At 70.3% G+C, this 57,671-nt stretch carries 45 protein-coding genes and 1 pseudogene (2 of these 46 running past the window's edge); 25 read left to right on the plus strand and 21 right to left on the minus strand.

Annotated features, from left to right (window positions below; genetic code table 11):
* Nucleotides 1-1,094: the 5' portion of an SDR family oxidoreductase gene (locus ASG71_RS13855; protein ID WP_157366458.1), read on the minus strand. The gene continues 433 nt to the left of window position 1, outside the view; the window shows 1,094 of its 1,527 coding nt (coding positions 1-1,094); it begins with the start codon at nucleotides 1,092-1,094; its stop codon lies beyond the left edge, outside the window.
* A 218-nt stretch (nucleotides 1,095-1,312) separates the two neighbouring features.
* Here ASG71_RS13855 and mfd point away from each other — a divergent pair, with 218 nt between their 5' ends.
* Both mfd and ASG71_RS13865 read left to right on the plus strand, forming a co-directional pair.
* Nucleotides 1,313-4,948 carry a transcription-repair coupling factor gene (gene mfd, locus ASG71_RS13860; protein ID WP_157366460.1) on the plus strand — a complete coding sequence of 1,212 codons (3,636 nt, stop codon included), beginning with the start codon at nucleotides 1,313-1,315 and terminating at the stop codon, nucleotides 4,946-4,948.
* A 6-nt stretch (nucleotides 4,949-4,954) separates the two neighbouring features.
* The gene (locus tag ASG71_RS13865; protein ID WP_056740288.1) at nucleotides 4,955-5,782 is read left to right on the plus strand and encodes a metal-dependent hydrolase; all 828 of its coding nucleotides are present in this window, start codon (nucleotides 4,955-4,957) and stop codon (nucleotides 5,780-5,782) included.
* A gap of 183 nt (nucleotides 5,783-5,965) precedes the next feature.
* On the opposite strand, the gene ASG71_RS13870 is transcribed toward ASG71_RS13865, so the two are convergent.
* The 4 genes from ASG71_RS13870 to ASG71_RS13885 all read right to left on the minus strand — a co-directional run bounded on the left by ASG71_RS13870 (nucleotide 5,966) and on the right by ASG71_RS13885 (nucleotide 9,930).
* A complete protein-coding gene (locus ASG71_RS13870; protein ID WP_056740289.1) occupies nucleotides 5,966-6,190 on the minus strand; it encodes a hypothetical protein in 225 nt (74 codons plus the stop codon).
* A gap of 63 nt (nucleotides 6,191-6,253) precedes the next feature.
* Nucleotides 6,254-6,994, minus strand: coding sequence for a deoxyribose-phosphate aldolase (deoC, locus tag ASG71_RS13875; RefSeq protein ID WP_200948003.1), 741 nt, complete (start codon nucleotides 6,992-6,994; stop codon nucleotides 6,254-6,256).
* Between the two features lie 114 nt (nucleotides 6,995-7,108).
* On the minus strand, nucleotides 7,109-7,984 hold the full coding sequence (locus ASG71_RS13880) for an FAD-dependent oxidoreductase (protein ID WP_056740291.1): 876 nt from the start codon (nucleotides 7,982-7,984) through the stop codon (nucleotides 7,109-7,111).
* Between the two features lie 176 nt (nucleotides 7,985-8,160).
* On the minus strand, nucleotides 8,161-9,930 hold the full coding sequence (locus ASG71_RS13885; RefSeq protein WP_056740293.1) for a phospho-sugar mutase: 1,770 nt from the start codon (nucleotides 9,928-9,930) through the stop codon (nucleotides 8,161-8,163).
* Between the two features lie 220 nt (nucleotides 9,931-10,150).
* Between ASG71_RS13885 and ASG71_RS13890 the strand changes: the two genes are divergently transcribed.
* Nucleotides 10,151-10,633, plus strand: a complete 483-nt coding sequence (locus ASG71_RS13890) for an RrF2 family transcriptional regulator (protein WP_056740296.1) — start codon at nucleotides 10,151-10,153, stop codon at nucleotides 10,631-10,633.
* A gap of 70 nt (nucleotides 10,634-10,703) precedes the next feature.
* Here ASG71_RS13890 and ASG71_RS13895 read toward each other — a convergent pair whose 3' ends face one another.
* On the minus strand, nucleotides 10,704-11,522 hold the full coding sequence (locus ASG71_RS13895) for a purine-nucleoside phosphorylase (protein WP_056740298.1): 819 nt from the start codon (nucleotides 11,520-11,522) through the stop codon (nucleotides 10,704-10,706).
* An 83-nt stretch (nucleotides 11,523-11,605) separates the two neighbouring features.
* Here ASG71_RS13895 and ASG71_RS13900 point away from each other — a divergent pair, with 83 nt between their 5' ends.
* Both ASG71_RS13900 and ASG71_RS13905 read left to right on the plus strand, forming a co-directional pair.
* Nucleotides 11,606-13,021 (plus strand): NAD(P)H-quinone dehydrogenase, encoded by a 1,416-nt coding sequence (locus ASG71_RS13900; RefSeq protein ID WP_056740777.1) that lies wholly within the window; start codon nucleotides 11,606-11,608, stop codon nucleotides 13,019-13,021.
* Nucleotides 13,022-13,042: 21 nt separating this feature from the next.
* A complete protein-coding gene (locus ASG71_RS13905) occupies nucleotides 13,043-13,768 on the plus strand; it encodes a hypothetical protein (protein ID WP_056740301.1) in 726 nt (241 codons plus the stop codon).
* A 117-nt stretch (nucleotides 13,769-13,885) separates the two neighbouring features.
* Here ASG71_RS13905 and ASG71_RS13910 read toward each other — a convergent pair whose 3' ends face one another.
* On the minus strand, nucleotides 13,886-15,343 hold the full coding sequence (locus tag ASG71_RS13910; protein ID WP_056740303.1) for a benzaldehyde dehydrogenase: 1,458 nt from the start codon (nucleotides 15,341-15,343) through the stop codon (nucleotides 13,886-13,888).
* 159 nt (nucleotides 15,344-15,502) lie between these two features.
* On the opposite strand from ASG71_RS13910, the gene ASG71_RS13915 reads away from it, so the two are divergent.
* Nucleotides 15,503-16,042: a flavodoxin domain-containing protein gene (locus ASG71_RS13915; protein ID WP_056740305.1), complete on the plus strand. Its 540-nt coding sequence runs from the start codon at nucleotides 15,503-15,505 to the stop codon at nucleotides 16,040-16,042.
* On the opposite strand, the gene ASG71_RS13920 is transcribed toward ASG71_RS13915, so the two are convergent.
* Complete coding sequence (locus ASG71_RS13920) at nucleotides 16,039-16,677, minus strand: hypothetical protein (RefSeq protein WP_056740307.1); 639 nt, start codon at nucleotides 16,675-16,677, stop codon at nucleotides 16,039-16,041. The genes ASG71_RS13915 and ASG71_RS13920 overlap by 4 nt on opposite strands.
* A gap of 153 nt (nucleotides 16,678-16,830) precedes the next feature.
* Here ASG71_RS13920 and ASG71_RS13925 point away from each other — a divergent pair, with 153 nt between their 5' ends.
* The gene (locus ASG71_RS13925) at nucleotides 16,831-17,217 is read left to right on the plus strand and encodes a hypothetical protein (RefSeq protein ID WP_056740308.1); all 387 of its coding nucleotides are present in this window, start codon (nucleotides 16,831-16,833) and stop codon (nucleotides 17,215-17,217) included.
* A 96-nt stretch (nucleotides 17,218-17,313) separates the two neighbouring features.
* On the opposite strand, the gene ASG71_RS13930 is transcribed toward ASG71_RS13925, so the two are convergent.
* The 3 genes from ASG71_RS13930 to ASG71_RS13940 are packed head-to-tail and all read right to left on the minus strand — an operon-like array spanning nucleotide 17,314 to nucleotide 19,155.
* On the minus strand, nucleotides 17,314-18,009 hold the full coding sequence (locus ASG71_RS13930) for a DsbA family protein (RefSeq protein WP_056740310.1): 696 nt from the start codon (nucleotides 18,007-18,009) through the stop codon (nucleotides 17,314-17,316).
* A gap of 43 nt (nucleotides 18,010-18,052) precedes the next feature.
* A complete protein-coding gene (locus ASG71_RS13935; RefSeq protein WP_056740312.1) occupies nucleotides 18,053-18,832 on the minus strand; it encodes a cation diffusion facilitator family transporter in 780 nt (259 codons plus the stop codon).
* Nucleotides 18,829-19,155 (minus strand): ArsR/SmtB family transcription factor, encoded by a 327-nt coding sequence (locus tag ASG71_RS13940; RefSeq protein WP_056740314.1) that lies wholly within the window; start codon nucleotides 19,153-19,155, stop codon nucleotides 18,829-18,831. The genes ASG71_RS13935 and ASG71_RS13940 overlap by 4 nt, the downstream gene beginning before the upstream one ends.
* 272 nt (nucleotides 19,156-19,427) lie before the next feature.
* Between ASG71_RS13940 and ASG71_RS13945 the strand changes: the two genes are divergently transcribed.
* The gene (locus tag ASG71_RS13945; protein WP_056740316.1) at nucleotides 19,428-20,840 is read left to right on the plus strand and encodes an MFS transporter; all 1,413 of its coding nucleotides are present in this window, start codon (nucleotides 19,428-19,430) and stop codon (nucleotides 20,838-20,840) included.
* A gap of 150 nt (nucleotides 20,841-20,990) precedes the next feature.
* On the opposite strand, the gene ASG71_RS13950 is transcribed toward ASG71_RS13945, so the two are convergent.
* The 6 genes from ASG71_RS13950 to ASG71_RS13975 form a co-directional block, all read right to left on the minus strand.
* Nucleotides 20,991-21,722 (minus strand): glutamine amidotransferase, encoded by a 732-nt coding sequence (locus ASG71_RS13950; protein ID WP_056740317.1) that lies wholly within the window; start codon nucleotides 21,720-21,722, stop codon nucleotides 20,991-20,993.
* A 33-nt stretch (nucleotides 21,723-21,755) separates the two neighbouring features.
* Nucleotides 21,756-23,570 carry an acetyl/propionyl/methylcrotonyl-CoA carboxylase subunit alpha gene (locus ASG71_RS13955; RefSeq protein WP_157366476.1) on the minus strand — a complete coding sequence of 605 codons (1,815 nt, stop codon included), beginning with the start codon at nucleotides 23,568-23,570 and terminating at the stop codon, nucleotides 21,756-21,758.
* Between the two features lie 189 nt (nucleotides 23,571-23,759).
* Nucleotides 23,760-24,437, minus strand: a complete 678-nt coding sequence (locus ASG71_RS13960) for a Maf family protein (protein WP_056740321.1) — start codon at nucleotides 24,435-24,437, stop codon at nucleotides 23,760-23,762.
* Between the two features lie 116 nt (nucleotides 24,438-24,553).
* Complete coding sequence (locus tag ASG71_RS13965; RefSeq protein WP_056740323.1) at nucleotides 24,554-27,100, minus strand: MMPL family transporter; 2,547 nt, start codon at nucleotides 27,098-27,100, stop codon at nucleotides 24,554-24,556.
* A gap of 1 nt (nucleotide 27,101) precedes the next feature.
* A complete protein-coding gene (locus ASG71_RS13970; RefSeq protein WP_056740325.1) occupies nucleotides 27,102-27,812 on the minus strand; it encodes a TetR/AcrR family transcriptional regulator in 711 nt (236 codons plus the stop codon).
* A 27-nt stretch (nucleotides 27,813-27,839) separates the two neighbouring features.
* Complete coding sequence (locus tag ASG71_RS13975; RefSeq protein ID WP_056740328.1) at nucleotides 27,840-28,238, minus strand: YbjQ family protein; 399 nt, start codon at nucleotides 28,236-28,238, stop codon at nucleotides 27,840-27,842.
* A 184-nt stretch (nucleotides 28,239-28,422) separates the two neighbouring features.
* Here ASG71_RS13975 and ASG71_RS13980 point away from each other — a divergent pair, with 184 nt between their 5' ends.
* On the plus strand, nucleotides 28,423-28,989 hold the full coding sequence (locus ASG71_RS13980) for a hypothetical protein (protein WP_056740330.1): 567 nt from the start codon (nucleotides 28,423-28,425) through the stop codon (nucleotides 28,987-28,989).
* A 103-nt stretch (nucleotides 28,990-29,092) separates the two neighbouring features.
* On the opposite strand, the gene ASG71_RS13985 is transcribed toward ASG71_RS13980, so the two are convergent.
* Nucleotides 29,093-30,547: a dicarboxylate/amino acid:cation symporter gene (locus tag ASG71_RS13985; RefSeq protein ID WP_056740332.1), complete on the minus strand. Its 1,455-nt coding sequence runs from the start codon at nucleotides 30,545-30,547 to the stop codon at nucleotides 29,093-29,095.
* A gap of 261 nt (nucleotides 30,548-30,808) precedes the next feature.
* On the opposite strand from ASG71_RS13985, the gene ASG71_RS13990 reads away from it, so the two are divergent.
* A complete protein-coding gene (locus tag ASG71_RS13990) occupies nucleotides 30,809-31,168 on the plus strand; it encodes a VOC family protein (RefSeq protein ID WP_056740334.1) in 360 nt (119 codons plus the stop codon).
* On the opposite strand, the gene ASG71_RS13995 is transcribed toward ASG71_RS13990, so the two are convergent.
* Genes ASG71_RS13995 through ASG71_RS14005 form a run of 3 tightly spaced genes read right to left on the minus strand, consistent with a single transcriptional unit; the run spans nucleotide 31,165 to nucleotide 34,732 of the window.
* A complete protein-coding gene (locus ASG71_RS13995) occupies nucleotides 31,165-32,874 on the minus strand; it encodes a DUF885 domain-containing protein (protein ID WP_056740343.1) in 1,710 nt (569 codons plus the stop codon). The two genes, ASG71_RS13990 and ASG71_RS13995, sit on opposite strands and share 4 nt — an antisense overlap.
* A gap of 53 nt (nucleotides 32,875-32,927) precedes the next feature.
* The gene (locus ASG71_RS14000; RefSeq protein ID WP_056740345.1) at nucleotides 32,928-33,152 is read right to left on the minus strand and encodes an acyl-CoA carboxylase subunit epsilon; all 225 of its coding nucleotides are present in this window, start codon (nucleotides 33,150-33,152) and stop codon (nucleotides 32,928-32,930) included.
* The gene (locus ASG71_RS14005) at nucleotides 33,149-34,732 is read right to left on the minus strand and encodes an acyl-CoA carboxylase subunit beta (RefSeq protein ID WP_056740347.1); all 1,584 of its coding nucleotides are present in this window, start codon (nucleotides 34,730-34,732) and stop codon (nucleotides 33,149-33,151) included. The genes ASG71_RS14000 and ASG71_RS14005 overlap by 4 nt, the downstream gene beginning before the upstream one ends.
* A gap of 333 nt (nucleotides 34,733-35,065) precedes the next feature.
* Between ASG71_RS14005 and ASG71_RS14010 the strand changes: the two genes are divergently transcribed.
* From ASG71_RS14010 to ASG71_RS14075, 15 genes and pseudogenes are all read left to right on the plus strand, one after another.
* On the plus strand, nucleotides 35,066-35,971 hold the full coding sequence (locus tag ASG71_RS14010; RefSeq protein ID WP_056740349.1) for an SDR family oxidoreductase: 906 nt from the start codon (nucleotides 35,066-35,068) through the stop codon (nucleotides 35,969-35,971).
* Nucleotides 35,972-36,155: 184 nt separating this feature from the next.
* On the plus strand, nucleotides 36,156-37,073 hold the full coding sequence (locus tag ASG71_RS14015) for a biotin--[acetyl-CoA-carboxylase] ligase (protein ID WP_056740351.1): 918 nt from the start codon (nucleotides 36,156-36,158) through the stop codon (nucleotides 37,071-37,073).
* Nucleotides 37,066-37,659, plus strand: a complete 594-nt coding sequence (locus tag ASG71_RS14020) for a PH domain-containing protein (protein ID WP_056740353.1) — start codon at nucleotides 37,066-37,068, stop codon at nucleotides 37,657-37,659. The genes ASG71_RS14015 and ASG71_RS14020 overlap by 8 nt, the downstream gene beginning before the upstream one ends.
* A 100-nt stretch (nucleotides 37,660-37,759) precedes the next feature.
* Complete coding sequence (locus ASG71_RS14025; protein ID WP_056740779.1) at nucleotides 37,760-38,968, plus strand: adenylate/guanylate cyclase domain-containing protein; 1,209 nt, start codon at nucleotides 37,760-37,762, stop codon at nucleotides 38,966-38,968.
* A 152-nt stretch (nucleotides 38,969-39,120) separates the two neighbouring features.
* On the plus strand, nucleotides 39,121-39,390 hold a 270-nt coding region (locus ASG71_RS16725; RefSeq protein ID WP_235564107.1), incomplete at its 3' end, for a hypothetical protein.
* A 1-nt stretch (nucleotide 39,391) separates the two neighbouring features.
* Nucleotides 39,392-45,340, plus strand: a pseudogene (locus ASG71_RS14030) (Ig-like domain-containing protein); the annotation flags it as partial.
* A 97-nt stretch (nucleotides 45,341-45,437) separates the two neighbouring features.
* Nucleotides 45,438-46,409 (plus strand): AAA family ATPase, encoded by a 972-nt coding sequence (locus ASG71_RS14035; protein ID WP_056740356.1) that lies wholly within the window; start codon nucleotides 45,438-45,440, stop codon nucleotides 46,407-46,409.
* Nucleotides 46,410-46,508: 99 nt separating this feature from the next.
* Nucleotides 46,509-47,840 (plus strand): DUF58 domain-containing protein, encoded by a 1,332-nt coding sequence (locus tag ASG71_RS14040; protein WP_056740358.1) that lies wholly within the window; start codon nucleotides 46,509-46,511, stop codon nucleotides 47,838-47,840.
* Nucleotides 47,837-50,371 (plus strand): transglutaminase-like domain-containing protein, encoded by a 2,535-nt coding sequence (locus ASG71_RS14045; RefSeq protein WP_082575188.1) that lies wholly within the window; start codon nucleotides 47,837-47,839, stop codon nucleotides 50,369-50,371. The genes ASG71_RS14040 and ASG71_RS14045 overlap by 4 nt, the downstream gene beginning before the upstream one ends.
* A 26-nt stretch (nucleotides 50,372-50,397) precedes the next feature.
* Nucleotides 50,398-51,831 (plus strand): RDD family protein, encoded by a 1,434-nt coding sequence (locus tag ASG71_RS14050; RefSeq protein ID WP_056740781.1) that lies wholly within the window; start codon nucleotides 50,398-50,400, stop codon nucleotides 51,829-51,831.
* A complete protein-coding gene (locus tag ASG71_RS14055) occupies nucleotides 51,828-52,844 on the plus strand; it encodes a PP2C family protein-serine/threonine phosphatase (protein WP_056740360.1) in 1,017 nt (338 codons plus the stop codon). The genes ASG71_RS14050 and ASG71_RS14055 overlap by 4 nt, the downstream gene beginning before the upstream one ends.
* Nucleotides 52,831-54,675: an FHA domain-containing protein gene (locus tag ASG71_RS14060; RefSeq protein WP_082575229.1), complete on the plus strand. Its 1,845-nt coding sequence runs from the start codon at nucleotides 52,831-52,833 to the stop codon at nucleotides 54,673-54,675. Before ASG71_RS14055 ends, ASG71_RS14060 begins: the two co-directional genes overlap by 14 nt.
* Nucleotides 54,672-56,312 (plus strand): serine/threonine-protein kinase, encoded by a 1,641-nt coding sequence (locus ASG71_RS14065; protein WP_056740364.1) that lies wholly within the window; start codon nucleotides 54,672-54,674, stop codon nucleotides 56,310-56,312. The genes ASG71_RS14060 and ASG71_RS14065 overlap by 4 nt, the downstream gene beginning before the upstream one ends.
* 92 nt (nucleotides 56,313-56,404) lie before the next feature.
* Complete coding sequence (locus ASG71_RS14070) at nucleotides 56,405-57,109, plus strand: hypothetical protein (protein ID WP_056740366.1); 705 nt, start codon at nucleotides 56,405-56,407, stop codon at nucleotides 57,107-57,109.
* Nucleotides 57,106-57,671: the 5' end (the start) of an FtsK/SpoIIIE domain-containing protein gene (locus tag ASG71_RS14075; protein ID WP_056740368.1), read on the plus strand. The gene runs 3,880 nt beyond the window's last position; only the first 566 of its 4,446 coding nucleotides appear in the window; the start codon lies at nucleotides 57,106-57,108; its stop codon lies off the right edge, out of view. Before ASG71_RS14070 ends, ASG71_RS14075 begins: the two co-directional genes overlap by 4 nt.

Below are 57,671 nucleotides of genomic sequence, written 5' to 3' on the forward strand. Positions count from 1 at the left end.
TTGCGCCCGCCGATCCCTTCGATGATGGTCCAGACGTGCCGGGGGTCCACCGGACTGGAATAGGAGCGCTCATCGACGTAGACGCGGTGTCCGGCCCACTCGGGGTCGCTGGGCAGCGGGTCGGCGTCGGCCCCGGCGTTGGCCCAGGTGGTCTCCACCTGCCCGTCACGTTCCTTGCCGAGGGCCAGGGCCACGGCCCGCCGGTACGGGGTGAGGCCGCCCTCGGGCAGCGGGATGTAGGCGTCGATGTCGTGTTCCCGGGAGACGGCGTCGTGCTGCAGCGACTCCACCAGGGGCAGTGACATGGACAGCGGGATCGGTGTGGTCAGCGCGACCCACATGCCGGCGAGCTTGGGCGCGGGGACGGGAAGGGCCAGCACCACCCGGTGCGGCAGTCCGGCCTCGGCGGCGTACTCCTGCATCATCCCGGCGTAGCTGAGCACCTGCCGGGAGCCGATGTCGAAGGTGCGGTTGATCCGGCCCTCCAACGACGCCGCGCCGACCAGGTAGTGCAGCACGTCCCGCACCGCGATGGCCTCGATCTTGTTCCTCACCCAGCTGGGGGCCGGCATCACCGGCAGGGTCTCGGACAGGTGCCGGATCATCTCGAAGGACGCGGAGCCGGAGCCGATCACCACGCCGGCCTGGAACACGATCGCGTCCACCGGCCCGTCGAGGAAAACCTTGCCCACGGCCTCGCGGGAGCGCATGTGCGTGGACAGCTCGGCCCCCGAGGGGTGCAGCCCGCCCAGGTAGACGATCCGGCCGACTCCGGCGGCCGCCGCGGCGCGGGCCGCCGTCTCGGCCATGGCCTTTTCCTTGGCCTCGAAGCCTGCCCCGCCGGCCATGGAATGCACCAGGTAGTAGAAGACGTCTACCCCTTCCAGGGCCGCCTGCAGCGCCGCGCCGTCGTCAAGGCTGCTCTGGACGACCTCGACCTGCTCCAGCCACGGGACGCCCGCGATCTTCGCCGGGGTCCGGACCAGGACCTTGACCCGGTGGCCGGCCTCGAGCAGCCGGGGGACGAGGCGGCCGCCGATGTAGCCGGTGGCGCCGGTGACGAGGACGGTCTTCGGGACGGGGGTGCCGTTCATGGTGGCTCCTTGCTGTGGGCGGACATAAGCCATTCGGAGCGCCGGGCCTGCCGGACTGGGCGGCGGGACTGCGGGACGGGCCGGCGCCCGTTCCTGCCAGCTTAGCCCCGGGTCCCGGCCCGGCGCCGGGGCGCGGTAGGCTGGAAGTACCCCGGGATTCTTGTGAATTTCGGGTATTCGTGTTGCCTGCCTCCCCGCGATTACCAGGAGTTTCAGCCATGAGCCTCAACGGCCCCTCTCTTACCGGCCTGCGGCGCGTCCTCGCCGCGGATGCCACCTTCGCCCGGGTGGAGGCCGAAGCGTCCCGGCCGTTTGCCGCCCGCAGCGAGGGCTACCAGATCAGCGCCCCGGCCGGGTTGCGCGCGGCGCTGCTCGCGGAGGTCGCAGACGGCCTCGCCGCCGGCGCGTCCGACGGCGGTGCCCCGGTCGTGCTGGCCGTCACCGCCACCGGCCGGGAGGCCGAGGACCTCGCCGAGGCGCTGGCGGCGTTCCTGCCCGCGGACACGGTCGCCGAATTCCCCAGCTGGGAGACCCTGCCGCACGAGCGGCTCTCGCCGCGCTCGGACACCGTGGGCCGCCGGCTCTCGGTCCTTCGCCGCCTCGCACACCCCGGCAGCGACGGGGGCGCCGCCCTGCGCGTCGTCGTCGCCCCGGTCCGCGCCGTGGTCCAGCCGATCGTGGCCGGGCTTGGCGAGCTGGTTCCGGTGACCCTCACCGTGGGCCAGGAAGCCCCGTTCGGCGACGTCGTCAAAAGCCTCGCCGACGCCGCCTACGCCCGCGTGGACATGGTCACCCGGCGCGGTGAGTTTGCGGTCCGCGGCGGCATGCTGGACGTCTTCCCGCCCACCGAGGACCACCCCATCCGGGTGGAGTTCTTCGGCGACGAGGTGGAGCAGATGCGCTGGTTCGCCGTCGCCGACCAGCGCTCCCTGTCCGCCCCCGGCGTGCACCACCCCACAGTGCTGCACGCCCCGCCGTGCCGCGAAATCCTGATCACCCCCTCGGTCATGTCCAGGGCCGCCAAGCTCAAGGCCGAGCTGCCCGCCGCGGCGGACATGCTGGAGAAGATCGCCGGGGGCATCGCCGTCGAAGGCATGGAGTCGCTCGCGCCCGTGCTGGTGGACGCCATGGTTCCGCTGCTGGACCAGTTCCCGGCGGGGTCGATCTCGGTGGTCATCGAACCCGAAAAGGTCCGCACCCGCGCGCACGACCTGGCCGCGACCAACGAAGAGTTCCTCGAGGCCGCCTGGTCCACCGCGTCCGACGGCGGCGCCGCGCCGCTGGACCTGAGTGCCGCAGCCTCGCAGGCGCTGCACTCGGCCAGCTTCCGCTCCCTGGCCGAGACCCGGTCCACGGCGCTGGAGCACCAGGTTTCCTGGTGGGCGATCAGCTCGCTCGCCAGCGACGAGGAGCTGCTGCCTGAGGTCGACGTGCTGAACCTGCGTGCCCGCGAACCGCGCGGATACCAGGGCGACGTGGCCGAGATGATGGACTTCATCGGCTCCCATGTGCGGGACCAGTGGCGGGTCGTCGTCGCCACCGAAGGGCCCGGACCCGCCCAGCGCCTGGCCGAACTCTTCCACGACAATGACATCCCCTGCGCCCGGGTGGAGTCCCTGGAAGCCGAGCCGCAGCCGGGCCTGATCGAGGTCACCACCGCCTGCGTCGGCCGCGGCTTCGTCCTCGACGGGCTCAAGACCGCACTGCTGACCGAGGCGGACCTGCTGGGCCGGACTTCCGCCGGGTCCACCAAGGACATGCGGAAGATGCCCTCCAAGCGGCGCAACGCCGTCGACCCGCTGCAGCTGCTGGCCGGGGACTTCGTGGTGCACGAACAGCACGGCATCGGCCGGTTCGTGGAACTGATCCAGCGGAAGGTCGCCGGGGGAGGCGACGGGGTGCGCGAATACCTCGTGCTCGAATACGCCCCGTCCAAGCGCGGCGCCCCGGGGGACCGGCTCTTCGTGCCCACCGACCAGCTGGACCAGGTCACCCGCTACGTCGGCGGGGACACCCCGGTGCTGAGCAAGATGGGCGGCTCGGACTGGGCCAGCACCAAGTCCAAGGCCCGCAAGGCGGTCAAGGAGATCGCCGGCGAGCTGATCCGGCTCTATTCGGCCCGGATGGCCTCCCGCGGCCACGCCTTCGGCCCGGACACGCCCTGGCAGCGCGAGCTGGAGGAAGCCTTCCCCTATGTGGAAACCCCGGACCAGCTGACCACCATCAACGAGGTCAAGGCCGACATGGAACGGGAAATCCCGATGGACCGCCTGGTCTCCGGCGACGTCGGCTACGGCAAGACCGAGATCGCCGTCCGGGCCGCCTTCAAGGCCGTCCAGGACGGCAAGCAGGTCGCCGTGCTGGTGCCCACCACCCTGCTCGCGCAGCAGCACTACGAAACCTTCACCGAACGGTTCTCCGGCTTCCCGCTGCGGGTCAAGCCGCTGTCCCGCTTCCAGAGCCCGAAGGAGGCCAAGGAAACGGCCGAGGGGGTCAAGAACGGTGCGGTGGACGTGGTGATCGGCACCCACCGGCTGCTGTCCAAGGACTTTGCCTTCAAGGACCTGGGCCTGGTGATCGTGGACGAGGAGCAGCGCTTCGGCGTCGAACACAAGGAAGCGCTGAAGAAGATGCGCACCAACGTGGACGTCCTGGCCATGAGCGCCACCCCGATCCCGCGCACCCTGGAAATGTCGCTGACCGGCATCCGGGAAACCTCCACCCTGGCCACCCCGCCGGAGGAGCGGCACCCGGTGCTGACCTACGTCGGCCCGTACACGGACAAGCAGACCTCCGCAGCGATCCGGCGTGAGCTGATGCGCGAGGGGCAGGTGTTCTTCGTGCACAACCGCGTCTCCACGATCGAACGCACGGCGGCGAAGATCCGCGAGCTTGTCCCGGAGGCCCGCGTGGAGGTCGCGCACGGCAAGATGTCCGAGAGCCGGCTGGAGCAGATCATCGTCGACTTCTGGGAGAAGCGCTTCGACGTGCTGGTGTGCACCACCATCATCGAGACCGGCCTGGACATCTCCAACGCCAACACCCTGATCGTCGACGGCGCGGACAAGTACGGCCTGTCGCAGCTGCACCAGCTGCGCGGGCGGGTCGGCCGCGGCCGGGAACGCGCCTACGCCTACTTCCTCTACCCCTCGGAGAAGCCCCTGGGCGAGGTGGCGCTGGAACGGCTCAAGGCCGTCGCGACGCACAACGAACTCGGTGCCGGCATGCAGCTGGCCATGAAGGACCTTGAAATCCGCGGCGCCGGCAACCTGCTCGGCGGTGAACAGTCCGGCCACATCCAGGGCGTCGGCTTCGACCTCTATATCCGGCTGGTCGGTGAAGCCGTGGCGGACTACCGCGGCGAGGCGGAGGAGAAGGCCGCCGAGATGAAGATCGAGCTGCCGGTCAACGCGCACCTGCCGCACGACTACGTGCCCGGCGAGAGGCTGCGGCTGGAGGCCTACCGCAAGCTGGCCGCCGCGCTGACCCACGAGGCGATCGACGAGGTCCAGGCCGAACTCGTGGACCGGTACGGCGAGCTGCCGCTGCCGGCCCAGAACCTCGTCGCCGTGGCCCGTTTCCGGGTCGGGGCGCGCGAGGCCGGCCTGACCGACGTCGCCCTGCAGGGGAACTTCATCAAGTTCTCCCCGGCGCAGCTGCCCGAGTCCAAGCTGATGCGGCTGGCCCGGATGTACCCCGGCTCGCAGGCCAAGCCGGCCCTGGACGCGGTCCTGATCCCCAAGCCCAAGACGGCCCGGATCGGCGGCCGCGACCTGCAGGACGCCGAGATCCTGGCCTGGGCGAACAGCGTGATCGAGGCGATCTTCTCCGACGCCCCGCTCTCCGTGGGCTAGCCCGTGATGGGAGGACACCACGCCGCGTCCGGGGCCGCGGCGTGGGTGGCGATTGCCTCGACCGGGCCGTACGCGCTGGGCTGGTATCCGCTGGACCCCACCGGGATTGTGATCGGCGGGATGGCGACGGCGGGCACGGCCCTGGTCTGCGACTGGGACCACCGCTCGAGCACGGTCGCGCACGCGCTGCCGCCGCTGTCGAACCTGATCGCGGTGGGGATCGAGAACGCCTCCGGCGGCCACCGCCAAGGCACCCACTCGGTGCTCGGCGCGGCGTTCTTCGTGCTCCTCGCCGCGCTGGCCGGGAAGATCCAGCTGCAGACCGACTGGGGCCTGCTGTCCGTGGGCGCCGGGCTGCTGTGCATGTTCATGATCAACATCGCCGCGAAGGCATTGAAGCTGTTCCCCAAGTACGGCGTGGTGAGCAACTGGATCTTCGCGCTCGCCATGGCCGGCCTGGTGACCTGGTTCGCCCCGCACCAGTGGTCCTGGCTGCCGGTATCCATGCTCACCGGCGTGCTGGTGCACATCGTGGGTGACATGATCACCACCGGCGGAGTGCCGCTGCTCTGGCCGGTGGTGGTCAAGCCGCCCAAGGTCCTGCGCAGGCTGCCGGTGGTCAAGGACATCTGGAAGGCGAACGGGGCGTTCTCCATCCCGCTGCTGGGCCGGGCCGGATCACGGCGCGAATGGTTCGTGCTCATCCCGGTCAGCGCCTACGCGATGATCGGCCTCTTCTCCGCCGGGCTGGCAGTGGCCAAGGGGCACTTCCCGGCCGCGCTCGCGTTCGGCACCGCCCTCATCGACCGCCTGCTGGGGTCCGTCGGCGGGTAGGGCCCGACGTCGGCCCTTGCCGTTTTCGCTACGGTTTCGGACCGGCGCACCCCGGGCCCCGGGTGCGTAGGTCCGAAACCGCCGCGTGTTTCCGGATCCGGCGCGAAAAGAGGCGCCGCGCGGGCACGGAGCGGCTTAAACGACTGAAGCCCCGGCGAACCGGGGCTTCAGGGTAAGACGTATTTAGCTTTCGCCCGCGGAATCCGAGCGGCCCGTGATCGTCTGCGGGATCCAGAACGCCAGCGCGAACAGGCCCAGGCAGACAGCCATCGGCCACGGGTTGCCGAGCGTGAGGAAGGACAGCGAGTACAGGGCGCCGAAGAACAGAGCCATCATCAGGACAAACAGCAGGACGCTGGATGCCAGGCTGCTCTCGCCGCGGCGGGTCTTGGTGTTGTTGCTGGACATTCGTTCCTCCTCGGCCCCGGGGGGCTCAAAACTGTGGCGTCAGCCTCTTGTGCCGGCGCGCGGTCAGTACGCGGACGAACCCTGTTCACCCTTGACGATCGCGATGCCGGAGCTGGCGCCAATACGTGTTGCACCTGCAGCAATCATAGCCTGAGCGTCGGCGAGCGAGCGCACGCCGCCGGAGGCCTTGACGCCGAGGTCCGGGCCCACGGTGCGGCGCATGAGAGCGATGTCCTCGACCGTGGCGCCGCCGCCGTTGAAGCCCGTGGACGTCTTCACGAAGTCCGCGCCGGCCTCGACGGCGGCCTCGCAGGCCAGGACTTTCTGGTCGTCATTGAGCAGTGAGGTCTCGATGATGACCTTCAGGATGGCGTCGCCGCCGTGGACTGCCTCGGCCACGGCGCGGATGTCGTCCACCAGGGCGCCCTTGTCATTGGCGCGCGCGGCCGCGATGTTGATGACCATGTCCACTTCGTCGGCGCCGTCGAGCACCGCGCCGCGGGCTTCGAAGGCCTTCACGTCGCTGGGTGTTGCGCCCAGCGGGAACCCGACCACGGAGCAGGTCAGCACGCCGGAACCGCGGAGCGCCGTCTTCACGGTCTTGACCCAGACGGGGTTCACGCAGACCGACTTGAACTGGTACTCGGCCGCCTCGGCGCAGACCTTCAGGACCTCGGCCTCACTGGCCTCCGGCTTGAGCAGGGTGTGGTCGATGAACGCGGCAATGTTTCCGGCAGTGCCCGCGGCGGTGCCCGGGGTCTCGCTGCCGGCGGCGCCGGCGGCCGTGGTGGCTTCGTTGCTCATGGTCGTCCCTTTCGTGGCGGAACCGGACCGTCCCCGGCCCATCCTGCTGACACGGCGTGTGTCCTTGCTTGTCAGTGCACCATCTTGCCATAACGCGCCCGGCCGACGCCGGTCCTACGCCGCGTCCGCGAGGGGCGCCGAGAGGGCCGCCTCAAGCAACCCGGCGGCGCACGCACCGGCGGCGGTTGCCGCGGCCGCGAGCAGGCCCAGACGGACGCCGTCGAAGGCCGCGGCGTCGCCGAGGGCCCAGATGCCCGGCACTGAGGTGCGGTAGTCGGGTCCCACGGCTATCCCGCCCTGCGCCGCAGTGGCCAGGCCGGCGGTGGCCGCCAGGCTGTCCCGGGCCACCCGCTCCTCGGCGAGGACCACCAGGTCTCCGCTCATGCTGGAGCCGTCGTCGAACACGATCCCGGCAGCGGGGAGCGCCGAGCCGGCGAGGGTGGGTAGGACCGCAGCCGGGCGCACGGTGGTGCGGACCGGGCGGACGCCGCGGGCCCGCAGCACCGCTTCGGCCTGGCCCGCGGCGGTGCCGGTGCCCACGAGGATGCCCAGCGGCCGGCGGCCGAGGACCCGGGTCACGTCCCTGACCGCGTCCCCGAGGCGGGTGGCATCATCAATGGTGGAGTAGCTCAGGCACCGGGCCGCGCCCTCGATCGGGGCGTGCGCGGGGGCCGATCCGGTAGCGATCACCAACTGGTCGTAGCCGAGCTCAAGGCCGTCGGCCGTCGTCACCCTGCGCGCTTCGGCGTCGATGAAACTGGCCGGCTGGCCGAACCGGACGGAGACCTGTGGCAGGAGCGCCAGGTCGAGCAGTTCCTCCGGGGCGTCGTCGCGGTTGCTCAGCACCGTGATGGCGCCGGCGAACGGGGTGCGGATGAGCCGGCGGACCAGGGCCTGCGACGCCGGGCCGGCCCCGGCGATCACGATGCGCGGCCGCGCCGGGGATCCGGCGGGGGCGGTGGAGGTGGCGGACGCTTCCGTGACGGACATGTGCTGGCCCTTTCGCTGGTGGGCCGGATGTGGCCCGTGTTCTTGATGTTCCCCAGCGTAGGGGTCCGCCTTTTCCGGCAGATTTCCGCGGTGTTGCAGTATTTTCGCGGTTCGTTCGCCAGTTGTTACCAAGTGGTAATGCCGTGCGTCACACGCGGATCCGTAAGCCGCCGAGGTCAGAGCCCCAGCGCCTCGCGGACGTCGGCCAGCACGCCGTCCAGGGCGGCGCGGGCCTCGAGCCGGGCCTGCGGCAGCTCCGCGGCGGACCCGACGCTGCGGATCACTTCCAGGTAGCACTTGAGCTTCGGTTCCGTGCCGCTGGGGCGGATGATCACGCGGCTGCGGTCCTTGGTCAGGTAGAGCAGCCCGTCGGTGGGCGGGAGCTGCTCGCTGCCCTCCGCCAGGTCCGCGGCGGTTTCGACGGCGGAGCCGCCGAACGATTCGGGCGGGCTGACCCGCAGCCGGTTCATCATGGCGTCCAGCAGGCCCAGGTCTGCGACCCGGATGCTGAGCTGGTCGCTGGCGTGCAGGCCGTGCACCAGGTACAGCTCGTCCAGGGTGTCGAAGATGGTCTTGCCGTCGGCTTTCGCGGCGGCCGCGAGTTCGGCGATCAGCACCGCGGCGGAGATCCCGTCCTTGTCCCGCACCAGCGAAGGGGCGACGCAGTAGCCCAGCGCCTCCTCGTAGCCGTAGAGCAGTCCGGGGACCCGGGCGATCCACTTGAAGCCGGTCAGCGTTTCCTCGTGCGCGTAGCCCGCCGCTGCGGCAATCCGGGCCAGCAGCCGGGAGGAGACGATCGAGTTCGCGAAGACCCCGGCGGCGGCTCCGGTACCGGTGGCGGCACCGGGGGCTCCGGCGTCACCGGCCGCGAGCCGGGCCACCACATGGGCCCCCAGCAGGGCGCCGACCTCGTCGCCGCGCAGCATCCGCCAGGCGCCGGTATCGGGGTCCTTGGCGGCCACGGCGGCACGGTCCGCGTCGGGGTCGTTGGCGATCACGATGTCCGCATCGACGCGGGCTGCGGTCTCCAGGGCGAGGTCCAGGGCGCCGGGCTCCTCGGGGTTCGGGAAATTCACGGTGGGGAAGTCGGGGTCCGGGGCGGCCTGCTCGGCGACCAGGGTGACGTCGGCGAAGCCCGCGGCCTCAAGGACCGCCACGGCCGTTTCCCCGCCGACACCGTGCATCGGCGTCAGGACGATTTTCAGGTCGCGGGCCGGGAACTGCGCGGGATCGGCGAGGGCGGCGACGGCGGCACGGTAGTCGGCGGCGATGGATGCATCCAGCACCGTCCACCCGTCCGTGGCGAGCGCGATGGTTTCCAGGGGGCCGACGGCGTCGATCTGCGCGGCGATGAGCGCGTCGTACGGCGCCACGATCTGGGCGCCGCGGCCGCTGTCCTCGACGGCGTGGCGGCCCAGATACACCTTGTAGCCGTTGTCCTGCGGCGGGTTGTGGCTGGCGGTGACCATGACCCCGCCGTCGCACTCCAGCGCCCGTACCGCGTAGGCCAGCAGCGGCGTCGGCAGCGCGGCGGGCATCAGGAACGTCTCGATGCCGGCAGCGGTGAAGATCGCGGCGGTTTCTTCGGCGAAGATGTCCGAGTTGTAGCGGGCGTCGTAGCCGACGACGGCGCGCGGCCGGGCGCCGGGGGCGGCCTCGGCAACGGCGCGGGTGAGGAAGGCCGCGAATCCTGCGGCGGCCCGGCGCACCACGACGCGGTTCATCCGGTTGGGCCCCGCGCCGAGGGCGGCACGAAGGCCTGCGGTGCCGAACTGGAGGGTGCCGTTGAAGCTGTCGGCCAGTTCCTGCCGGGCGGCGGCGACGCCGTCGCCGGCGAGGCCCGCCAGTTCGGTCAGGGCGGCGGCGGTGGCGGGATCCGGGTCTTGGGCGGCCCACGCGCGGGCGTCGCTCAACAGTTGGGTCAGTGCGGCATCGGAAGACGTCATGGGTACCAAACTAGCGCCAAATCCGGGCCCGGTGCGCCCCGACAGGCGCGGGCGGGTCAGCGGGCAGGAACCCCGCGGCAGGGATCGCGGCCGGGCCCGGGGACAAATCTCTTCCCGGTTGCCTTCCCGCCGCAGGGCTTCCGAAGGATCTGCGCAGGATGGTCCCCGGGGAGCCGCCGCTCATTGACACCGAATTTTCCGGACACGTAGCGTCTGGAATATGAAAATGGGTCGAGGGGTCGAGTGGGCACTGCACGCCTGCGTCAACATGTCCTGGACGCCGGCCGGGGAGGCCGTCAACAGCGCCCGGCTGGCGGCGTTCTACCAGCTCCCCGCCGCCTACCTGAACAAGCAGCTCCAGGCCCTGGTCCGTGCCGGGATCCTCACCTCTGTCTCGGGACCCCGCGGCGGATTCCACCTGGCCCGGCGACCGGAGAGCATCAGCGTGCTGGATGTGGTGCTGGCACTGGAGGGGCAGGAACCGAACTTCCGCTGCGAAGCCATCCTGGGCGATGTCCCGGACGCGGACCGGCAGGAGAACTTTGTCCGGACCTGCCTGATCTCCCAGACCATGCGCCAGGCGGAGCTGGCCTGGCGGCAGGCGCTGGCGCGCCAGACGATCGCCGGGGTCGCCGAATCCATGGAGCGGCGGTTCCCGGGGGACCGGGAGCGGGCCGTGACGCACCTGGCCGCCGGAGCCTAAGCCGACGCGGGCCAACCCCGCCCAGCAGCCGGCCGCCCAGCAGCCGGCCGCCCAGCAGCCGACGGCCGCCTCAGAGCTTGGCGATAATCTCCGCGAGCAGCTTCGAAATCCGCGGTCCCGCGGCCTGTCCGGCCTCGAGGACCTCTTCATGGCTCAGCGGCACCGGGCTGATGCCGGCGGCAAGGTTGGTCACGAGCGAAATGCCGAAGACCTCCATGCCCGCATGCCGGCCGGCGATGGCCTCCAGTGCGGTGGACATGCCCACCAGGGACGCGCCGATCCGCTTGGCGTACTGGACCTCGGCCGGGGTCTCGTAGTGCGGGCCGGTGAACTGGGCGTACACGCCCTCGTCCAGGCTCGGGTCCACCTCGCGGGCCAGGCCGCGGATCCGGGAGGAGTACAGGTCGGTGAGGTCCACGAAGGTGGCGCCTTCGAGCGGGGAGGCGGCGGTGAGGTTGATGTGGTCGCTGATCAGCACCGGGGTGCCGGGCGCCCAGGCCTCGTTCAGCCCGCCGCAGCCGTTGGTCAGGACCAGGGTTTTGCAGCTGGCGGCGGCCGCGGTGCGGACCCCGTGCACGACCGCGCGGACGCCCTTGCCCTCGTAGTAGTGCGTGCGCGCGCCCAGGACCAGGGCGCGCTTGCCCTCGCGGGTGAGGACCGAGCGGATGGTGCCGACGTGGCCCACCACGGAGGGGGAGGAGAAGCCCGGGACCTCGTCCGCGGAGAGGGTGGCGGTGGTTTCGCCGATCAGTTCAGCGGCGTCACCCCAGCCGGACCCGAGCACCAGCGCGACGTCGTGGCTGTCGACGCCGGTCTCTTCGGCAATGTAGTCGGCGGCGGCGCGGGCGGCGTCGAAGGGGTCCGTGTTCAGGAATTCTGTATTACTCACTGGTACAAGCTACCCTGCCGGTCCCGCCCAGCCCAGCATGCTTTATTGGTGGCGCCGGTCCGGATGATGGACAATGGATGATTGTGACTACGCATCCCGATTTCAGTGCACCCCGGATCGCAATTCTCGGAGGAGGGCCCGGTGGCTACGAAGCCGCCATGGTTGCCGCCTCGCTGGGGGCGCAGGTCACCATTATTGAGCGCGCGGGTCTCGGCGGCTCCGCGGTGCTGACCGACGTCGTGCCGTCCAAGACCCTGATCGCGACGGCGGACCTGATGACCCGCGTGGGCGAAGCCGGCGAGCTGGGCGTCAAGTTCGACCTCGACGGCGGCGACTGCACCCCGACGATGCGCGCGGACCTCAAGCACATCAACGACCGCCTGCTTGGCCTGGCCCGGCAGCAGTCCTCCGACATCCAGAAGGGCCTCGAAGGCCAGGGCGTCCGCATCCTGCTCGGCTCCGGCAGGATGCTGGACAACCACACCATCGAGGTCCTCACCGCCGAGGGCACCGAGACCATCGAGGCCGACGCCATCCTGCTGGCGGTCGGCGCCCACCCGCGCGAGCTGCCCACGGCCCGCCCGGACGGCGAACGCATCCTGAACTGGGCGCAGATCTACAACCTGGACGAGCTCCCCGAGGAATTGATCGTGGTGGGTTCCGGTGTCACCGGCGCCGAATTCGCCTCCGCGTACAACGGACTGGGCTCCAAGGTCACCCTGATTTCCTCCCGCGACCGGGTGCTGCCCGGCTCGGACACGGACGCCGCCGAGGTGCTGGAGGGCGTCTTCGAACGCCGCGGCGTCACGGTGCTCTCCCGCGCCCGCGCCGAGACCGTCGAACGCACGGACGACGGCGTCGTGGTCACCCTCGGCGACGGCTCCAAGGTCACCGGCAGCCACTGCCTCGTGGCCGTGGGCTCCATCCCCAACACCGCCGGCATCGGGCTCGAGGAGGCCGGCGTTGCACTGACCGAGAGCGGCCACATCAAGGTCGACGGCGTCTCGCGCACCACCGCGCCGAACATCTACGCCGCGGGCGACTGCACCGGCGTGCTGGCCCTCGCCTCGGTCGCGGCCATGCAGGGACGCATTGCCATTGCGCACTTCCTGGGCGACAGCGTCACCCCGCTCAAGCTGCACCAGGTGGCCTCGAATATCTTCACCTCCCCGGAAATCGCCAACGTCGGTGTCTCGGAGGCCGAGATCGACTCCGGCAAGTACCAGGGCGACGTCGTGAAGCTCTCGCTGCGCAGCAACGCCCGCGCCAAGATGCGCAACCACAAGGACGGCTTCATCAAGATTTTCGCGCGCAAGGGCTCCGGCACCGTGATCGGCGGGGTCGTCGTCGGCCCCAACGCCTCCGAGCTGATTTTCGCCATCTCCCTCGCCGTGACGCAGAAACTGCACGTCGACGACGTCGCCAGCACCTTCACCGTGTACCCGTCGCTTAGCGGCTCCATCTCCGAAGCGGCACGGCGGCTGCACGTCCACATGTAGCCAATAACGGAGGCAGTAGCCATGCAGAGTCCCCGATTCCTGGTCGAGGCCGTTGAAAACGATCCCGTGCTGCCCTCGGGGTCGGAGGAACGCTTTGCCGGCTTCGGCGTGATGGGCGTTCCGTTCAGCTCCGGTTATGTTCTGGCCCTGCGGCACTTCGCTGCCTCCTCCGTCGGCCCCGGCTACACCTCGGTCTGGATCCGGGACCCCGGCGGCGTCTGGACGATGCACAGCACCGTTGCCCCCGCATCGTCCTGCCCGCGCTACTTCGGCAGCGCCCTCGGGTCCGCCTCCACCGTCGGAATATCCATCCGCTGGCAGGACGGTTACTCCTTCAGCGTGGAAGTCGGGGACGGGTTGGACCTGGCCTGGGACGTGACGCTGGCCGCCACGCCGGTCACCCGGCTCATGTCGGCGGTGGCCGGATCGGTCCCGGAGCGGCTGTGGCGCAAGCGGATATTCCTGCGCGTTATGGGGGCGGTCGCCGGGCCTGTACTGGGTGCCGGGCACATCGGTCTGACAGGCAGGGTGCCCAACGGCCAGAGCTTCGGTGCCCGCCCGCGGCAGATGTGGTTTGTCCGCGGGAGCAAAGCACACTTGCGGGGGCACAGCCTGGGACAGGCCGCGGCGCTGCCGGCCCAGGACAGGCTGGGCGACTTCTGGATTCCGCAGCGCGGGATCTTCATGATCGGCTCGTCGGTGTTCGAGCCCTTTGACCCGGCCACGCACCTCGGCGCGGAACACTGAACAACCCAAGGTGCTGAACGCCGCAGGAAATTAGACTCCGCGGGGCGCGCGCGGATGCAGGGAAGCGGGAGCAGCTGCCGCCGGTTCCCTGCATCCTCCCGTGAAAACGGCCGACGTTTAGAACGGGTACGGCGCGATGTCCGGGCGCATGGTGAGCCACTGGATTTCGGTGAACGACTCCATGTTGGCGTGGTGGCCGCCGATCCGGGAGCCGTTGCCCGAGTTCTTCACCCCGCCGAAGGGCGAGTTCGCCTCGTCCGAGACGGTCTGTTCGTTGATGTGGACCTTCCCGGAGTCCAGCCGGTCCGCGATGGACATGGCCATGCCGACGTCGCCCAGGATGCCGATCGAGAGGCCGTACTCGTTGTCGTTCGCCAGCGCCACTGCTTCATCGAGGGTGGAGAACTTCATCACCGGCGCCACGGGGCCGAAGATTTCATCCTTCCAGGCCGGGCTGTCCTCGGCCAGGTCCACCAGCACCGTGGGCTGGTAGAAGCGGCCGTCGTGGGTGCCGCCGGCGGCCAGCCGGGCACCGGCCTGCACCGCGTCCTGGACGATCCCGTCCACCCGGTGCAGCTGACGCTCATCGATGACCGGGCCGAGCGCCACGGTCCCGCTCTTCGGATCGCCCACCGGCAGGTGGCCGGCCTTCTCGGCCAGGGCGGCGACGTAGTCATCGTAAATGTCCTCGTGCACGATGTGCCGGCCAGCCGCCATGCAGATCTGACCCTGGTGCATGAATGAGCCGAACGCTGCCGCGGAGGCCGCCTTGGCCAGATCGGCGCCGGGGAGGACGATCAGGGCGTTGTTGCCGCCGAGCTCCAGGTGGGCGCGTTTGAGCAGCCGGCCGGCGGTTTCGCCGATCTTCCGGCCGGCCGCCGTCGAACCCGTGAACGCGATCACCCGGACCTCGGGGGCCTCGACGACGGCGGCGCCGATGTCCGCGCCGCCCGGCAGCAGGGACAGCAGGCCCGCCGGGAGGCCGGCCTCCTCGAAGATCCGCATCACCGTGACCCCGCCGCAGACGGCGGTGCGCGGGTCCGGCTTGAGCAGCACGGCGTTGCCCAGGGCCAGGGCAGGGGCGACGGCACGGATCGAGAGGATCAGCGGGAAGTTGAACGGCGCGATCACGGAGACGACGCCCACCGGCCGGCGGCGGGCGAAGGACCAGCGGTTCTCATTCGAGGTGAGCACGTCGCCGGCCGGGAGCGAGGGGAGCGCGGAGGCGTCGTAGCACTCGTTGGCGGCGATGTGCGTTTCCAGCCCGGCCTTGGGCGGGATGCCGCCGGATTCGCGGACGATCCAGTCCTGGATTTCGGCGGCGTGCTCCTCCCACAACTGCCCGGCGCGGCGCAGCACCGCGGCGCGGTCCTCAGGATTGCGGGCGGCCCACTCCTTTTGCGCCGCGGCGGCCGTGGTGGCGGCCTCGCGGACGTCGTCGACGGAGGCGACGCCGTAGCTGCCGAGCCGCTCGCCGGTGGCCGGTTCGATGCTGTCGCCGCTCCCGCCGCCGCCGGGGCGCCAGCCGTTGAGGTAGATCTTGCCCTCCCAGAGGGCGGAGTCGAGCAGGGACATGTCCTGTCCTTTCATCGTGGATCTCGCTTGAGCGAAGCCTACCCAAGCGGGGCCGGCGTGGCACTAGGGCGATACCGGGCCTGCATGGGGGGGGGGGGCAGTGATCGATCCGGGCCTATGGCCCTAGCCCGCCGCCGTCGGACGGGTACACAGTGGACCATGGCCAGCATCTACCTTCCCTTTGGCACGGTCGAGGGTCAGACCGCCCGGATCGCCGAGTACATCGCCTACGTCATCCGCGAGCACGGCCACGAGGCCCGCACCGCCGACCTGCAGACCGCCGGGGACGTACTGCCCGGCGACTGCGACGGCGTCATCGTCGGCGCCTCCGTGCACATGGGCCGGCATGAGGGGTCTGTGACGGACTTCGTCCGCGCGAACAGGGCGGCGCTGGAACGGCTGCCCTCGGCGCTCTTCTCGGTGAGCCTTGCTGCCCACGGGGATGAGGGGAGCGCGGAAGACTATGTGGAGAAGTTCGAAGCGGAAACCGGCTGGCGTCCGGCCCACGTGGGCCTTTTCGCCGGCGCGCTGCTGTACACCCGGTACGGGTTCCTCAAACGCCACATGATGAAGCGGATCACCAGCAGCAAAGGCTCCCCGGACACCGACCTGTCCCGCGACTACGTCTACACCGAGTGGGACGGCGTCCGGCGCTTCACCGAGGATTTCCTGGCCGGGCTGCCCGCGGCGGACGCTTAGGCCGTGGAGGCCCGCACGTTGTCCGGGGTCGACCTTCCGCGCGCCATCCGGGCGGCCAACAGGTAGACGACGCCGGTGACCAGCGGGACAGCACTCGCCGCGGCCAGCGAAGACGCCGGGCCGGACCTCCCGACGACCGTGAGCAGGAGTGGCAGGACGCCAATGGCCAGCAGCAGCCGGCCGGCCGGGCCGGTCCGTTTCAGGCCGAGGACCGCCGCCGGGAAGGCCAGGGCGACGACACCGACGGCGAGGACCGGCCCGTTGGCGTCCTGCAGGCCACGCGCCGTCGCCGGATCCAGGGCAAACCACACGCCCACCGCGATCAGGGCAGCCGTCAGCGCCATCAGCAGGGGAGCGGTGGCGGCGGGCCAGAGCCAGGCGAGCACCGCCAGGACCAGCATGGGGACCGCCCAGGCGAGGACCATCAGCAGCCCGGCAGACCCTCCGGGTGCTTCCATGGCGTAGCCGCCGATGAAGGCGCCGGCGAAGACCGTGAAGACCGTCATGAGCACCGCACCCGTCCGCGTCAGCACCGTCGCACGTCGCTGCGGATCCTTCTGCCGGGCCAGGACCGTCCCCAGCGCGACGGCGGCCACGACGACGGCGGCGATGGCCAGGATGATCGGGACGGACATGGGTGCCTCCTGGGGCGAGTGGTAGCCTGCGCTCATTTAATCCCGTCCGGCCGCCGGGGCCAAGGGGACAAAGCCCCGCCGGCCTGGAGGAGGGGGCGACCAGGGATAAAGTCCTCTACCTGCGGCGGTCAGGCATTTGGCATAGTGTCCGGCATGGGGAAGAAGTCCCGTAAGAATCACGGATCGTCTGCCGGCCTTGTCCTCGCGCTGGTCGCCATTTCGCTGGTGATCGCGTTGTGGCAATGGATTGTGCTCGGGATCGTCCTTTGGGCGCTCTTCCGGGTCCTGTGGAAGATTCACCTACGCAAGGACGCCGGCGGACTGCCGCAGCAGACTATATTGCGGCCCGCGCAGTCGGCGCCGTGCCGGACCGCGCCGGTGCCCGGCCGTGCCCTGGCCCCCGCGGCCGGCAATCCTCATCCCAAGCCCGCGCGTGAACTGCCCGCGCCGGACTACCTGCCGCGCTGGACCACGAACCGCCGGTTCTACGCTGACCGGGAGCACCACGACTGGCAGAAGCAGTTCGACAGCATGGTGTAGCGGAGGCCTGGCCGCGGCACCCCGGAAGTGCAGCTCGGCGAGGCACTTGATAATTTCGTCGCGGCAGCGTTCGGCTCTCGTACTCTTACGTCCGGCCTACTTCGCGGCCTCGGTGAGCAGCTGGCGGAATTGTTCTTCGGTGTCCAGAGTGAGTTTCTTGCCGTCGAGGAAGAAGGTGGGTGTCCCGGTCACGCCCAGGGCCGTGCCGTCGGCAACGTCCTGGCGGATCCGCTCTTTCGTCTTTTCGTCCTTCACCGCGGCGTCGTAGACCTTAAGGTCCAGACCGAGCTCCTGCGCGAAGGTCCTGAACAGGGCGCCTTGGGATTCCTGCTTGTTGCCCCACTGGTGCTGGGTTTCGAATAGCTTCGCGGCCATCTCTTTGTACTTGCCCTGCGCCGCGGCGGCCTCGACAGCAAGGGCCGCGGTTCCGGAGTTCCGGTGGCCGGGGAGCGGGAAGTAGCGGTGGATGAACGTGATCCGGTCCCCGTACTCCCGTTTGAGGTCCTGCAGGAGCGGCTCCGCGGCCAGACAGGATTCGCACTCGAAATCCAGGAACTCAACCAGCTGCGCCTTCTCAAGGGCAGGGGTGGTCACCCGATGGCTGTCCTCGCGGACGAGCTGTGCCTCTGCGGCAGCACGCGGTGGAGCGTCTTCGGGGTTGCCTGTGGTGGTGAACACCGCGTACCAAAGGAGGCCGCCCGCGACGACGGCTCCCAGCAGGATCCAGATCAGCAGGCGAACCGTCCTCGCCGGGTCCCTGGGAGAGGGTGGTCTGTGCAGTGTCTGGGTCATGGGTGGCGGCGCTGTTCTCCTCGTGGCGGGCGGGGTCTGCGGTTCAGCCGCGCCGGGGCGGCATGGACAAGGTGACAGCTTTTGGCTCGGGACCGGACTGGCAGCCCTCGCAGCAGGCGGCAGCCTCGCCGACGACGGCAGCATCGCCGTCGCCGTCGCCGTCGACGGCGTTGGCGTTGGCGTCGCCATGCTGGGGGACGGTGCAGCACACATCGCCTCGCCAGGCGTTGACGCCCTCCCGGACCGCAATCCCGGCGATGACCAGCGCCGCGCCGGCGTCGGCCCACCACCAGCCCAGCGTGCTGTTCAGCAGCAGGCCGACCAGCAGCACGGCTGAGAGATAGGTGCACAGCAGCGTCTGCTTGGAGTCTGCCACCGCGGTCCTGGAGCCAAGTTCCCGGCCGGCCCGGCGCTGGAGCCAGGACAGGACGGGCATGACGGCCAGGCTCAGGGCCGCAATGACGATGCCCGGGGGCGAATGCTGCGCCTCGCCGCCTCCGGCCAGCGACCTGACCGAGTCCACCGAGACGAACAGTGCCAGAGCGAAGAAGGATAACGCGATGATGCGCAAGGTCAGATGCTCGCGACGCTCCGGATCTTTCGCGGAAAACTGCCAGGACAGGGCAACCGCGGAGGCGACCTCGATCACCGAATCGAGCCCGAAGCCGATCAGCGCGGCGGAGTCCGCGAGCTTGCCGGCCCAGAGCGCTACGGCGGCCTCAATGACGTTGTAGGTGATCGTTGCGGCCGCGAACATCCGGATCCGCCGGCGAAGAATTGCCTGGCGCGCGGCGGTGGGCGTGGGCGTCAGCGCAGTGGTCATGCCAGGCACGTCCCGTCCGGGGCGCAACAGGCCGGGTCAACGGCCAGCACGACGCCGAGCAGGTCGCTGATTGCGTGGCCCAGCCTGGCGTCGGCGAGCTCATACCGGGTCCGTCGTCCGTCCGGGACGCCCACCACGAGGCCGCAGCCCCGCAGGCAGGTCAGATGGTTGGACATGCTCTGCCGCGAGACCCCCAAAGTATCAGCCAGCTCCGCGGGATACGCCGCGGCCTCCGCCAAAGCGAGCAGAATCCTGGCCCTCGTCGAATCCGAGACCGCATAGCCGAACCGCGCCAGCACCGGGGCATGTGTCAGGGTTTCCACCGGTTCAAAGTACAGCCGGGACTGTATCCACGCAACTCTGTATTGAACTGTGGCGCGGCGCCGTGGCGCGGGGCCGCCGGGCGGCGTGGGCCGGCGTCGGGAAGTCGGGCCGGCGCCCTCAGGGGGTGACCATCAGGTGGGACGACACGAAACGTCCAAATAGCGGAACATTTGTCCATTGGGTGGACGTGTGGAACTAGTATGAGGGTTATATCCATTCCTTAGCCGGCCGCCTTCCGCAGGGCGGCCGGTCTTCATGAAAGCGTTCCTACATGTCATCCACTGCCACTTCAACGGAGCATGGGTCTGCCAAGCAGGTGAACTCGCGCGGCCGCGTGATCGTCGCCAGCCTGATCGGCACCACCGTTGAGTTCTACGACTTCTACGTCTATGCCACGGCCGCCGTCCTGGTTTTCCCGAAGCTCTTCTTCCCGGGCCAGAACGAAACCACCCAGCTGCTGAGCTCCTTCGCCGTCTTCGGCGTCGCCTTCATCGCCCGCCCGCTCGGCTCCATCGTCTTCGGCCACTTCGGCGACAAGTTCGGCCGCAAGGGCACCCTGGTTGCCTCGCTGCTCACCATGGGCATCGCGACCTTCCTGATCGGCTGCCTGCCGACGGCGTCCGTTCCCGGCTGGTCCTTCTGGGCCCCGGCGCTGCTGGTCGTCATGCGCTTTGCCCAGGGCCTTGCCCTCGGCGGTGAATGGAGCGGCGCCGCGCTGCTCGCCACCGAGAACGCCCCCGCGAACAAGCGCGCCATCTACGGCACGTTCCCGCAGCTGGGCGCCCCCATCGGCTTCATCATTGCCAACGTCATCTTCCTGGTCTTCAGCTACACCCTCACGCCGGCCGCCTTCGAAGCCTGGGGCTGGCGCGTGCCGTTCCTGCTCAGCGCCGTCATGGTCATCATCGGCCTCTACGTGCGGCTCAAGCTGATCGAGACCCCCGCCTTCACCAAGGTCATCGAATCCAACGAGGTCGCCAAGCTGCCCCTGGGCCGCGTCTTCAAGACCAGCTGGCGCCAGCTGATCCTGGGCACCTTCATCATGCTCGCCACCTACGTGCTGTTCTATCTGATGACGACCTTCACCCTGACCTACGGCACCCGGGCCTCCAGCCTGGACGCCGCCAAGGCCGCGGCGGAAAAGGCCGGCAAGCCGATGACCGAGGCCGCCGCCGCCGCGTTCGTCCCCGGCCTGGGCTACAGCCGCAACGACTTCCTCTGGATGCTGATTGCCGGCGTCGTGTTCTTCGGCATCTTCACCCTGGTCTCCGGCCCGCTGGCTGAAAAGTACGGCCGCCGCAAGATGCTGATCGCGGTCACCGGGGGCATCTTCGTCTTCGGCCTGCTGTTCGTTCCGCTGTTCAGCGGCGGATTCGTCGGCACCATGGCGCTGCTGATCATCGGCTTCTCGCTGATGGGCCTGACCTTCGGTCCGATGGGTGCGCTGCTGCCAGAACTGTTCCCGACCAACGTCCGGTACACCGGTTCGGCCGTCAGCTACAACGTCTCGTCGATCCTCGGCGCGGCCGTGGCTCCGTTCATCGCCGTCTGGCTCTGGGAAATGGCGAAGGGCAGCCCGGTGCTGGTGGGCGTCTACCTCACCGTCATGGCCGTGCTGACGCTGATTGCGCTGTTCGTCAGCCGGGAAACCCGCGATCTGGACTACGAGAACAACGTGGCCTGACGCTCCTCCCCAGTTACTGCGGCGAAAGCCCGGTGTGTCCTCCCGACACGCCGGGCTTTTCCGTGTCCGGGGAGGGTGAGGCCGGGAGTAACTGGGGAGGAGCGTACACCGACGGCGGCGGGTGGAGTATCGGGCGAGCGGAGGGGCCGGTTAGCGGGCGTAGCGCTCCGCGAAGTTGCGCAGGATCGTCATCGGCTCGGTAACGGCGTGCTCCCGGGCCTGGGCCATCAGCTCCTCCGCGGAGTCGGGCGGGAAGTAGCCGGCGTGGCGGTAGATGTCGATCCGGGTGGTGAGGCCGTCGGCGTCGAGCTCGGGGTGGAACTGGGTGGCATAGAGGTTGGTCCGGATCCGGAACATCTGCACCGGGCAGGTCGCGGAGCTCGCCAGCAGTACCGCCCCGCCCGGCAGCACGGTGCACGCCTCCTTGTGGCCGACGAACGCCGTGAACTGGTCCGGCAGGCCCCGCAGGAGGGGGTCCTGCTGACCGGCGGAGGTCATCCTGACGGAAACGCCGCCGAGCCCCTCGCCGTAGGTCCGGTCGATCACGGCGCCTTGGTGCAGGCCCAGGGTGCCGACGCCGTAGCAGGCACCCAAGAACGGGAAGTCCTCGGCGACGATCCGGTCCAGCAGGGCGAACAGCTCGCGCTCCACCCGGTGCTGGGTCTCGCTCTTGTGTTCCGCGGGGTCGCTGGAGGTAAACGGGCTGCCGCCGACAATGACGCCGGAGTAGTCATCGAGGTCCAGACGGGGCAGCGGCGCCGCCTCCATCCGGACCCGGTGCAGCTGCGCCTCGGCCAGGCCCGTGTAGCGCAGGTAGGCGAGGTATTCGTCGTCGGCGGCGGCGTCCTCGGCACGGGAGGCGAGGAGCAGAAAGGGCTTCACGTAACTAAGTCTGCCCCCGCCGGCCCGCAGCCGCTATTCGGCGCTCTCGCCGTCCTCGATCATGGCAATGACGGCGCCCGCGGAAACGGTCTCGCCGGCGGACGCGGAAAGTCCGATCACAATGCCGGCGCGGTGCGCGGTGAGCGGCTGCTCCATCTTCATGGCCTCGAGGACGACGACGAGGTCGCCCTCGGCAACCCGCTCGCCTTCCGCGACGGCAACCTTGACGATGGTGCCCTGCATCGGGGAGGTCAGGGCGTTGCCGCCTCCGGCCGCCGCTGCCGCCCCGCCGCTGCGGGCCCGCTTCTTGGCCTTCGCCGGCTTGCCGCTGCCACCGCCGGAGAGGGCGCCCAGTGATGCCGGAAGCACTACCTCCAGGCGCTTGCCGCCGACCTCGACGACGACGCGCTGGCGTTCGCCGGCGTCGGCCGTTTCAGCCGCAACGCCGGTGGGCGTCCAGGCGGGGATGTCGTTGACGAACGAGGTCTCGATCCAGCGGGTGTGGACCTTGAATGGGCCCTCGGCCGGTGCGAAATCGGGGTTGCTGACGACGGCGAGGTCGAACGGGATGACGGTGGGGATGCCCTCGACCACCATTTCCTCCAGCGCGCGGCGGGAGCGCTGCAGCGCCTGGGCGCGGGTGGCGCCGGTGACGATCAGCTTGGAGAGCATCGAGTCGAAGTTGCCGCTGATGACGTCGCCCTGCTCGACGCCGGAGTCAACGCGCACGCCGGGGCCGGTCGGGTTCTTCAGCCCGGTGATGGTGCCGGGGGCGGGCATGAAGTTCCGGCCCGGGTCCTCGCCGGTGATGCGGAACTCGATCGAGTGGCCGCGGACCTCGGGGTCGCCGTAGCCGAGCTCCTCGCCGCGGGCCAGCCGGAACTGCTCGCGGACCAGGTCGATGCCGGTGACTTCCTCGGAGACGCAGTGCTCCACCTGGAGGCGGGTGTTGACCTCGAGGAAGGAGATGGTGCCGTCCTGGCCGACGAGGAATTCGCAGGTGCCAGCGCCGAGGTAGCCGGCCTCCTTGAGGATGGCTTTGGAGGATTCGTAGAGCCGCTGGTTCTGCTCCGCGGTGAGGAAGGGGGCGGGGGCCTCCTCGACAAGCTTCTGGTTGCGGCGCTGCAGCGAGCAGTCGCGGGTGGAGACGACGACGACGTTGCCGTGCGCGTCGGCGAGACACTGGGTCTCGACGTGGCGCGGGGCGTCCAGGAAGCGCTCGATGAAGCACTCGCCGCGGCCGAAGGCGGCCGTGGCTTCACGGACAGCGGATTCGAAGAGTTCCGGGATTTCTTCGCGGGTGCGGGCCACCTTGATGCCGCGGCCGCCGCCGCCGAAGGCGGCCTTGATGGCGACCGGCAGGCCGAACTTGTCGACGAATTCGAGGATTTCCTCGGCGGATTCCACCGGGTCGGCGGTGCCGGGAACCTGCGGGGCGCCGACCTTCTCGGCGATGTGGCGGGCCTGGACCTTGTCGCCCAGGGCGGAGATGGCCTCGGGGGAGGGCCCGATCCAGGTGATGCCGGCGGCGATGACCTTGGCGGCGAACTCGGCGTTTTCGGCCAGGAAACCGTAGCCGGGGTGGATGGCGTCGGCGCCGGAACGGTGGGCCACCTCGATCAGCTTGTCCATCACCAAGTAGGACTCCGCCGCGGTGTTCCCGCCCAGGGCGTAAGCCTCGTCGGCGAGCTTGACGTGCAGGGCGTCGCGGTCGGGGTCCGCATAGACCGCCACCGAGGCGAGGCCCTCGTCACGGGCAGCGCGGATGATGCGGACCGCGATTTCACCGCGGTTGGCGATCAGCACCTTGCTCAGGCGGTGGGTGCCCGGGGTGGTGGCTGCGGGCACTGAAGTGGCGGACTGCTCCGAATTTGCTGACAAGGCGTCTCCTTCTTTCCTCCGAGGAGCCTAGCGCGGTTTTGTGGGTTCCGGCGAGATTACTTGCGGATCCCGCGCGTAAACCGCCGATCCTTTGTGGGGTTCCTACAAGCCGGTGCGAATTAGCTCACGGTGGGGAGCTGCGTGGCGCTCCGGTCGTTACTCGGCGCGGATCTCCGCCGCGTCCGCCGCCCCGCCGGTCCACAGCTCGGTGACACCCACCCCCGCCTGGCGGAGCAGGCTGCGCAGGGTGGAGACGGAGAGCCCGACGACGGCGTGCGGGTCGCCGTCGACCTTGCGGATGAAGGCGCCGCCGTAGCCGTCGATCGTGAACGAGCCTGCGCAGAGCAGCGGCTCTTCGGTGGCGATGTAGGCGTCGATTTCCTCCTCGGTCATCTCCATGAAATGCACTTCGGCGGAGGAGACAGCACCAAGGGTCGCGCCGGAGCCGGGGCCGCCCTCGGTGCTCCCGGCGTCGGTGTCGCGGCAGTCCACGAGCCAGTGTCCGGTGTGCAGCACACCCATGCTTCCGCTCATCCGCAGCATGCGTTCCTTGGCGACGTCGGCGGTGTACGGCTTGCCGTGGGCCTCGCCGTCGAACTCGAAGACCGAGTCGCAGCCGAGGACCAGGGCGCCCTCGCTTTCCGGCAGCGAGGCGACGGCTTCGGCCTTGGCCCGGGCCAGCAGCAGGGCGGTGTCATGCGGGTCGGTCACGCCGTAGCGGGCCTGTACCGCGTCCTCGTCGACGTCGGAGACGAGCACCTCATGCGCGATGCCGGCGTTGCCGAGCAGCTTGGTACGGGCGGGGGACTGGGAGGCAAGGATGAGGCGGGTCACGGATCCAGCGTAGTTGCTCGGGCGGCGTCATGGATCAATGCCCCCACGGGACCCGCCCACAACAAAGCCGCCCGCCGATCGCAAGGATCGACGGGCGGCTCCGGGGCTGGCGACGGTTAGCGGACCGCGGCCGCGGCAGGCTCGGCGTCGCCGGCGTCGCTGTCATCGGCGGACGCCGGCTTGCGCAGCTTGGCGCCTTCGACGTCGACGTCCGGCAGGATGCGGTCCAGCCAGCGCGGCAGCCACCACGCCTTGCTGCCCAGCAGGTACATCACGGCCGGAACAATCGTCATGCGCACCACGAACGCGTCCACCAGCACGCCGAACGCCATGGCGAAGCCCATCGGCCGGACCATGTTCAGGTGCGAGAAGACGAAGCCGGAGAACACGCTGACCATGATGATCGCGGCCGCGGTGACCACGGCCGCCGCGTGGCTGAATCCGGAGCGGACCGCGTGCTTGGCCGTTTCGCCGTGCATGTACGCCTCGCGCATGCCGGAGGCGATGAAGACCTGGTAGTCCATGGCCAGGCCGAACAGCACACCGATCAGGATGATCGGCAGGAAGCTCAGCACCGCGCCGGGGTTCTCCACGCCGAAGACCGTTCCCAGCCAGCCCCACTGGTACACCGCGACGACCCCGCCGAACGCGGCGGCCAGCGAGAGCAGGAAGCCGCCGGTCGCCAGCAACGGAACCACGATCGAGCGGAAGACGAGCAGCAGCAGGATCAGGGAGAGTCCGACGACGATCGCCAGGTACGGCGGCAGGGCGTCGCCGAGCTTGGTGGAGACGTCGACGTTGCCGGCGGTCTGGCCGGTGAGGCCAATCCCGACGCCGGTGGAGTCCTTGATCCGGTCCTTCTCGGCGCGCAGCTCGGAGACGACCTCGACCGTGCTGGCGCTCGCCGGTCCCTCCTTGGGGATGACCTGGAAGACGGCGGTGCGGCGGTCGTCGCTGAGCGCCAGCGGCACGGCCGCGGCCACGTTCTCGGTGTCGCGCAGGATGTCCGCGACGTCCAGCTGCTTGGCCTGGGCGTCGGCGGCGCTGAGCCCCTCGGGGAAGTCGCCGACCACGATGATCGGGCCGGTCATGCCCTCGCCGAAGCTGCGCTTGGTGACGTCGTAGGCCTTGAAGGCCGTGGAGGCGACCGGTTCGGAGCTGGCGTCCGGAAGGGCCAGCCGGAGCTGGCTGGCCGGCAGCGCGACGACGCCCAGCAGCAGCACGCCGGCGAGCAGTGCCAGCCACGGGTGCCGGGTGACGATGCCGCCCCAGCCGTGGCTGCTGCGGTATTCGTCGCGGGCCTGGTCCTCGGCGTCGTGGCCGGGGGCGGCGTTGTGCTGTTCGGCCTTGGCCCACGCGCGCTTGGACACCAGCTTGCGGCCCACCAGGGACAGCACGGCGGGGGTCAGGGTCAGCGCGACGACGACGGCGACGGCCACCGTCGCGGCGGCGGAGAGGCCCATGACGGCGAGGAACGGCAGTCCGGGCACCACCAGGGCCGCGAGGGCGATGATGACGGTCAGGCCCGCGAAGAGCACCGCGTTGCCGGAGGTGCCGGTGGCGAGGGCCACGGACTCCTCGGGGTCCATGCCGGCGAGCAGCTGGCCGCGGTGGCGGTTGACGATGAACAGGGAGTAGTCGATGCCGACGGCCAGGCCGAGCATGAGGGCCAGCATCGGGGAGATCGAGCTCATGTCGACGGCGCCGCTGAGCGCGAAGGTGCCGCCGACGCCGACGGCCACGCCGACGATGGCCATCAGCAGGGGAAGCCCGGCCGCGACCAGGGTGCCGAGCATGATGATCAGCACCAAGGCTGCGACGGCGATGCCGATGATCTCGGCGGTGCCGAAGATCTCGGAGATGTCCTCGCTGATTTCCTTGCTGGGCAGGGCTGTGACGTTGGCCGAGGAAACTTCCTTGACGATGTCCTGGACCTGCTGCCGCACCTCGGGCTTCAGGCCGTTGATCGAGGTCTTGAACTGCACCTGGGCGATCGCGGCCTTGCCGTCCTCGGACACGAAGCGCAGGCCCTTGGAGGCGTCCAGCTGCCGCTTGCCGAGGGCCAGCTTGGCGTCGCCGGCCTCGAGTTCCTTGGTGCCGGCGTCGAGCTTGGCCTGGCCGGCAGCCAGGGCTGCCTTCTGCTGGCCGAGCTGGGCTTCGATGGCTGCCGGCGGGAGCCCGGCGGCAGCCATCTGCTGCTCTGCCTCGGCCAGCTGTGCCTTGCCGGCGGCCAGTTCCGCGGCAGCGGACTTCAGCTGGGCCTTGCCCGCGGCGGCTTTCTGTTCCCCGGCGGCCAGGTCCGCAGCGGCCTTGTCCAGCTGGGCCTGGGTGGCGAACGGATCGACCGTGTCCTGGACGTCGGGGATGGTCTTCAGCTTGGCCAGCGCCGCGGTGACCGCGTCCTTGCCCGCCTCGCTGAAGCGGGCGTCATTGGCCTCGAAGACGATGCTGGCCGAACCGCCGGAGGAGGACGGCAGGTCCTTCTTCAGCTTGTCAGCCATCTGCTGGGTCTCGGTGCCGGGAATCTGGAAGTTGTTGGACAGGGTGCCGTGGAATGCTGCCGCAGCCCCGCCGACGGCCACCATGATGGCCAGCCAGAGGGAGATGACGAGCCAGCGGTGGCGGTAGGAGAACTTGCCGAGGCGATAAAGCACTAGTGCCATGTCAGAACCGATCTTGGGTAGGTGCGGCGGAAGGGACGGCGGTGGGGGCCGCTGCGGTGGCCGGGGAGGAGAACCCGGAACCGAGCAGACTCATGGAATCGATCAGCAGCTGGCGCAGGATCGAAAGGGAATCGGGGGAGAGGGAACCGCCGCAGCGTGCGAACCAGACATCCATGGCAGCCTTGCCGCAGGAGATGACGGATCCGGCGAGGGCCCGCAGGTACAGCTCGTCGATCCCGGCGCCGGAGGCCGTGCCGAAGCGCTCGCGGGCGGCTTCGATGATCTCCGCCGTGCAGTGGTCCCAGGCTTCGAGCTCGGAGCGGTTGAGCTGCGGGTTGGACTGGCCGAGGCTGTAGAGCTCGGCCAGCGGAGCGATGCTCATCGGATCGGCGAGTTCCATCAGCGCCGCCCGGGCGGATTCGAGGACGGGCTCGCCGGCGGGCCGGAGCCGGAACTGCTGGAGCGCCGCGTCCAGGAACCCGTGCGTGACCGAGGCGATCACGACGTCGGTGCTGCTGAAGTAGTTGAAGAAGGTCCGGCGGGAGATTCCGGCGGCCTCGGCAATGTCCTCCACGGTGAAATTACCTGGCCCCCGGGAGCGGAGCAGGCCGAGAGCGGCGTCGGTGATCGCCTGCCTGGTGGCGGCCTTGTTGAGCTCCCGGCGCGAGGGTGGGGCGGACTCGTCGTCGGGTCCGGACAGGGGAGTGGGCATGTTCTTACACTAGGTGCATCTTTGCACTCAGGGCAAATTTCCCGGACGGGTGCCCGCCGCCTGCGCGAGCTGGACCGACTGGGCCGTGGCGCCGGCCTCCCCGGCGGCCAGCGGGACGGCAAATACGGCCGTTCCATAGGCGCAGATTTCAGACCAGTTGTTGGCCATGTGGGCGGTGTCGAAGCGCATGGCCACGATCGCGTTGCCGCCGCGCTGCGCGGCTTCGGCCGTCATCCGGGCCATGACTTCCTGCCGGCTCTCGTACAGCACCTGGGTCAGTTCGTGCAGTTCCCCGCCGGCCAGGGACCGCAGCCCGGCCACCACCTGGCCTCCGACATCCCGGGACCGGACAGTCAGTCCCATGACTTCGCCGAACACGGCGTCAATCCGGTGGCCGGGGATCTCGTTGGAGGTGACGATCAGCATGAGCCGAGCCTAGCCATTCCGCGCCGGCTGGCAAGGGCGGGGATGCGCGGACATTCACAGCAAGATAAAAGCTTCGCGACAGCTGGCACCGAAACCGCCGTCGGAAACTGGAATCACGCCTCACACGGGGCAGTAGCCCAGCACCGTCGCCGTCGTCGGACGGCAGATCCAGGAGAGACAGCAGATGTCACGCACAAAGAAAATCTCGCTCGGCATTTCCGCCGCCGCTCTGGCGCTTGGCGCCGGCATTGGTGTCGCCGGGGTGGCGTCCGCCACCACGACGCCGACGCCCAGCCCCAGTTCGAGCGCGTCGCCGGATGCCTCCGGCCAGGACCAAGGCATGGGCATGCGCGGCGGCCACGGCCACGGCGGCGAACGCGGCGGTTTCGGCGGCGTCCACGCCTCCGAACTCGCTGCCAAACTCGGCGTCGACGAGGCCAAGCTGACCGAGGCGTTGCAGGCGTTCCGCGAAGCCCACAAGCCATCCGCTCCGCCGGCCGAGGGGAGCAGGCCGGACCGCACGGCGATGGAGGCGGAGCTCGCCAAGTCACTCGCCTCGTCGCTGGGCATCGACGAGGCCAAGGTCACCGCGGCGCTGGCTGAACTCCGCAGCGCCGAACAGGCCGAGCACGCGGCCGCGCTGAAGACCAGGCTGGACAAGGCCGTCAGCGACGGGACCCTGACGCAGGCCGAGGCGGACGCGGTCACCAAGGCCGTCGAAAAGGGCGTCATCGGCGGCGGCCGGATGTAAACCCCGCCACCCCGGGCGGGAAACCAGTCGGCGCAGCAGAATACAAAAAAGCAGTCCCCGGGAGCCTGCTCCCGGGGACTGCTTTCGTTCTGCGGTGCTGCGGCTACGCCTTCGCGTCCGCCAGTTCCCGCTTGGCCCCGGCGGGCGCGGCGGCGCCGGCGCTGTCGGCGTCGGCGTTGACCGCGCCGTCGACCGCGTCGGTGTCATCGGCGAACGGGTCGCCGTTGCGCGGGGCGTTGTACAGCGACTCGTCCAGGATCCCCTGGCGCTTGGCCACAATCGTGGGCACGAGAGCCTGGCCGGCCACGTTGACCGCGGTGCGGCCCATGTCCAGGATCGGGTCGATCGCCAGCAGCAGGCCGACGCCGGCCAGCGGCAGGCCCAGCGTGGAGAGCGTCAGAGTCAGCATGACGACGGCGCCGGTGGTGCCGGCGGTCGCGGCGGAGCCGAGGACCGAGACCAGGGCAATCAGCAGGTACTGGCTGAAGTCCAGCTGGATGCCGAAGAACTGGGCCACGAAGATCGCGGACACGGCCGGGTAGATCGCGGCGCAGCCGTCCATCTTGGTGGTCGCGCCCAGCGGCACGGCGAAGGAGGCGTAGCCGCGGGGCACGCCCAGGGACCGTTCGGTCACGCGCTGGGTCAGCGGCAGGGTCCCCACCGAGGACCGCGAGACGAAGGCCAGCTGGACGGCGGGCCAGACACCGGAGAAGTACTGCTTGACGGACAGGCCGTGGCTGCGGACCAGGACCGGGTAGACGACGAACAGCACGAGGGCCAGGCCGGCGTAGATCGCGACCGTGAACTTGCCGAGCGAGCCGATGGTGTCCCAGCCGTAGACGGCGACGGCGTTGCCAATCAGGCCGACGGTGCCCAGCGGGGCGATCCGGATGATCCACCAAAGGACCTTCTGGATCACGGCCAGGGCGGAGGCGTTGAGGTTCAGGAACGGCTCGGCCGCCTTGCCCACCTTGAGCGCGGCGATGCCGACGGCGATCGCGATGACGAGGATCTGCAGCACGTTGAAGCTCACCGCGGTGGTGGCGACGCCGTCGGTGACGGTGGTGCTGGCGCCCAGGCCCAGGAAGTTCTTGGGGAACAGGCCGACCAGGAAGGCCCACCAGCTGCCGACCTTCGACGGCGCCTCGCCCTGGCCGTCGATACCGGTGTTGGCGCCGGGCTGCAGGAGGACGCCGAGGCCGATGCCGATCAGCACCGCGATCAGCGAGGTGATCGCGAACCAGAGCAGCGTGTTCCAGGCCAGCCGGGCAGCGTTGGACACGGCGCGCAGGTTGGAGATGGAGCTGACGACGGCGGTGAAGATGAGCGGCACGACGGCGGTCTGCAGAAGCGAGACGTAGCTCGAGCCGATGGTCTGCAGCGTGGCGCCCAGGGCGTTCGGGTCGGCCTTGGTACTGCCCGTGTACTTCGCGAGCAGGCCGAGGCCCAGGCCGACGATCAGGGCGGCAATGATCTGGAAGCCGAACGAGCCGGCCCATTTGGGCAGCTGGAAACCGGGCTTGCCTGCGGTTGCGGGGGTGCTTGTCTGAGTGGTCACCCGAACACGCTAGGACCGGGTCGCATAACACGGCGAACGGATGTTGAGAAATGTTACGCTCGCGGATTTGGGCGGCGCCGGCAGATTTCCCGCCAGCTCGCCGGAAGACTGCCCGGGTGTGAAGTTATTCCAGCCTCCGGTGTGGCGATTGTCTCTCCCGCAGCACCCGGGCGCCGAGATGACAGTTCGCGGCAATGTTTCCGCAAAACATTGCCGCGAACTGCTATCTCGTTTTGCTGCCGGGGGCCTAGAGTGTGCGCCATGGCTATCGCACGCTTCCCGGCCGTCGTCCTCGACTGCCCGGACCCCAGGACCCTGGCGCAGTTTTACGCCGCCCTGCTCGACTGGAAAATCGACCAGGACGACGACGGCTGGAGCTCCATCCGGGCGGAATACGGGGATTCGATCAATTTCCAGAAGGTCGAGTCCTTCGTTCCGCCGCAGTGGCCCGGCCAGGAGGTGCCGCAGCAGATGCACCTCGACCTCGTCGTCGATGACCTCGACGCGGCCGAGGCGGCGGTGCTCGAGCTCGGGGCGACCAAGCACGAGCACCAGCCGGGAACGACCTTCCGGGTCTTTCTGGACCCGGCCGGCCACCCCTTCTGCCTCTGCCTTAGCTAGCCCAGGAGCGCCCGCTTCAGGGTGTCCAGCCCGACGGAGCCCATGTTGAGCGCCTTGGTGTGGAAGGCCTTGAGGTCGAAGCCCGGCCGGGCCTCGAGCTCGGCGCGGATCTGCTCCCAGAGCCGCTGGCCCACCTTGTACGAGGGAGCCTGTCCCGGCCAGCCCAGGTAGCGGGTGAATTCGAACTTCAGCTGGCCCTCGCTGATCGCGAGGTTCTGCTTCAGGAACTCGTACCCCGCCTCCGGAGTCCAGGTGCCCGACCCCCAACGCTCGGGCACCTCCAACTCCAGGTGCACGCCGATATCGAACACGACGCGCGCGGCCCGCATGCGCTGCATGTCCAGCATGCCCATGTGGTCGCCCGGATCCTTCAGGTAGCCAAGCTCCTGCATGAGCTTCTCGGCGTAGAGGGCCCAACCCTCGCCGTGGCCCGAGGTCCAGCACACGTTCCGGCGCCACTTGTTCAGCAGCTCGCGGCGGTAGGTGGCGGTTGCGACCTGCAGGTGGTGGCCCGGCACACCCTCGTGGTAGACCGTCGTGGTCTCGGCCCAGGTGGTGAAGGTGTCCTCGCCCGGCGGGACGGACCACCACATGCGGCCAGGGCGGCTGAAGTCATCCGACGGGCCGGTGTAGTAGATGCCGCCCTCCTGGGTCGGGGCGATCTTGCACTCCAGGGTCTTCATAGCCTCGGGGATGTCGAAGTGCACCCCCGCGAGGTCGGCCACGGCCTTATCGGAGAGCTCCTGCATCCAGGACCGGAGGGCGTCGGTGCCCTTGAGCTGGCGGGACGGATCGTTGTTCAGGATCTCCTTGGCCTCTTCGACTGTGGCGCCGGGGCGGACCTCGTTGGCGACGCGCTCCTGTTCGGCGATCAGCCGGTCCAGCTCCTGCACGCCCCAGGCGTAGGTTTCCTCCAGGTCCACCGTGGCGCCGAGGAAGGACCGGGAAGCCAGGGCATAGCGTTCGCGGCCCACGGCGTCCTTGTCGGGTGCGGCCGGCAGCAGCTCGGCTTCCAGGAAGCCGGCCAGCCGGGCGTAGGCGGTGCGGGCGGCGGCGGCGCCGGCGTCGAGCTTGGACTGAACCTCCTCGGGCAGGGCGCCCTCGGCGGTCTTGGCCCCGGAGGCCAGCGTGGCGAAGAAGCCGTCCTCGGCGGCGTGCTTGGTGGTCTGCTCGATCACGATCCGCACCTGGCGGGCGGCGGAGACCCGGCCCGCGTCCTTGGCCGTGCGCAGGGACTCGATGTAGCCGTCCAGGGCCGCCGGCACATTGTGCGCGCGGCCGGCGATGTGGTCCCACTGGGCGGCGGTGTCGGTCGGCATCAGGTCGAAGATCGCCCGGATCTCCTGCGCGGGGGAGGCGATGTTGTTCAGCTCGGCCAGGTCCCAGCCGGACTCGTGGATCTCCAGCTGCAGCCCGAGGCGTTCGCGCATCGCGTCCAGGGTGACGGCGTCGACGTCGTCGGCTGGCTCCAGCCCTTCCAGCGCGGCGAGGGCCTCGCGGGCCGCGGCGGCGAACGCCTCGTGGCCGGCGGGGGAGAAGTCCTGGTACTCGGTCTCATGCCCCGGGAGGCCGAGTTCGGTGGCAAAGCTCGGGTTGAGCCGGATGAGCGTGTCCGTGAAGGCATCGGCGACGGCGTCGATGGCGGTGTGCGGGCGCGCCGCGGGCGGGCTGTCGGGCGTGGGGTTCTGGGAGGTTTCGGTAGTCACCCGAACGAGACTAGCCGGGCCGGCCCAGTTATGAAAGGGTTACTGAACTTTTTCTAGCCGCGGCTGCGCTTCCACGAACCCGGACCGGGCCGGGGCGCGAGCTGCAGCTGCTGCCGCCGGATCCAGTGCCGCACGCCGGGCTTGGCCGGGGCGGCGTCCGGGCTGCTGCCCAGGGACAGGACGACGGCGGTCACCGCGGCCAGTTCCTCCGCCGTCGGAGCTCCCTTGACCACCGAGAGCAGGGGCTGCTCCGCCGGTGCCGGTTCCGAGCCGGTCACAGCGGGATGTTCCCGTGCTTCTTGGCGGGCAGGCTGGCCCGCTTGTCCCGCAGCGCCCGCAGGCCCTTGATGATCTGCAGACGGGTCTCGGACGGGGCGATCACCGCGTCGACGTAGCCCAGCTCCGCGGCCTGGTACGGGTTGAGGAGCTCTTCCTCGTACTGCCGGATGACCTCGGCGCGCTTGGCCTCGACGTCGCCGCCGGCCTCGGCCACTGCTGCCAGCTCGCGCCGGTACAGGATGTTCACGGCCCCCTGGGCGCCCATGACGCCGATCTGCGCGGTGGGCCAGGCCAGGTTGAGGTCCGCGCCGAGCTTCTTGGAACCCATCACGATGTAGGCTCCGCCGTAGGCTTTGCGGGTGATCACGGTCAGCTTCGGCACCGTCGCCTCGGCGTAGGCGTAGAGCAGCTTGGCGCCGCGGCGGATGATGCCCTGGAACTCCTGGTCCTTGCCCGGCAGGAAGCCCGGCACGTCCACCAGCGTGATGATCGGGATGTTGAAGGCGTCGCAGTGCCGGACGAAGCGGGCTGCCTTTTCCGAGGCGGCGATGTCCAGGGTGCCGGCGAACTGCATCGGCTGGTTGGCCACGATGCCCACGGTGTGGCCCTCGACGCGGCCGTAGCCGATGATGACGTTCGGCGCGTAGAGCGACTGCATTTCCAGGAAGTGCGCGTCGTCGACGATCTGCTCGATCACCTTGCGCATGTTGTACGGCTGGTTGGCCGAGTCCGGAATCAGCGTGTCCAGGGCGAGGTCGTCGTCGTCGAGCTCCGGCTGCTGGCTGTGCTCCAGCACCGGGGCTTCGGCGAGGTTGTTCGAGGGCAGGAAGTCCAGCAATTCGCGGACGAATTCGACGGCGTCGGCCTCGTCGGAGGCCAGGTAGGTGGAGGTGCCGGTGTTGGCGTTGTGCTGGCGCGCCCCGCCAAGGGTCTCCATGTCCACGTCTTCGCCGGTGACGGTCTTGATCACGTCGGGGCCGGTGATGAACATGTGCGACGTTTTGTCCACCATGACCACGTAGTCGGTCAGGGCGGGGGAGTACGCGGCGCCGCCGGCGGAGGGGCCCATGATGAGCGAGATCTGCGGGACGACGCCGGAGGCATGGACGTTGTTGCGGAAGATGTCCGCGAACATGGCCAGCGAGGCGACGCCTTCCTGGATGCGGGCGCCGCCGCCGTCGAGGATACCGACCACCGGGCAGCCGTTGCGCAGCGCGAACTCCTGGACCTTGACGATCTTCTCGCCGTTGACCTGGCTCAGCGAACCGCCGTAAACCGAGAAATCCTGGCTGTAGACGGCGACGGGCCGGCCGTCGACGGTGCCGTAGCCGGAAACCAGGCCGTCGCCCAGCGGCTTCTTCTTCTCCATGCCGAAGGCGGTGGAGCGGTGCACGGCCAGGGCATCGAACTCCACGAAGGAGCCGGCGTCGAGCAGCAGGTCGATGCGCTCGCGGGCGGTGTTCTTGCCGCGGGCGTGCTGCTTCTCGATCGCTTCGGGGCCGGAGGGCTGCTCGGCACGGGCCTGGCGCTCGCGGAAATCGGCAATTTTTCCCGCGGTCGTGGTCAGATCGTGGCTCATCAAGTGTCTCCGGCTCTGTCGTTCGCTGTTCGTGTCGCGGGCCCGTGCGGTGGCGCTTAAGTGGATTCCACACAAAAACAAGGCCGTGATGGCAAGTCTAATGAGGGTATTCGTCCGTGCCGCTGTAGAAACCCTACAATTTTCGGCCCGATCCCCGGCGGGTGCCCGTACCTTCCGGCCCGGTTACCCGCGCTGCGACCCAACCCTGCCCCCGGAAATCCGCGACGCCGGGCGGCCGGGAGGCGGCCCGGGCCGGAGTAACCGGGCGGGAGCGCACGGAGGGGGCGGAACGAGGGGATGTTACTGGCCGGTAACATCGGCTAAAGTGGGCCTATGACTTCAAGCAACGACGCTCCGGACACCGCCGGCCCCGCGCAGCACCAGAGCCCCTACCGGGCCACGGGCTCCCTGGCCGGCCGCACCATCCTGATGTCCGGCGGCAGCCGCGGCATCGGCCTCGCGATCGCCCTCCGCGCTGCCCGGGACGGGGCCAACATCGCCCTGCTGGCCAAGACCGGCCAGCCCCACGCCAAGCTCGAAGGCACCGTCTACACCGCCGCTGAGCAGATTGAAGCGGCCGGCGGCCAGGCCCTGCCGCTGGTCGGCGACGTGCGCAACGACGACGACGTCGCCGGCGCGGTGGCCGCTGCCACCGAACGCTTCGGCGGCATCGACATCGTCCTCAACAACGCCTCCGCGATCGACCTGTCCAAGACCGATGCCGTGGACATGAAGCGCTACGACCTCATGCAGGACATCAACGTCCGCGGCACCTTCCTGCTGAGCAAACTCGCCCTGCCGGCGCTGCGCGAGTCCGGCGCCGGGCAGATCCTCACGCTCTCGCCGCCGCTGAATCTGGACCCCAAGTGGGCGGGCATGCACCTGGCCTACACGATGGCCAAGTACGGCATGAGCCTGACCACCCTGGGCCTGGCCGAGGAACTGAAGGTGGACGGGATCAGCGTGAACTCGCTCTGGCCCTGCACCCTGATCGACACCGCCGCGATCCGCAACATGCCCGGCGGCGAACAGATCGTGCGCGGCGCCCGCGGACCGCAGATCATGGCCGACGCGGCCCACGCGGTGCTGACCGCTGGCAACGCGATTCCCGCATCGGGCAGCTGGAGCGGAAACTTCTACACCGACGAGCAGGTGCTGGCCGCGGCCGGGGTCACGGACTTCTCCCCGTACAGCCTCGGCGCGCCGGAGGACCGGCTGGTTCCTGACATTTTCCTCTGAGTTCCCTGCGGCTTCCCGCCGTCCGCGGCCGGCCGTACCGCCGAGATTCCCCACTTTTGCCGGTTCGACGCCGGAACCACTCGGCGTTTCGGCCCGGCGCGCCGGCGTCGGGGTTCAAACGTGGGGGAGTTCCGCGGCGCAGGGTCCGGCGCCGCGGTGGCAGTTCCTCGGTAGGATTCAAGGCATGGAAGCCGCGCAGGAGACCCCGGACCGCCCGCCCCTGAACCAGGACGCGCTCGGCGACGCCGCGTTCCTCGCCGGGACCGGAATCCCGCAGCTGACCGTCGTGGAAACCACCGGCTCGACCAACGCTGACCTGCTGCGCGGCGTCACCGTCGACCCGCGCGCTTGGCCGGACCTGTCCGTGCTCACCGCGGAGTATCAGAGCGCGGCGCGCGGCCGCCTGGAACGGCACTGGGACGCCCCCGCCCGCAGCTCGGTGTCGGTCTCGATCGTGCTCCGTCCGGTCAACGCCGACGGGCGTCCCCTGCCGACCCAGAGCTACTCCTGGCTCTCCCTGCTGGCCGCGCTGGCGCTCCGGGAGACGCTGCAGGACACCGCCGGGCTCCCCGCCGAACTGAAATGGCCCAACGACGTCCTGGTCCGCGGCCGGAAAATCGCCGGCATCCTGGCCCAGCTCGGCCCGATCGGCGACGGCGCCGCGCCTCCCGTGGTGCTGGGCACCGGCCTGAACGTCACCTTCACCGAGGCGGAGCTCCCGGTTCCCACCGCGACCTCCGTGCTGCTCGAACACCCGGCGACGTCGGACCGGACCGAGCTGCTCAAGGGCTACCTGACCCGCTTCGCGGCCCTCTACCGCAGCTTCTGCGACGCCGACGGCGACCCGGCCGCCGGCCTGGCGGGCGGCCCGTCGCTGCACAAGCGGGTCGAACACGTCCTGACCACCCTCGGCAAACAGGTCCGCGCGCAGCTGCCCGGCGACCACGAGATCATCGGCCACGCTACCCGGCTGGACGAGTACGGCTCCCTGCTGGTGGTGGACGCGGCCGGGCACGAACACGTGGTGACCGCCGGCGACGTCGTGCACCTGCGCCCGTGGACCCCGCCCGGCGCGACCAGCGGCGAAAGCGGCTATGCGTAAAGAGCTCTTCCCGGGCGAGCAAGTGATCGTCGTGACCCGCCCGCAGCCCCGGACACTGATTGCTCCGGCCCTGGTTTTCATCCTGATTTCCGCCGCGACCGCCTTCGCCTGCGCCTGGATCCTGCGGGGCGGACCGGCCCGGCTGGTTCCTGCCGCCACACCGGAGTGGACGCCGTGGCTGCTGGGCGCGTGCCTGGCGCTGGCCGGCTGGGTGCTGCTGGCCTACTGCCTGCCGCGCGTGCTGGCCTGGCATGCCAGCCGGTACACCCTGACCAGCCAGCGCCTGATCGCCCGCCACGGCCTGTGGCGGCGGCGGGACCAGCAGGTTCCCCTGGGAGCGGTCCGTAATGTGGTCGTCGAACAGACCCTGCTCCAACGGTCCTTGCGCTCGGGGACTATATCCTTGGAAACCGGGCACCCGGGCGGTGCGGTGATTCCGGACGTTCCGGAGGTCATGACGTTCCGGGATTTCATCCTCGACGCGATCGAGGAACTTCCGCAGGACGACGTGCCGGGCGGCGACGCGCTGCACGGCCCGGCCGGCTGGCCCGATGACAGGAGAGAAGGTGGAAGAGATGAGCGCTGAGAACATGCACCCCGACGCCGGACTCCTCGCCGCCGAACCTTCTGACGTCCCCGACGCGGTGGTCGATCCTGCCGCCTTGGAAGCCGCCGTCCTGGAGTCGATGCCAGATGACGACGGCGGCAGCGCGGATTCGTTCGACGCCCCCGATCCCGCTGACGCCCCCGGTACCCCCGACGACCCTGCCGGCTCCGGCGCGGAGGCCGCCGACGAGGAACCGGACACAGCTTCCGACACCGCCGCCCCCGCCGCCGCCCCCACCGGCACGCTCTCCGCCGACCGGCTGGCCGCCAAAGCCCTCGAACAGCGCCTGCTCGGCGGCGAACGCAAGCTGCGCCGCCGCGAAGTCGCCGCCGGGGCGGGGCTGTCGCTGCTCTCCGCCCGCAAGCTCTGGCGCGCCCTGGGCTTTCCCAACCTCGGCGACGAGGACGTGGCCTTTACCGAACGCGACCAGACCGCGCTGAACACCATCGTGGACCTCGTCCGCGCCGGCAAGCTCACCGAGGAAGCCGCCATCTCCGTTACCCGCGCCATCGGCCAGATGACGGACCGCATGGTGGTCTGGCAGATCGAGGCCCTGGTCGAGGACATGGTCCACAAGCAGGGGGTCACCGACGCCGTGGCCCGCAAGCGGCTGGTCAGTGAACTTCCCTCCCTTGTGGACGCCCTGGAGGAAATGCTGGTCTACTCCTGGCGCCGCCAGCTCAACGCCGGGGTGCAGCGTCTCGCCGTCCGCGCCGAGGCCGGACTGGCCTCCAGCGAGGAAGGCCGCGAAGGCGACGAGGACGACGCCCCGCTCCCGCTGGCCCGCGCCGTCGGCTTCGCGGACCTGGTCTCCTACACCAGCCTGTCGCGCCGGATGAACGAAAAGACCCTCGCCCAGCTGGTGCAGCGCTTCGAGAACAAGTGCGCGGAGATCATCTCCGTCGGCGGCGGACGGCTCGTCAAAACCGTCGGCGACGAAGTGCTCTACATCGCCGAAACCCCCGCGGCCGGCGCCGAAATCTCACTGGCCCTCTCGCAGGCCTTCAACGAAGACGAAATCCTGCCGCAGGCCCGCGTCGCCATGGTCTGGGGCCGGATCCTGTCCCGGCTCGGAGACATCTACGGGCCGACCGTGAACCTGGCCGCCCGGCTCACCGCCCTGGCCGACCCGGGCACGGTGCTGGTGGACTCCATGACCGCCGCGGCCCTCGAGCACGACGAACGCTTCGTGCTGCTGCCCCGGGACGCGGAGAACGTCCGCGGCTTCGGCGAAATCCACCCGGTGGAGCTGCAGCGCGGCAGCGGCAAAGGCCTGGTCCTGGACTGACGGCACCCGCTACACCAGCTGCCCGGCGGGGTCCGCAGACCGGACCCCGGGGGTTTCTCAATTCGATAGCCAATATGCCATAGTCGTGGGTAGCAGCCCACGCAGCGGCACTCCACCGCGCCCAGGGCGTGACACCGGGGGACAGCAGAACCATGAACAGCATCCTCAATACCGTGCGGGCAAAAATACGCCCCGGGTTCCGTGCTGCCCGGCCGCAGGGCCGCCTCCGCCTTCCCCGCACCCTCTTGTCTGTTGCTGCTTTTGTGGTGGCGGGTGTGGTGTTGGTGGTGGCTGCGGTGTTGTATCCGGGGTTYAAGACCGCTGAGGTGGAGTTGAACGACGGCGGTGTGTGGGTGGTGTCGAAGTCGAAGAACGCGGTGGGGCGGTTGAATTATCCGTCGCGGGTTCTTGATGGTGCGGTGNAAGACCGCTGAGGTGGAGTTGAACGACGGCGGTGTGTGGGTGGTGTCGAAGTCGAAGAACGCGGTGGGGCGGTTGAATTATCCGTCGCGGGTTCTTGATGGTGCGGTGACGCCGGCGTCGACGTCGTTTGATGTSCTGCAGGATGCCGGGACCGTGTTTGTTGATGATGCTGCGGGTTCGACGTTGAACCAGGTGTCGGCGGCGCAGATGCGGTTGGGCGGGGATAAGAAGCTGCCGGGCTCGGCGGAGGTGAGTTTCGGGTCGAAGGTCATTGCGGTGACAGATCCGGGGCGTGGCCGGGTGTGGGCGTTGTCGCCGTCGACGGTGAACGGTTTCGATGAGGAGAACCTGGACCCGGTTGTGACGGGCGGCCAGGGGATGGTGTCGGTGGTCGGCTCCGATGACCGGATCTACAGTGCTGATCCGGAATCGGGACTGGTGACGGTGACCAGTGTGGATGCCGACGGCCGGGCGACGGAGTCGCAGGCCAGCACGTGGGAGTCCCTGAAGGGTGCCGGGAGCATCCAGTTGACTGTGGTGGGGGACCGGCCGGTGGTCCTTGATGCGGGCCGGGGGAAGTTGTTGTTGCCGGGCGGGCGTGAGGTCGCGCTGGCGGATGCGGCGGAGGCTCGGCTGCAACAGCCCGGTCCGGATGCGGACGCGGTGGCCGTGGCGACGTCGAAGGCGTTGGTCGAGCAGCCGCTGGACGGGTCGACGGCCAAGACTGTCACCTTCGGCGGGCAGGGGGTGCCGGCGGGCGCGAACAAGTACGTCCGGGACTGCTCCAACGATGCGGATGATAAGAATGTGGCGGTGCCGAAGGCGTCGGCGTCGCCGTCGTATGTGTTCCGGGTGAACCGGGAYCTGGTGGTGCTCAATGATGTGAATTCGGGCAATGTGTGGCTGGTGAACCAGAACATGCAGCTGGTGAACAACTGGGACGACGTCATCCCGCCCAAAAACCAGTCCGATGACCAGGACCAGGAATCCGCGGACAACAACACCATCAACGTCCTGCCGGACCGCACCAAGCCGAACCGGCCGCCGGAAACCCGGCCCGACGCCGTCGGCGTCCGCCCGGGCCGCACCACGGTGCTCTCGGTGCTGGACAACGACTCCGACCCCGACGGCGACGTGCTCACCGCCTCGGTCGCCGGCAACGGCCCCGACTCGGGGCGGCTGCAGAACATCTACGGCGGCACGGCGTTCCAGATCAGCGTCCCGGCCGACGCGAAGCCCGGCACCGAAACCTTCGGCTACAACGCCGCGGACGGCCGCGGCCTCTCCGCCGCCGGCAGCATCACCCTCAACGTCGTGGGTCCGGATGAGAACAAGCCGCCGCTGTTCAAACGCGGCGAACCCACCACCATGCTGGTCGAGCAGGGCAAGGCGGTCAGCCAGAACATCCTCACTGACTGGACCGACCCCGACGGCGACGACCTGGTGCTGCTCGACGCCAAGGCGGACAACGACCAGGACCAGGTCAAGGTCCGGCGCGACGGGCTGCTCAGCTACCAGGACGCCGGCGCCGCCCCCGGCAAGAAGACCGTCACCGTCACGGTCTGGGACGGCCGCGCCACCACCACCGGCCGCGTGATCGTCAACGTCCAGCCCCCTGGCGCCCTGCAGCCGGTGGTCAACGCGGACCACGTCACCGCCGTCGTAGGCCAGGACCTGGTCATCGCCCCGCTGAAGAACGACGTCGACCCCAACGGCGGTGCGCTGCGCCTCGCCCAGGTCGAGGCGGCCGGAACTGCCCAGCTCGGCCCGGTGACCGACGGCGGAACCTTCACCTTCCGCACGGACACCCCCGGGCCGGTCTACCTGACCTACATCGCCAGCAACGGCCCGCAAAGCACCCAGGGGCTGATTCGCGTCGACGTCGAATCCGGCAAGGACACCGGCGACCCCGTGGCCGTGCACGACGTCGCCCTGCTGCCGGCCGGCGGCAGCGTCCTGGTGGACCCGCTGGCCAACGACTCGGACCCCGCCGGGGGAGTGCTGGTGCTGCAGTCCGTGCAGCTGCCGGAGAACGCCACCGCCTCGGTCAGCGTGATCGACCACGCCGTGCTGCGGGTCACCGACATCAGCGGCAGCAAGGACCCCTTCATCTTCCGCTACACCATGTCCAACGGCACCAAGTCCGCCACCGGCAGCGTCTCCGTGGTCCCCGTCCCGGCCCCCGCCGTGGTCGAGGCCCCGCAGCCCAAACCGGACGAGGTGAACGTGCGCGCCGGCGACGTCGTCACCATCCCCGTCCTGGCCAACGACACGCACCCGCAGGGCGCGAAGCTGACCGTGGACCCGGTGCTGCCGCAGCCCGTCCCCGCCGCCGACGGCAAGAGCTTCGTCTCCGAAAACACGCTGCGCTTCATCGCCGGCGCCGTGCCCAAGACCGTCCGGGCCATCTACAACGCCGTGGACCCGCAGGGCCAGAAGAGCGCCGCCGCCGTCACCATCCACATCCTGCCGCTGGACGGGGCCGAAAACTCACGCCCGCAACCGAAGAACCTCACCGCCCGCGTGGTCGCCGGCGGCACCGTCCGGATCCCGGTGGAACTCGACGGGATCGACCCCGACGGCGACTCGGTCCAGCTCACCGGCATCGACAGCACCCCCTCGATGGGCACCGCCACCTCCGGCAGCACCTTCATCGACTTCACCGCCGCCGGTGACGGCGCCGGAACGGACACGTTCCGCTACAAGGTCGTGGACCGTCAGGGCGCCGTAAACACCGGCACCGTCACCGTCGGCATCGCCCCACGCGGGGAAACCAACCAGAAGCCGACGCCGGTGGACGACGCCGTCGCCGTCCGCCCCGGCCGGCAGATCGCCGTCGATGCCGCCGGCAACGACACCGACCCGGACGGGGACCCGATCCGGATCCTGACCAACGGCATCGAGGCCGCCGCCGAACTGCAGGCCACGGTCAGCAAGCAAAGCGGCCGGATCATCCTGCTCGCCCCGAACCAGGAAGGCACCGTCAACGTCCGGTACAAGGTCGCCGACGACCGGGGCGCCACCGCGCAGGCCGCCGTTGCCGTCAAGGTGCAGAAGAACGTGCCGCTGCAGGCCCCGATCGCCCGGGACGACCGGGTCACGTCCGCGCAGACGCTCGGCAGGACCGCCGTCGACGTGCCGGTCCTGAAGAACGACGAAGACCCGGACGGGGTCGGTGAAAACCTCCAGGTAGGCACCGAGGCGAAAACCGCCCGGCCCGGCCCCGACGGTAACCTGATCGTGGAACTGACCGAGCAGCCGCAGCTGATCCCGTACACCGTCGAGGACGTTGACGGGCAGAAGTCCACCGCCATCGTCTGGGTCCCCGGGCTGGGGCAGCAGGTCCCCACCCTGGCCAAGGACGAGGTCGTGGAAGTCGTCGCGGGCCAGTCCGTCACCGTGGACCTGAAGGAATGGGTCAAGGTGCGCGAGGGCCGCTCGCCGCGGATCACCCAGACGGACCGGATCAAGCTGATCGGCGCCGACGGCTCTGACCCCGTCGCGGGCGGCGGCACCGCACTGAAGTACACGGCCGGGAAAGACTACGCCGGCCCCGGCTCGCTGAGCTTCGAAGTCACCGACGGCACCGGCCCGGATGATCCGGCCGGCCTGAAATCCACGCTCAGCATCCGCACCAAGGTCCTCCCCGACCCGAACCGGAACAACCCGCCGGAGTTGCTGGGCAGCCAGCTGGAGGTGCCCGAGAGCGACACCGTCGTCACCGACCTGGCACCGCTCACCACCGACCTGGACGACGGCGACGTGGACAACATGAAGTACGAACTGGCCGGAGACGCACCGGCCGGATTCAACGCCTCCATCGACGGCAAGACCCTCAAGGTCTCCGCCAAGGACGGCACCGACGCCGGGGCCACCGGCGCAGTCCAGGTCACCGCCAAGGACCGCCGCGGACTGGAAGCGGCGGCGACCTACCAGCTGACGGCAACAGCCTCCAACCGGCCCAAGCCGGTGGCCAACGACGACCTCGAACCCAACGCCGCCGCCGGCAAGCCCGTCACCGTTCCGGTGCTGGCCAACGACGCCAACCCGTTCCCGGAGACGCCGCTGAAGATCGTGGCGGCTACCACCGAGACCGGGTCCGGGAACGTCGGCGTCGACGGCGGCAATGTCGTGGTCACCCCGGCTGAGGGTTTCTCCGGGACCATGGTGGTGTCCTACACGGTCGCCGACAAGACCGGCGACCCGTCCCGGCAGGCCACCGCCCGGATCCGGCTGACAGTCAAGGACAAGCCGCAGGCCCCCACAACGCCGCTGGCGTCCAGCGTCGGTGACGGCACCGCCCTGCTGAACTGGACCGCGCCGGCGGACCGCGGCTCCCCAATCACCAAGTACACCGTCTATGGCGATAACGGCTTCCGGCAGGACTGCCCGGCCAACTCCTGCACCCTGACCGGGCTGACAAACAACACCAAGTACCACTTCCAGGTCACGGCCACCAACGCCATCGACGAATCCGAGCGGTCCCCGGCGTCGGCCGAGGTGCGCCCGGACGTCAAGCCGGATACCCCCGCCGCGCCGTCGCTGAAGTTCGGCGATAAGCAGCTCTCTGTCGCCTGGACCGCCCCCGCCTCCAAGGGGTCCCCGGTCAAGTCGTACGACCTGGAGATCTCGCCTGCGCCCCCGGGCCAGAACGCCCAGCTCCAGAACCTGACGTCCACCAGCTACGTCTGGAAGGGCCTGGAGAACGGCGTGGCCTACAAGGTCCGCGTCCTGGCCCGCAACGACGCCAAGGAACCCTCCGAGTGGAGCGCCTACTCGGCGGCGGAAACCCCGGCGGGCAAGCCGGCCACCCCCGCGGCGCCCAGTGCCACGGCGGCCCCGTCCGTCGGCACCCAGAGCCAGCTCAGGGTTGACTGGTCGGCACCCGACAACAACGGCGACGCCATCTCCTCCTACACGCTCACCACCCTGCGCGGCGGCGCGGTCGTGGCCACCCAGAAGGTCACCGGGACCTCGCAGAATGTGACGGTCGACAACTCCGAGTCCGACTACACCTTCACCGTCTCCGCGACCAACAAGGCCGGGACCTCCGGGACCAGCGCCCAGTCGGCAGCTGTGCGTGCGGTGGGCAAACCCGCCATGGTCAGCGCACCGACGGCGTCCCTCGTGGACACCGCGGGCGACGGCGGAAAAATCAACGTGCGCTTCACGCCGCTCACCGCGGCGCAGCGCAACGGCTCGAGCGCGTCGGAAATCACTTACCGGTACAAACTGACCTCCGGCAGCGGCAGCGGCACCATCCCGGCCGGCGGCGGGGTCGTGGCGGCCCCCAACGGAACCTCCACCGCCGTCGTCGTCTGGGCCGTCTCGTCGCGCAGCTCCAGCGCAGGTGACGCCAGCAGGCCCTCGAATACGGTCAACCCCTACGGCCTCGCCTTCGCGCCCACCGTCAAGGGCAGCGGCAGCGCCGGCCCCGGGGACAAGACCGTGTCCTGGACCTGGAACGAGCCCAACGGCAACGGACGGGCCGTGACCGGCTACCAGTACAGCCTCGACGGCGGAGGCTGGCAGTCCACGCAGCAGCGCTCCTTCTCCAAGAGCGTGGGGTACAGCGAAACCCACACGCTGCGGGTCCGCGCCATCGCTGCCGGCCAGCCCGGCCGGGTCGGCAGCGACACCTCCCGTAGCGGCGCGGAGCCGAAGCCGCCGCAGCCCACGTCGTGGGACATCCGGGCCACCCCGGTGCGGACCTGCACGGAGCCCAACAGCGGCACCAGCAGCTACCGCAACAGCAACCCGGACCAGTGCATCAGCCCGGGTAAGTGGTTCGACACCGGCATCACGGCCCAGGCGGACTACTACGTCCGCTGGGGCTCCTCTGGCCGGCTCTGGTACCACCTGACCAGCGGGCCCGCCGCCGGCAACTTCGCCCGCGGCGACACCACCAGCCTCGGCGCCACCCCGCCCGCGGGGATGCCGCAGCGGTGACCACCGGACCCTCACCTAAACTAAACGCCGGACACCGCAGGAAGCCGCGGCCGGCGGACACCCCCACGCTTGACCCGAACGGAAAAGGAACCACCCCATGACGATGACCACTGAGCAGGCCGAATGGTTTGCCGGCACCTTTGAGAAGCTCGTTGCCAACGTGGGCCAGGCGGTACTAGGCAAGTCCCACGTCATCCGGCTGACCTTCACGGCAATGCTTGCCGAGGGCCACGTGCTCTTCGAGGACGCCCCCGGTACTGGCAAGACCTCCCTGGCCCGCGCCCTCGCGGCCACCGTCCAGGGCTCGAACAACCGCATCCAGTTCACCCCTGACCTGCTGCCCTCCGACGTCACCGGTGTCACCATCTACGACCAGAAGACCCAGCAGTTCGAGTTCCACAAGGGCCCGATCTTCAACAACATCGTCCTCGCCGATGAAATCAACCGCGCCTCGCCCAAGACCCAGTCGGCGCTGCTGGAGGTCATGGAGGAATCCCGGGTCACCGTGGACGGGGCGACCTACGAGGCGGGCCGGCCGTTCATGGTCCTGGCCACCCAGAACCCGATCGAGCAGGCCGGCACGTACCGGCTGCCCGAAGCCCAGCTGGACCGCTTCCTGATCAAGACCTCGATCGGCTACCCGGACCACGCCTCCACGGTGCAGCTGCTCGGCGGCTCCAATCTCAAGGACCGTTCCCGGGAGATCGGCGCCGTCATCACGACCCAGGCCGTCGCGGACATGGCCGACCTCGCCGCCACCACCCACGTGGACACCGCGGTGCTGGAATACATTTCCCGGCTTTGCGAGGAAACCCGCAACGCCCCGGAGACCCGCCTGGGCGTCTCCGTGCGCGGCGCCCTGGCCATGGTCCGCGCCGCCAAGGTCTGGGCCGCCAGCCAGGGCCGGAACTTCGTCCTGCCCGACGACGTGAAGGACCTCGCCGCCGTCGTCTGGACCCACCGCCTGGTGATGGACCCGGAAGCGGAGTTCTCCGGCGCCACGGCCGACGCCGTCCTGTCCCGGGTGCTGGCCGAGGTCGCCGCCCCGCAACAGCGCGCCGCCGTCTAGAAGGTCCCACCGCCGGACCGGGGTGACCCCGGCCCGCCACCGTCCGCCCACACAGCGGGGCAGCCCCGGCCCCGCCCCTGCACGAACAAAGGCACCCATATGTCCACCGGCACCGCGTTCACCCGGTTTACCGAACGCCTGAAAAAGCCGCTGTCCCGGGCCGGCACGCCCGCCCGGCTGCACCCCGGAGCCGTCTGGTCCCAGGCGAGCAGCACCGCCGCCCTGGCGCTCGCCCCCGCCGGCCGCGCTGTCCGGGACCGTTTCCGCCGCCATGTGGCGCCCGTGCTCTCCGTCGTTAGCGGCCTCGGCTGGGCCGTGCTGGCCGGCGCGGTGCTGCTGTGGACCCTGGGCCAGGCGTACGGCTGGCAGGAGGCCAAGGCCGCCGCGATCGCTGCCTTCGTGCTGCTGCTCCTCGCGGTGGGATTCATCCTGGGCCGCTCCTCCTACGGGGTGCTGCTGGACCTGGCCCGGACCCGCGTCGCCGTGGGGGACAGCGCCGTCGGCAGCATTGCGGTCACCAACACCTCGGCCCGTCCGCTGTTGCCCGCCGCGCTGGAACTGCCGGTCGGGGCGGCCACCGCCGTGTTCCACCTGCCCCGGATGAAACCCGGGCAGGCCCACGAGGACCTCTTCACCATCCCCACCGCCCGCCGCGCCGTGATCGTCGTCGGCCCGGTCCGCTCGGTCCGCGCCGACCCGCTGCACCTGCTTCGCCGACAGGTGCTGTGGACCGAACCCGAGGACCTGTACGTGCACCCCAAGACCGTGGCCCTGGGCGGTTCCGCCGCCGGCTTCATCCGCGACCTCGAAGGCATGCCCACCACCGAACTCTCCAGCGCGGACGTCTCCTTCCACGCCCTGCGGGACTACGTGCCGGGCGATGACCGCCGGCACATCCACTGGAAGACCACCGCCCGGACGAACAAGCTCATGGTCCGCCAGTTTGAGGAAACCCGCCGCGCCCACCTGGCGGTCGCGCTCTCGACCAACACGGACGAGTACGCCTCCGAGGAGGAGTTCGAACTCGCGGTCTCCGCCGCCGGCTCGATCGGGCTGCAGGCCATCCGGGAGCAGCGCGACCTCGACGTGCTCACCCAGCAGGGGCCGCTGCGCTGCGAGACTGGCCGGAACCTGCTGGACGGCCTGACCCGGATCGTGGGCGCCCCGGCGCGCAAGGACGCCGTCGACCTGGCCCGCAGCCTGGCCGACACCGTCCCGAACGCCTCCGTGGTGTTCCTGGTCGTCGGCAGCAACGTCACCCCCACCCAGCTGCGCTCCGCCGCAGCCTCGGTGCCGCCGGGCGTGCGCAGCCTGGCAGTCCGCGTCCAGGCCGGCGCCGCCCCCGCCCGGGCCAACATCGCCGACCTTACCGTCCTGACCCTGGGCGACCTTTCCGAACTGGCCATCGTGCTCCGCAAGGCCGCCGCATGAGCGCCCCGACCGGCCTCCGCCCGCGCCGGAACGCCCCGGCCCCGCGCCGCTCCGGTTTCGCCGGCCAGCCCGCCTGGCACTACGCGCTCGACGCCGGAGCGCTCACCGTGCTGCTGGGCCTCGGCGTCCTCGGGTTCAGCCCCAGCTTCGGCGGGGACCCCTACTACCTGGCCGCCGGGTTCGGCGGCATCCTGCTCGGGCTCGGCGTCGCCGCCGCGAAGGTCCACTTCCGGCTGGGAGCCCTGATCACCGCCGCGCTGACGCTGGCCGGATACCTTGTCTTCGGGACCGCACTCGCCGTCCCGGACGCGTCGATCGCCGGCGTGCTGCCCAGCCTGGACTCGCTGCGGACGCTGCTGGCCGGGGTCGTCTTCGCCTGGAAGGACATGCTCACCGTCGGCGTGCCGGTCGGCACCGCCGGCGGGACCCTGATCGTGCCGTTCCTGAGTTCGCTGCTGACCGCCCTCGCCGCCGGGCTGCTCAGCTGGCGGCTGAAAAGCCCGTACTGGCCGCTGCTGCCGGTGCTGGTGCTGTTCGTCACCGGCATCGCCTTCAGCACCAGCGCCGGTTTCCTGACGGTCGAACGCGGCATCGCGCTGACCGTCGTCGCGATCGCCTGGGCGACGTTCCGCCGCGACGCCCTGCGCCGCAACGACACCCGCACCGTCTCGGTCAACCGGCCGGACGCCGACCAGTCCGCGCTGCGCACCGCTCGGCTGCGGCGCACCGGCACGGCCGCGGCGGTGATCGCCGCCGCCGTCGCCGTGACCGCCGTTGCCTCCCCGCTGGTGACCGCCGCCGACGACCGGAAGGTGCTCCGCAACACGATCGTGCCGCCGTTCGACCCGAAGGACTACATCACCCCGCTGGCAAGCTTCCGGAACCTCGTCAAGGACAAGAAGGACGACAACCTCTTCCTGGTCAAGGGCCTGCCCAAGGACGCCCGGGTCCGGCTCGCGGCACTGGACTCCTTCAACGGCACGAACTACAACATGGACCCCAACGGTTCCGGCAGCTTCAGCAAGGTCGGTGACGCGAAGTCGCTGAACACCCTGGCCGACTCCACCGGGATCGTGCCGACGAACAACTACACCCTGGGCATCACGATCGAGGACTACCAGGGCTACTTCCTGCCCGGCGGCCGCAAGACCACCGGGATCAGCTTCGACCGGGACGGCAGCGGCGCCGCGTCGGGGCTGTACTTCAACGCGGGCACGGACACCGCCGTCACCACGCGGGGACTGACCAAGGGCGACTCCTACAGCGTCCAGGTGGCGGACCCGGTGATGCTCGAACACGGCCAGCTCACCCAGTACGACTTCGCCAAGGTCCCGCTGCCGGACCCGGCGGAAGTCCCGCCGGTGGTCGGCTCGCAGGCGAACGACCTCGCTGCCGACGCGCCCACCGCGATCGACCGGGTCCGCCAGATCGAGGCGCACTTCCAGAAAAAGGGCGCCTTCAGCAACGGCCTGATCGCGGACGGGCAGCTGCCCAGCGTCTCGGGCCACAGCGCCGGCCGGATCCGGAACCTGCTCACCGCCAAGCAGATGCTCGGCGACGACGAACAGTACGCGGTGGCGATGTCCCTGATGCTGCGCCACCTGGGCATCCCGTCCCGGGTGGTGATGGGGTTCTACCCGGACCCCAAGAGCCCGGAAAACGGCGCCGGCGAGGTGCAGATTACCGGCAAGGACGTCCACGCCTGGGTAGAGGTCGCCTTCGACCGGGTGGGCTGGGTGTCCTTCGACCCCACCCCGCCCAAGGACAACGTGCCGATCCCGCCGGACCCGGAAACCAAGTCCAAGCCCAAGCCGCAGGTCCTGCAGCCGCCGCCCCCGCCGCAGGAACCCGCGGAGCTGCCGCCGGACTCCGCGCCGGACGCGCTCGACGCCGACGAGAAGAAGAACAACCCCTGGTTGTTCTGGGGCCCGCTGCTGGCCGCGATCGGCACCGCGCTGATCCCGGTGGCCATCCTGGCGGTGCCGCTGCTGCTGATCGCGCTGCTGAAGGCGCGGCGGCGGAAGGCGCGCTTCACGGACGGCCACCCCGCCCAGCGCGTGGGCGGCGGCTGGAACGAGGTTGTCAGCCTGGCCACCGACCTCGGTGCCGGCGTGGACGCCCGCGCCACCCGGCGGGAGTCCGCCGCCGTGCTCGGCGAGGCGTTCCCGGCCAGCCGGGACACCACGACCCTGCTCGCCAGCCGGGCCGACGCCGCGATCTTCGGCGCGGGCCAGCCCAGCGAGGACCAGGTCCGCGAGTACTGGCAGATCGTGGACGGTTCGCTCAAGGAAATGACCGGAACGCTGGGGTTCTGGCGCCGCCAGCAGGCGCGCTTCTCGCCGCGGTCGCTGCTGGCCGACGGACGCGCGGCCCTGAAACTGCGCGGCCTCCGGCCGGTGCTGCCGGTCCGGAACCGTTCCGGTGCCGCCGGTGCGGGCGGGTCGTCCGGGGCCGGCCCGGCCGCGGTTGACCCGGCCGCCTTCGGCCCAGCTAGTACAGTGGAGCCCGGCCCGAACCAGGAACCGCAGTGACCAGCCAGGAAGATCCGCACCGAAACATGAGCGACGACGTCGAGCGCTGCCCGCGCTGCCACCAGCCGGTCCGCGCCGGCGCCGCGTTCTGCACCACCTGCGGAGCGCCGCTGAGCAACCGGGCCGCCCGCAATGGCCGCCGCCCGGACCCCGCACCGGGTACTATCCCGGTAGCGCCCGCCGCGGCGCTGCACGGTCAGGGTCCGCACCATCCGGGCCCGAACGCACAAGGGGGAGGCGCCGTTTTGCCACACAAGCTGGAACTTGTTCCCGCCGACGCCGGCAAGCGGCTCGGCGCCGCCGTGCTGGACTGGACGGGGCCCGTCATATTGCTCGCGGTGCTCTTCACGCTCGGTTTCGCTGGCGTGACCCGGACGCGCAGCGGCGGAACCATCATTTACGACACCTCGTCGCTGGTGCTCTTCGGCGGGATCGGAATCGGCGTTACCGTGGCGTACCTCGTGGTCCAGGCGGTGCTTGAGGGCCGGTCCGGAACCACCCTGGGCAACCGCATCGTGGGCATCCGCACCGCTGACGCCGACGGCTACGCCCCCGGCGGGGGAGCGGTCTTCATCCGCGGACTGCTTACCGGCGCCGGCGTGCTGCTCACCGTCCTCGCCGCCGTCCTCGTGGTGGTCTTCCAATGGTTTGCCGCGGCGTTCTGGATCCTCGGTCCGCTCGCCCTGCTCGGCGCGGCCTGGGCCGTCGTCGTGGTGGTCTCCAACACCTGGGACGCCAACTACAAACTGCACGGCTGGCACGACACCGCCGCCAAGACCCTCGTCTTCGACGTCAAAGCCGGGCGGAACCCGATCACCACCGGCGGCATCCAGGGCCCCTACAGCTTCGCCCCGCTGGACCTCCCGCCGGTGCAGCAGGTCGCCTCGCCGGTGGCCGGCGCCGCACGGCTCGCCGCACCGCCCGCACCCGCCCCCGCACCGCCGGCCACGGCGGCAGCGGCGCAGCAGGCCACCGTCGCCCCGGCTCCGGTCCGGCAGGTCCCGGGCGGGCAGGCGCCGATCGAGGCCGCACGCAGCCATGCCGTGAACAGCCGGGCCTTCAGCCCGCACCCGGACGATGACCACGACCGCACCCAGGTCCGCGGCGACAGCACCGCCCCCGTCACCCTGGCGGTGCCGCGGATCCGGATCGACGACGGCCGGGAAGTCGAACTCGACCGGGAAATGCTGATCGGCCGCAACCCGGCAGGGCACCCCGGCGAAGAAGCGGTGCAGCTGCTGCCCGTGGCCGACCCGGGCCGCTCCATCTCCAAGACCCACCTCCATGTGCTGGCCGGAAACGGCGGCATCTGGGTGACCGACCGCAACTCCACCAACGGCAGCGCCGTCACGACCCCCGACGGCATCCGCACCGCCCTGGCGCCCGGGGAACCCACCCACGTACGCCCCGGATCCACCGTGCACTTCGGTGACCGCTCCTTCTACCTAGGACAGGCATGACATCCCAGCCGGCATCCGTACCTCCCGCCGGGGCCGCAGCCCCTCCCGGACGCGCCTCCGGCAGCGCCCCGAGCAGCGTCCCCAGCAATGTTTCCAGCAGTGTCCCCAGCCTGCGGCTCAATTGCGGCTACGGCACCGACCGCGGACTGCGCCGCGAGATGAATGAGGACTCCTTCATCGCCTCCGACCCCGTCTACGCGGTCGCCGACGGCATGGGCGGCCACGAGGCCGGTGAAATCGCCAGCGGCATCTGCGTGCGCACCCTCGCCGGAATCCCGCAGCTCGCCTCCGGCGGGCGGGACGCCACGGCCGCCGTCGTCCAGGAATACCTGCTCGAGGCCGACGCCGCTATCCGCGACGCAACCGGCTCCCGCGCCGGCACCACGCTCTCCGGCGTCGTCGTCGTGGAACAGAACGGCGTGCCCTACTGGCTGGTGCTCAACATCGGCGACTCCCGCACCTACCGGCTCAGCCAGGGCAAACTCAGCCAGGTCAGCGTGGACCACTCGGAGGTGCAGGAACTCGTCGACGCCGGCGAAATCAGCCGCGCCGAGGCCGCCGTCCACCCCCGCCGCCACGTCGTCACCCGCGCCCTCGGCACCGGCGACGAGACGGAGGCCGACTACTGGCTGCTGCCCGTCGAAGAGGGGGACCGCATCCTGGTCTGCTCGGACGGGCTCAACGGCGAACTCGACGACGACCGGATCGCGGCCATCCTGATGGCCCAGCCGGACCCGCAGGCCGCGGTCGACGAGCTGATCCAGGCCGCCCTGCGCAGCGGCGGCCGGGACAACGTGACCTGCATCGTGGTCGACGCGAGCAACGTCGCTAGCGACCACGGGGCCCACACCGCGCCGCGCACGGCGGACGACGCCGAGGAGGAAACCACGCTGCCGCGCACCGAGGTGCTCGACGTCGCCCCCGACGGCGAGGTCGCCGGCAGCGCAGCGGAATCCGGTGCGGGCCGGGACGGAGCGGACCGCCCGGACGGGGAGCCCCATGCCGACCGCTGACCGCCCGGCCATCAGCTATACCCCGGGGACCTGGCCGGCCGTCGTCCGCTCCGGAACCGTGGTGCTGCTGCGCCCCGGCACGGACCCGGCCCTGCTGGACTCGCTCTGGTCCCTGCTGGCCCGGCAGCCGGAGGTGCACGAGGTCCTGGACGCCGTGACCGCGGCGTCGGGCGGCTCGCTGGCCCGGCTGCCCTGGTTCGGTATCGCCTCGCTGCGCGGATCCCTGCAGGTATTCCTGCGCGGCGACATCGACCTGGACGTCCGGCTGGCCGGCGGGGAAACCTCGGCGCTCAGCGGCCGGGACGTCACCACCTGGACCGAACGGCGCTTTGCCGCCGCGGACGGCTTCACCCTGTCCGCCTCTGGTGCCGGCGCAGACGCCGGCCTTGAGGCAGGCGCCGACGCCTCGGCCGACGCCGGCCCGGCCGGGGGAGCGCCCGCGCTGCCGCTGGGCGAGGGTGTTGTCCTGCTCCGGGAGTTGCGCTGGTCACCGGCCGGCGCTCCGGTTGGCGCGTCCGCCGGCGGGCCGGCCAGCAAAGCTGCCGGTCCGGCGCAGGTTGAGGAACACTTGCTCGCCGCTGCCGCGGCCGACATCGCCGCCGAGCAGGACGACGACGCCAGCTCCGCCCAGACGGTGCTGGATTTTCCCGACGAGGGCCTGGACGGTGCGCCCGGCGATGAAGCGGCAGCCGGATCCGCCGGGCCCGGGAAGCCGGAAACCGCAGCACCCGCGTCCGCCGAACCCGCCCCGGACGACGCCGAACCCGCCGACGCGGCCGGACCCGAACCGGTCGACGCTGAACCGGCCGAACAGGAACCGACCAGCAGCTACGACCACCTCTGGGAACAGACGGTGATGCGCAACATCGAGGACGCCGCCGTACGTGAGGACCCCGACGCCGACGAGCAGCCCGACGCCATGCCCGCGCCGGCCGACGCGGTGCCCGGACCGACCGGTGCCGGGACGCCGGCGGAGCCGCCGTCGGCCGTCCTGCCGCCCGCGGCGCCGGCCGCGGCGCGGGAGCCCGAACCCGCCGCCGCGCCGCCCGCTCCGGCGGTGCCCGGCGGACTGATCGATTCGGTGCCCTGGCGCACCGGCGGTGACCATTCGGCCCCGGCAGCGCCGGCCGCCCCGCGCGCCGGCTTGGGACCCGTGGCCCCGCCGTCCCTGCTCGCGCCGCCGTCGCTGCTGGCCCCGACCGCCGTGCCGCAGCCGGGCAGGCCGGCCCCGCACCCCGCACCGGCCGGGTCCGACGACGCCGACCACGACGGACAGACCGTGATGAAGAGCGACCTCAACGGCGCCGGAAAGCCGGCCGGGAACCCCGCCGGCGCCGCAGCGACCTCGGCGGAGGGCAGGAATCCCGCCACCGGACCCATGGTGCTGGCCCGGATGTGCCCGCAGGGACACGCCAACCCGCCGACGAACGCGGAGTGCGCGTTCTGCGGCCAGGCGCTGCAGGGCGACGGCGTGCAGATCCGGCGCCCCCGGCTGGGCCGCATGCGGCTCTCCACCGGGGACCTGATCGACCTTGACCAGTCGCTGATCGTGGGCCGCCAGCCCTCGGTGTCCCGCGTCCAGGGCGCGGTGATGCCCAAGCTGGTCCAGGTGGCGAGCCCCAGCGGTGACATTTCCCGATCACACGTGGAGGTTCGGCTCGAGGGCTGGCACGTGATGCTGTGCGACCTCAAGGCCACCAACGGCACCGTGCTGCTGCGCGAGGACCAGGCCCCTCGGCGGCTCGCCCAGGGCGAGATGGCCATCCTGTTCGACGGCGACATCGCCGACCTCGGCGACGGCATCCAACTGCGTTTCGAGGAGCTGCTGTGAACGCCAAGCGTCCCGTCGCGCCGCCGCCGAGCATCCCCGGCTTCACCTACATCAGCCTGCTCGGCTCCGGCGGCTTCTCCGACGTCTACCTCTACGAACAGGACCGGCCCCGCCGCAAGGTCGCCGTCAAGGTGCTGCTCTCCGACCTCAAGACCGAGGGCGCCCGCCGCCGCTTCGAGTCCGAGGCGAACCTGATGGCGCAGCTGTCCTCGCACCCCTACATCGTGACGATCTTCGAAGCGGAGATCACCGACGCGGGCCACTCCTACCTGGCCATGGAGTACTGCTCCCGGCCCAGCCTGGATATCCGCTACCGCCGCCAGCGCTTCAGCGTCGACGAGGTCCTGGCCATCGGCATCCAGGTGGCCTCCGCCGTCGAAACCGCCCACCGCGCCGGCATCGCCCACCGCGACATCAAGCCCGCGAACATCCTCGTCACGGACTACAACCGGCCGGCGCTGACCGACTTCGGCATCTCCGGCACCCTCGCCGGCGACCAGGACGAGGACGCCGGCATGTCCATCCCATGGTCCCCGCCCGAACAGTTCAGCGGCGGTCAGGTCGACGGAGTGCTGGTGGACGTCTGGGCGCTCGGCGCCACGCTCTACACGCTGTTGGCGGGCCGGTCCCCGTTCGTGCTGCCCGGCGCCGACAACTCCCAGCGCGAACTCATCTCCCGCATCACCACGCTGCCGCTGCCGAAGCTGGGCCGCGCCGACGTGCCGGAGTCGCTGGAGCTGGCGCTGGCAACGGCGATGGCCAAATCACCCGCCTCCCGCTACAGCTCCGCCCACGCCTTCGCCCTGGCCCTGCAGCGCATCCAGGCCGAGCTGAACCTGTCCGTGACGCCGTTCGAGGTCCTGGAGGAACCGCGCGGGGACGAGGCGCACCCCGACGACACCTTCGAGGAAACCCGCGTCCGCAGCGTGGCCGCGATCGACCCCGACGCCACCGGCCACGCCCCGACCTTCCCGGTCAGGGTGCAGCCAGCGCCAGCGGACGACTCGACCACCTTCAACAACGCCACCATTGCCCGCGCGCCCTCCGCCGGGCCGGCCTTCGGCGCCCTGCCTTCCTTCACCGCCCCGGCACGCCCCGTGGACGAGGACGACGTCGCCGCCACGGTCAACCGGTCCAGCATGCCCGGGGCGGACCCCGGCGACGTCGCGGCCGCCGGGGGAGCGGACGGCGGATCCCCGTCCGGCCACGGCCGCCGCAACCTCGTGCTCTCGATCGTCGGCGGGGCGGTACTGGCCGGTGCCGTGGTGATCGGCGTCATCGCCGGCACCACCCGGCCCGAACCCGCCCCGCAGGCGACGGCGCAGGTCAGCAAGCCGGCCGCCGACGCCCTGGACAGCGGCACGGTCCCGGACGTGGCCGCCCTCGCCGGCCGGCCCGGCGGCGGCGGGAACCTGACCTTCAGCTGGCGCAACCCGCAGCCCCGGCCCGGGGACGCCTACAAGTGGCGGACCTACTCGCCCAAGGGAAACGGCGAGTTCCAGGCGACCGCCAAGACCAGCATCCAGGTCAAGCCCAACCCGACGGGGGAGACCTGCATCCAAGTCATGATTGTCCGCTCCGACGGCGCATCCTCGCCCCTGGAGCAGGACTCGATCGGCTGCGCCGGCCAACCCTGAGCCGCCCCGGCGCCCGGCACACCCGGCCCGCACTGCAGCCCGCAACCACACCCGCACCCACCGGCCCAGCGCCGAACAAGGAGAAACCGACCATGGGGGACCTGGCGATAGATTTCTGCGGCGAATGGCATGAGCCATCCGACGAAGACATCTTCAGCATCGGCCGCGAGGGCGACCTGGAGGTGGACGACAACCCGTACCTGCACCGGCAGTTCCTGCAGATCGCCCGCTACGACGGCATCTGGTGGCTCAGCAACGTCGGCAGCATGCTCAGCGCCACCGTCGCCGACGCCTCCGGCGGCATGCAGGCCTGGCTCGCCCCCGGCGCCCGCATCCCGCTGGTGTTCAGCCACACCAACGTGATCTTCACCGCCGGCCCCACCACCTACGAGTTCGCCGTTCACCTGCGGACCCCGGCGTTCCGCCAGGAGGCCCGCGCCGACGACAGCGGCGGAGACACCACGATCGGGCCGGTGGTCTTCACCGACTCGCAAAAGGCGCTGATCGTGGCCCTCGCCGAGCCGATGCTGCGCCGCGACGGCACCGGCTTCAGCGCCATCCCGTCCTCCGCCGAGGCCGCCCGGACCCTGGGCTGGACCCTGACCCGGTTCAACAGAAAGCTGGACAACGTGTGCGACAAACTTGACCGGGTCGGCGTCGCCGGCCTGCGCGGCGGCGGCGGGAAGCTCGCCACGAACCGCCGCGCTCGGCTGGTGGAGCACGCCGTGACCTCGCACCTGGTCACCGCCGCCGACCTGGTGCTGCTGGAGACGCAGCACGGAGGAGACGACCAATGAGGATCCGCCTGACCCTGCGCCGGGACCCCGCCGAGGCCAAGGACCTCGCCGTCACTGTCGACGGCCTGGCCACGGTGGCGGACATCGCCACCGAACTCTGGGCGGCGGACCCCGCCCGGCGCGGCACCGCGCCGCCGTCGAACCTGTCCCTGAGCATCGAGGAGTCCTTCGCCGCCGGCGGCCTCAAGGGCAGCGTGCTGAACCGGGAGGACAACCTGCTCGAATCCGGGCTGCGGCCCGGCTCGATCATCTCGCTGACCCAGGTCAGCGAGCAGTTCGCGGCCCCCGGCGCGAACCGCGGCCCGGCGGCGGCGACCTTGCGCGTGCTCTCCGGCCCCGACGTCGGACGCGAATTCTCCCTGCCCTCCGGCACCAGCTACATCGGCCGGGACCGGGACGTGGACGTCCGGCTGACCGACCCGCTGACCTCCAAGCGGCATGCCCGCATCACGGTGGGCGAAACCGTGGAAATCGTGGACACCAACTCCGCCAACGGCCTGCTGATGGACGGACTGCCGGTCGGCCGGGCGACGCTGAACTCCTCGGACACCGTCACGCTCGG

This window comes from Arthrobacter sp. Soil763 (genome assembly GCF_001428365.1).
Taxonomy (GTDB): Bacteria; Actinomycetota; Actinomycetes; order Actinomycetales; family Micrococcaceae; genus Arthrobacter.

Excerpts from the sequence above, each read along its gene's own strand:
- mfd (WP_157366460.1), top strand. The coding sequence starts at position 1,313 with ATGAGCCTCAACGGCCCCTCTCTTACCGGCCTGCGGCGCGTCCTCGCC.
- ASG71_RS13865 (WP_056740288.1), top strand. The coding sequence starts at position 4,955 with ATGGGAGGACACCACGCCGCGTCCGGGGCCGCGGCGTGGGTGGCGATT.
- ASG71_RS13870 (WP_056740289.1), bottom strand. The coding sequence starts at position 6,190 with ATGTCCAGCAACAACACCAAGACCCGCCGCGGCGAGAGCAGCCTGGCA.
- deoC (WP_200948003.1), bottom strand. The coding sequence starts at position 6,994 with ATGAGCAACGAAGCCACCACGGCCGCCGGCGCCGCCGGCAGCGAGACC.
- ASG71_RS13880 (WP_056740291.1), bottom strand. The coding sequence starts at position 7,984 with ATGTCCGTCACGGAAGCGTCCGCCACCTCCACCGCCCCCGCCGGATCC.
- ASG71_RS13885 (WP_056740293.1), bottom strand. The coding sequence starts at position 9,930 with ATGACGTCTTCCGATGCCGCACTGACCCAACTGTTGAGCGACGCCCGC.
- ASG71_RS13890 (WP_056740296.1), top strand. The coding sequence starts at position 10,151 with ATGAAAATGGGTCGAGGGGTCGAGTGGGCACTGCACGCCTGCGTCAAC.
- ASG71_RS13905 (WP_056740301.1), top strand. The coding sequence starts at position 13,043 with ATGCAGAGTCCCCGATTCCTGGTCGAGGCCGTTGAAAACGATCCCGTG.
- ASG71_RS13910 (WP_056740303.1), bottom strand. The coding sequence starts at position 15,343 with ATGTCCCTGCTCGACTCCGCCCTCTGGGAGGGCAAGATCTACCTCAAC.
- ASG71_RS13915 (WP_056740305.1), top strand. The coding sequence starts at position 15,503 with ATGGCCAGCATCTACCTTCCCTTTGGCACGGTCGAGGGTCAGACCGCC.
- ASG71_RS13920 (WP_056740307.1), bottom strand. The coding sequence starts at position 16,677 with ATGTCCGTCCCGATCATCCTGGCCATCGCCGCCGTCGTCGTGGCCGCC.
- ASG71_RS13925 (WP_056740308.1), top strand. The coding sequence starts at position 16,831 with ATGGGGAAGAAGTCCCGTAAGAATCACGGATCGTCTGCCGGCCTTGTC.
- ASG71_RS13930 (WP_056740310.1), bottom strand. The coding sequence starts at position 18,009 with ATGACCCAGACACTGCACAGACCACCCTCTCCCAGGGACCCGGCGAGG.
- ASG71_RS13935 (WP_056740312.1), bottom strand. The coding sequence starts at position 18,832 with ATGACCACTGCGCTGACGCCCACGCCCACCGCCGCGCGCCAGGCAATT.
- ASG71_RS13945 (WP_056740316.1), top strand. The coding sequence starts at position 19,428 with ATGTCATCCACTGCCACTTCAACGGAGCATGGGTCTGCCAAGCAGGTG.
- ASG71_RS13965 (WP_056740323.1), bottom strand. The coding sequence starts at position 27,100 with ATGGCACTAGTGCTTTATCGCCTCGGCAAGTTCTCCTACCGCCACCGC.
- ASG71_RS13970 (WP_056740325.1), bottom strand. The coding sequence starts at position 27,812 with ATGCCCACTCCCCTGTCCGGACCCGACGACGAGTCCGCCCCACCCTCG.
- ASG71_RS13975 (WP_056740328.1), bottom strand. The coding sequence starts at position 28,238 with ATGCTGATCGTCACCTCCAACGAGATCCCCGGCCACCGGATTGACGCC.
- ASG71_RS13980 (WP_056740330.1), top strand. The coding sequence starts at position 28,423 with ATGTCACGCACAAAGAAAATCTCGCTCGGCATTTCCGCCGCCGCTCTG.
- ASG71_RS13990 (WP_056740334.1), top strand. The coding sequence starts at position 30,809 with ATGGCTATCGCACGCTTCCCGGCCGTCGTCCTCGACTGCCCGGACCCC.
- ASG71_RS14005 (WP_056740347.1), bottom strand. The coding sequence starts at position 34,732 with ATGAGCCACGATCTGACCACGACCGCGGGAAAAATTGCCGATTTCCGC.
- ASG71_RS14010 (WP_056740349.1), top strand. The coding sequence starts at position 35,066 with ATGACTTCAAGCAACGACGCTCCGGACACCGCCGGCCCCGCGCAGCAC.
- ASG71_RS14015 (WP_056740351.1), top strand. The coding sequence starts at position 36,156 with ATGGAAGCCGCGCAGGAGACCCCGGACCGCCCGCCCCTGAACCAGGAC.
- ASG71_RS14020 (WP_056740353.1), top strand. The coding sequence starts at position 37,066 with ATGCGTAAAGAGCTCTTCCCGGGCGAGCAAGTGATCGTCGTGACCCGC.
- ASG71_RS14025 (WP_056740779.1), top strand. The coding sequence starts at position 37,760 with ATGCCAGATGACGACGGCGGCAGCGCGGATTCGTTCGACGCCCCCGAT.
- ASG71_RS14035 (WP_056740356.1), top strand. The coding sequence starts at position 45,438 with ATGACGATGACCACTGAGCAGGCCGAATGGTTTGCCGGCACCTTTGAG.
- ASG71_RS14040 (WP_056740358.1), top strand. The coding sequence starts at position 46,509 with ATGTCCACCGGCACCGCGTTCACCCGGTTTACCGAACGCCTGAAAAAG.
- ASG71_RS14045 (WP_082575188.1), top strand. The coding sequence starts at position 47,837 with ATGAGCGCCCCGACCGGCCTCCGCCCGCGCCGGAACGCCCCGGCCCCG.
- ASG71_RS14050 (WP_056740781.1), top strand. The coding sequence starts at position 50,398 with ATGAGCGACGACGTCGAGCGCTGCCCGCGCTGCCACCAGCCGGTCCGC.
- ASG71_RS14055 (WP_056740360.1), top strand. The coding sequence starts at position 51,828 with ATGACATCCCAGCCGGCATCCGTACCTCCCGCCGGGGCCGCAGCCCCT.
- ASG71_RS14060 (WP_082575229.1), top strand. The coding sequence starts at position 52,831 with ATGCCGACCGCTGACCGCCCGGCCATCAGCTATACCCCGGGGACCTGG.
- ASG71_RS14070 (WP_056740366.1), top strand. The coding sequence starts at position 56,405 with ATGGGGGACCTGGCGATAGATTTCTGCGGCGAATGGCATGAGCCATCC.